The following is a 57,229-nucleotide window of genomic DNA, read 5'->3' as shown; positions in this document are numbered from 1 at the left end:
CTGCGCACGCGCTTTGCATCGTAGCTCGCCTTGAAGGTTGCGGGCTTCGGCTTGACCTCACCGCTGTCGACGGGACGTCCTTCAGCGCGCCACTTCTTCAGGCCGCCATTGAGGATGCGCACATTGTTGTGGCCGAACGCCAGGAACATCCACCATGCGCGCGGCGCCGCGACCCAGCCGCCGGCATCGTAGAGCACGACGGTGTCGGCATTGGAGATGCCGAGATTGCCGACGTCGCGGCCGAACTGCTCGGCGCTCGGATACATGTGCGGCAGCGGGTTGGAATGATCCGACACCGCATCGACGTCGAAGAAGGCCGCGCCCGGCAGATGCGCGGCGAGATAGTCGTCCTTCGGCAGCGGCAGCACACCCGGCAGCTTGAAGCTGGCGTCGAGCACCTTGACGTCGGCGTCGTTGATATGGGCGGCGAGCCATTCGGTGGAGACGAGGGGGTCGGTGGTCATGCGAGGACTTTCCTTGTGGTCATTCCGGAATGCGAGCGAGGCTGAAGCAGTGCGCATCCAACTCCGCTGTCATCGCCCGGCTTGACCGGGCGATCCAGTATTCCAGAGGCGATTGTGATTGGGCCGAGAGGCCGCGGCGTACTGGATTCCCCGCCTTCGCGGGGAATGACGCCGGAGATTGGAGCGACAGCACTGCACCCCTCACCCCTTCTTCTTCGGCTCCCACTGCTCCGTCGGCCCACCGGCATCGCGCCAGGCGGCGTAGCCGCCGGCGATGTGGGCGACGGGCTTGAGGCCCATGTCCTGCGCGGTCTTGGCGGCGAGCGCGGAGCGCAGGCCGCCGGCGCAATGGAAGACGAATTTCTTGTCCTCCTGGAACACCGGCTTTGCATAGGGGCTCTGCGGATCGATCCAGAATTCGAGCATGCCGCGGGTGCAGGCGAACGCGCCCGGGATGCGGCCATCGCGCTCGATCTCGCGGGGATCGCGGATGTCGACGATGACGACGTCGCCGTTCTTCGAGATCTCGATCGCATCCGTAGCATTGAGCGTCTCGATTTCGGCATTGGCCTCGTCGATCAGCGCCTTGATGCCGCGGGTGATGGTCTGGGGTATTGTTCGTATCTCCCTCTTCTCGTCATTCCGGGGCGCGCGTAGCGCGAACCCGGAATCCATTTCTCCACTGGAACCGCCGCCTGATGGATTCCGGGTTTTCGCTGCGCGAGTCCCGGAATGACGGCGCGTGTGGCTAGTGCGTCAATTCCTTCATCGCACCTTCCAGCCCCTCGATCGTGATCGGGTACATCCGATTGGCGAAGATGCGTTTGATGATGGTGGTGGATTCCGAATAGTCCCAGTGCTTCTGCTGCACGGGGTTGAGCCACACCGCATGCGGGTAGGTGCGGATGATGCGGTCGAGCCAGACCGAGCCCGGCTCCTCGTTGACGTGCTCGACCGAGCCGCCCGGCACCATGATCTCGTAAGGCGACATCGAGGCGTCGCCGACGAACACGATCTTGTAGTCGTGCGGATATTTGTGCAGCACGTCCCAGGTCGGCGTGCGGTCGGTGAAGCGGCGCTTGTTCTGCTTCCACACGCCCTCATAGAGGCAATTGTGGAAGTAGAAATACTCCATGTGCTTGAACTCGCTCTTCGCCGCCGAGAACAGCTCCTCGACCTGCTCGATATGCGCATCCATCGAGCCGCCGATGTCGAAGAACACCAGCAGCTTCACCGCGTTGCGCCGCTCGGGGCGCATGTGCACGTCGAGATAGCCGTGATTGGCCGTCTCGCGGATGGTGGTGTCGAGATCGAGCTCGTCGGGCGCGCCGGTGCGCGCGAATTTGCGCAGGCGGCGCAGCGCCACCTTGATGTTGCGGATGCCGAGCTCGACATTGCCGTCCAAGTCCTTGAACTCGCGCTTGTCCCACACCTTCACGGCGCGGTTGTTGCGGTTCTTCTCCTGGCCGATGCGGACGCCTTCGGGATTGTAGCCGTGGGCGCCGAACGGCGAGGTGCCGGCGGTGCCGATCCATTTCGAACCGCCCTGGTGCCGGCCCTTCTGCTCCTCGAGCCGTTTCTTCAGGGTCTCCATGAGCTTGTCCCAGCCCATGGCCTCGATCTGCTTCTTCTCTTCGTCGGTCAGGTATTTCTCGGCGAGCTTTTTCAGCCACTCCTCGGGGATCTCGGCGCCTTCCATCGCATCGAGCAAGCTTTCCAGCCCCTTGAATACGGTGCCGAAGACGCGGTCGAACTTGTCGAGGTTGCGTTCGTCCTTCACCAGCGCGGTGCGCGACAAATAGTAGAAATTTTCGACCGAATAGTCCGCCAGATCGGCGTCGAGCGCCTCCACCAGCGTGAGGTATTCGCGCAGCGTCACGGGGACCTGCGCGTCGCGCAGAGAGGTGAAGAATTGCAGGAACATGGGAGACAGATTGCCCTTTGGATTCTCGGCGTCAAGGGGCGCCCCGAAGACCCGGCCCTACGAGTTCTGGGCCGGATTGTCCGCCGGGCGGGATTGGCGGAGAGATTGTGCTCATCATCCTTTCGCTGATAAAACGGGTCTGAAAGCCTGACCGAACCAGGAACGGCCGCCTTGCGCGGCCGTTCCCATGTCGCGACCGGAGCCATGTCTCGGCCAGCGACCCAACAAGGACGCGCAATGAAATTTACCGGCACCAAGGACTATGTTGCGACCGACGATCTCAAGGTCGCCGTCAATGCCTCGATCGTGCTGGAGCGCCCGCTGCTCATCAAGGGCGAGCCCGGCACCGGCAAGACGGTGCTGGCCGAGGAAGTGGCGAAGGCGCTGAATGCGCCGCTGTTGACCTGGCACATCAAGTCCACCACCAAGGCGCAGCAGGGCCTCTACGAATACGACGCGGTGTCGCGCCTGCGCGACAGCCAGCTCGGCGATGCCCGCGTTTCCGACATCAAGAACTACATCAAGCGCGGCAAGCTGTGGGAAGCCTTCACCGCCGAGCAGCGCCCGGTGCTGCTGATCGACGAGATCGACAAGGCCGACATCGAATTCCCGAACGATCTGCTGCTCGAGCTCGACCGCATGGAATTCCATGTCTACGAGACCGGCGAGACGATCAAGGCCAAGCAGCGCCCGATCATGATGATCACCTCCAACAACGAGAAGGAGCTGCCCGACGCCTTCCTGCGCCGCTGCTTCTTCCACTACATCAAATTCCCCGACGCCGACACGATGGGCCGCATCGTCGACGTCCACTTCCCCGGCATCAAGAAGCGCCTGGTCGAAGAGGCGCTACGCATCTTCTTCGAGGTGCGCGAGGTGCCCGGGCTGAAGAAGAAGCCGTCGACCTCCGAGCTGCTCGACTGGCTCAAGCTGCTGCTCAACGAAGACATGAGCGTCGAGCAATTGCGCGAGCGCGACCCGCGCAAACTGATCCCGCCGCTGCACGGCGCACTGCTCAAGAACGAGCAGGACGTGCATCTGTTCGAGCGGCTGGCGTTCCTGAGCCGACGGGAAGTGTAGGCGCGAGCGCACTCCGCTGTCACTCCACCTTCCGGTGTCATTCCCCGCGAAGGCGGGGAATCCAGTACGCCGCGGCTTCTCGACTCAATCATAACCGCCTCTGGAATACTGGATCGCCCGGTCAAGCCGGGCGATGACACCGAGCAAGGTGCCGCATCGCCATCTTCCAAATCGCATCTGGATCGCAGACACACGCTCGCATCCTCGCGGCGCATTTCGCCCGAGCCGTGCTTCGTTCATCGCCCCTCAAAGAAAGAGGGCGCAGGGAAGGCCGGGTGCCGGCTTGGCACCCGCGGTCCGCTGTGCGCAGATAGCGCAAAAGGACTGCACAGCGGCATACAGGTGCGGCCGAACGCCCGGCCTTCCCTGCGCAGTGGTCGGACGGCTTATGCCGTGCTCTCCCGGGAGCCGAGTTCCTTCTGGCCTCCCTCGCCCCGCGAATTGGATGATGCCGTCTGCCCGGTTGGGCTCGCGCACATCTCCGCGAAGGCTTGACCGTAGCAACGACGGCCAGGACCACACGGTTTTGCCGTACGCGCTCAGCGCCGTTCGTCCGCACGTGGCCGCGGACTCACAGGGACTACCCGCCCTGCCCGCTACCGGTCGTGCCGACGCTGCCGCGTCCACCGCAACCCGGCCCGCGTTTCGAACGACTCGCGAACCGCCCCTCTTCGTGGGCCGGGCTGTTTCGATGTATGCCGTAATTCCGAATTTCGGTAAAGTGGTATATTTTTGCAAGGTGGGGTTGACGAGGTGCCAGGTGTTTTGCCCGACGGGACGATCCGCCCCAATTACGACGCACTCACGTGACGCGCTGCAGCGTGCAACGCTGCTGCGCAGAGCCGGGACCCAGCAGGCGCACGAAGGTCGTGGTGAGATGGGCCCCGGCTCTGCAGCGCACCGCTGCATCGGACGATGCTTCGCATCGCCGGGGAAGCGCTGCGCTGCGTCCGGGGCACGAGATCTTTGCTACGCCACCGCCGCATCCGGCACGCGTGCCGCTTCCATCGGCTGCTTGCCGCGGATCAGATCCGAGGCGCGGTCGGCGATCATCATGGTGGAGGCATTCAGGTTCGCCGAGATCATGCGCGGCATGACCGAGGCGTCGATGACGCGGAGGCCTTGGAGGCCGTGGACGCGGAGCTGGTCGTCGACCACCGCCCAGGTCGAGTCCGCCGGGCCCATGCGGCAGGTGCAGCCAGGGTGGAAGGTGGTGGTGCCGCGCTCGGTGGCGGCGGCCAGGAATTCGTCGTCGGTGTTGATGTTGGGGCCGGGGAAATCCTCGTAGGCATAGTATGGCGACAGCGGCGCGGACTTCAGCAAACGCCGCGCGAGCTTCATGCCGGCGACGATGACACGGCGGTCGAGCTCGGCGTCGAGATAGTTGGTCTGGATGATCGGCGGCGCGAACGGATCGGCCGAGCGGATGCGGACATAGCCGCGGCTCTCGGGGCGCTGCTGCCAGGAGGCCACCGTCATGCCCGGCTCGTCCTCGAGCTGGCCCTGCACGCCTTCCTTGTAGGACGCCGGCGTGAAGGTGAGCTGCAGGTCCGAGCTCTCCGCGCTCTCGCCGGAATGCCAGAAGCAATAGACCATGGTCGGCGACAGCGACAGCAGGCCGCGGCGCGCGGTCGCCCACTTCATCGCCTCGACCCAGAGCCGCCAGCCGCGGCGAAGCTCGTTGATGGTCCTGATGTCCTTGACCCGCGCCACCGTGCGCGGCGCGTAGTGATCCTGAAGGCCTTCGCCGACCGGCAGCGCGTGGCGCACGGCAATGCCGTGGGCCTGCAACAGATCAGGCGAGCCGATGCCGGAGAGCTGCAACAGCTGCGGCGAATTATAGGTGCCGCCGGAGAGGATCACTTCCTTGTTGGCGCGCACTTCGACCGGCGTGCCGCCAGAGCCGCCCTTCATGTAGCGCACACCGACCGCGCGCTTGCCCTCGAAGATGATCTCGGTCGCGTGCGCATGCGTGTGCACATGCACGTTCGGCCGCTTCATCGCGGGCTTGAGGAACGCGGTCGCGCCGGACACGCGCAGGCCGTTGTTGATGGTGCGCTGGCAGTAGGAGACGCCTTCCTGGGTCTTGCCGTTGTAATCGGGATTGCGGGGAATGCCGAGCGAGACCGCGCCTTCCATGAAGGCTTCGCACAGCGGATCGCGCCAGTTCATGGTGGTGACGATGAGATTGCCGTCCCGGCCGCGATAAATGTCCTCGCCCTCGCCGACCCGCTTCTCCAGCCGCCGGAAATACGGCAGCACGTCGGCATAGCCCCAGCCGCGATTGCCCATCTGGGCCCAGGTGTCGAAATCCATGCGCTGGCCGCGATTGTAGATATGGCCGTTGATCGAGGACGAGCCGCCCAGCGTCTTGCCGCGCGGCGCGTAGATGCTGCGGCCACCGGTCCAGGGCCCGACCTCCTGCTGGTAGGCCCAGTTGATGCTCTTCATGTGGAAGGTCTTGATGAACCCTGCCGGCAGATGGATGTAGGGATGCCAATCGCTGGGCCCGGCCTCGAGCACGCAAACGCTGGTGTTGGGATCTTCGCTCAGCCGGCTGGTAAGCACGCAACCGGCGGAGCCCGCGCCGACGATCACATAATCGAATCTGTCCATGTTGCCTCGGCCGTCGCTCAGCGCGGCTTGTCGTTGAGTTGATAATTCAAATGCGTACGCACGGTCGGCCATTCGGCCGCGGTGATGCTGTAGACGACGGTGTCGCGCAGCGTGCCGTCCGGCGCGACCTGGTGGCTGCGCAAAACGCCGTCCTGCTTGGCCCCTAAGCGCTCGATGGCGCGGCGGCTCTGGTGGTTGAAGAAATGCGTACGGAATTCCACCGCGATGCAGTTCAGCGTCTCGAAAGCGTGGGTGAGCAGCAGCAGCTTGCACTGCGTGTTGAGCGGGCCGCGCTGCGCGCTCTTGCCATACCAGGTCGAGCCGATCTCGACGCGGCGGTTGGCAGCATCGATGTTCATGTAGGTGGTCATGCCGACGATCCTGCCGCCGGCGTCGAACACGGTGAAGGGCAGCATCGATCCCGTGGCCTGAAGACCGAGCCGGCGGTCGATCTCCTTGGCCACGTTCTCCGGCGTCGGGATCGCGGTGTACCAGATGGTGTAGAGATCGCCGTCCTTGACGGCCTCGACCAGCCCCTCGCGATGCTGATGCGACAGCGGCTCGAGACAGGCGTGCTGTCCGCGCAGGGCGATGGGATCAGGCCAGGGCATTCATCGGTCCTCATGGTTGTCATTCCGGGGCGGCTCGAAGAGCCGAACCCGGAATCTCGAGATCCCGGGTTCTATGCTCCGCATAGCCCCGGGATGACAATCGCGTTTTACGCGATTGTCACCTGTTCAAGAAATTCAACGGCAAACCGCCGCGCGGCCAGTCCATGGCGACCAGCTCGCCCTTGCCTGACAGCGTGATGTAGGCGGTCTTCAGCTCGGGGCCGCCGAAGGCGATATTGGTGGTGACGCGGTCGCCGGTCGGGACCTGCTCGACCAGGGTGCCGTCGGGCGCGATCACCGAGATGCAGCCGGACACGAGCGTGGCGACGCAGACATTGCCGCCTGCTTCCACCGCGAGCGAATCGAACATCTGGTAGCCGCCGAGGCCGCAGATCGGCTTGCCCCGCTCGCCGCGATAGATCACGTCGCGCGGCTTGAGCGTGCCCGGCGCGGACAGCTCATAGGCCCAGAGCCGCCCCGTCGGCGTCTCCGCGATGTAGACGGTGTTCTCGTCCGGCGACAGCCCGATGCCGTTCGCCGGCAACACGCCGTGCACGACCTCCACGATCTCGGTCATGCCGGGCTTGAGATAGTACATGCCGCCGACGTCCATCTCGCGCGCGCGGCGCTTGCCGAGATCGGAGAACCAGAGGCCGCCGTGCCTGTCGAAGACGAGATCGTTCGGCCCGCGCAGCTCGTGCGCGCCGCATTTGGTCACCACAGTCTCGATCTTGCCGGATTGCAGGTCGACACGCTGGATCGAGCCGCCGAGATAATCGTCGGGCTGCGGACCCGGCATGATCATGTTGCGGGTCGGAATCCAGGAAAAGCCGCCATTGTTGCAGATGTAGATCTTGCCGTCGGGGCCAAGCGCGGCGCCATTCGGGCCGCCCGGCACCTTGGCGACGATCTCCTTGCGGCCGTCGGGATGAACACGGGTCAGGCGCTGGCCGCGGATTTCCACCAGAACGACCGAGCCGTCCGGCATCACGACCGGCCCTTCGGGAAACTCGAGGTCGGTGGCGAGAACGCGAACGTTGGACATGTGAGACCCTCCCGGCTGCTTGTTATGGCTTGCACGGGATGTCCGGCACGGGCCCCACACGCAAGATTTGCCTGCGGTTATGACAAAGTCGCTCGCGCTTGCCAAGCAAGCCGGATGGTATGCCAGCCTTGCGCGTCAGTGCTTCACGGGTATCCAAATCTCGAAGCCGCCGTTGCCGGTCGCCGGATCGAATTTCTCGTCATAGCGCTCGAAATTCGGCGCGTCTGCGGCCTCCAGGCCGGAGGCCGGCAGCCACTGATTCCAGATCGTGTTGACGGTGCGGCGGACCGAGGCGACGTGGTCTGTGTGGGTGAACACCGCATAGCGCTGCTCGGAGATGCGGATGCGGCCGAAGCGGCGCGGCAGGTCGGAGAAATCAGCGACCTCGACACCGGCGATGTAGTCGAAATTGCCGGCATCGTCGCCATTGCAGCAGATGCCATAGGCGACTTGATTTTTTCCTTGGCCGACACGCACCGCAATGTCGCCGACCTCCTGGTGGAAGCGCTGCCACATCCCCGGGATGATCGCGCCGTTGTCGCAGGAGATGCGCTCGGCAATGCCGGCGACGAGGAAGGCCTTTGCGGTTTCGAAACGCGGCGGGGCGAGAGTATCGAGCATGGTGGAATCCATGAGGATCGGCTCCTGAAGCTTGAGATGGCCGGTGCATTTCGCGGCCCGCACCGCTTCGGGTGTGGTGCCAAACTGGTCGCGGAACGCGCGGGTGAATGCTTCGTGCGAGCCGTAATCCGCCTCCAGCGCCAGCGACAGGATGTCCGGCGCGCCGTTCGCAAGACTGCGCGCCGCTTCGGTCAGCCGCCGCGCGCGCACGTACCGCATCACCGGCAGGCCGGTGGCTGCGGCAAACGCCCGCACGATGTGGAACCGCGACACGCCTGATATCGCAGCGATCTCGTCGAGCGTCATCGGCTCGGCCAGATGGCTCTCGACATACCAGAGCGCGCGCTGGGCTGGGTTCATGGCGGTCCAGGCTCCATTCGAAGCAAGGCCGGTTTAGGCGAGCGTGAGGGGCTTCGCTTGATCGGCGTTGCTCTGTCTCGTGCCCCGGATGCAGCGCAGCGCGCCGCCCTTTGCGGCGTGGTGCGCTGCTAAGCCGGGGCCCATCTCACAGCAATCACGTGGCGCTGGGTCCCGGCTCTGCGGCGCAGCGTTTCACGCTGCGCCGCGTCCGGGACACGGCCGTCATTTCGCATCCTTCGGCGGCGGCGCGTCCTGCTTCTTCTTCAGATCCTCCACGATCTTCGCCTGCGCGGTCTGGAGATCGCCGAGCGTCTTCTGCAAGCCGGCCACCGTCGTTTTCAACGCGTCGATCTGGCGAGCCGCGGCATCGAGCTTCTGCTGGTGATCAAGGCTGAGCTTGGTGATGGTCTTCTGGAGGAAGTCGACATTGCTCTGCAGGCAGCTCGTGCGCCGCTCCATCGTCTTCTCGACGGTGCAGATCTCGATGCCGGGCACGTCCTGCGCGCGGACCGGCCCAACCGCCAGCGTGGCGAGCAGCAACATCGCGAAACAAGTGCCGGCACTTCGAAGCAGCATGCAGGTTCCTCCGTCAACGATCACGGCAATGTGCGCTGTTTGCGCGCAGCCCGTCGAGGCTACCACACTCGTACCGCATTCTCGCGTTGAGCTTGGCTTGTTCCCCCGGGACGGGGAAGTGAACCGTGCGCGGGAGAAATGGGCGCTCTTTCCGCGACTTTGATTAGGGGAGATTTTTGGAATGGCAACGCGCGATAGACGTCTGGCGGAATTCGACGGCGCGGGAGAACCACCGGCTGGCCTGCCGGTCGAAGTGCTGTGCGAGGATCACAGCGGAACGTATCAACTGCCGTTCGCCTGTCGCTATGTCGAGGGACGCTGGCAGAACGATGCAGCCGGCGTTGCGGTGGAGGCGACCGTGATCGGCTGGCGCCTGCCGCGCGTGAAGCATTCGGGCGCGGCCTGACGGGAAGCCGCTGTCCCGGAATGCGACGGGACCGCGCTCCGGCTTAACGAACGGAACGCGGCCCGAACGAATCACGTCCGAATCGGCCGCAAGGCCCTGTCCACGGCTGTTCACGGCTAGATGTCGCAACGGCGGCGCGTAAGTATACAATATCTGCGCAGTGCATGAGCCCGGCCCACGTATCGGCCGGCGTCAAAGGTTAACGGCTTCAATGACATGGCGGCCGGTGCGGCAGCTTTGAGCTTCGCTCCAAAAACAGGCAGGGCGGCGCGTGGCTGCCTAATATTCGACCTCGAGCTCCTCGATCTCGGCCGGCTCGTCCTTCGCCGCCGCGATCCAATCCTTCATCTCGGGCATGGCCATGATGGTCTCGGCATAGGCCTTCAGGAGCGGATCGAGCTTGACGTCATAGGTCACGAAGCGCGTCACCACGGGGGCGTACATTGCATCCGCCATGGTGCGCCTTTCGCCGAACAGGAACGGCCCGCCCGATTTCTCCAGGCAGTCGTGCCAGATCGCCCAGACGCGGTCGATGTCGGCCTGCGCGCGCGACCAGATCTTGAAGCCTGGAAAGTGCCCCTTCAGATTGACCGGCAGCGAGGCGCGCAGCGTAGTGAAGCCGGAATGGATCTCGCCGCAGATCGAGCGGCAATGGGCGCGCTGGACGCGGTCTGCGGGCAATAGCCCGGCATCCGGCATGACCTCGTTGAGGTATTCGGCGATCGCCAGCGTGTCCCAGACCGTGGCGCCATTGTGCCGTAGGCACGGCACCAGGATCGAGGACGACAGCAGCAAAATCTCGGCGCGCGCCGAGGCGTCGTCCGGCGCGGTCACGATCTCCTCGAAATCGAGTCCGGAAAATTTCGTCAGCAGCCAGCCACGCAGCGACCAGGACGAGTAGTTCTTGCTGCTGATGGTCAGTGTCGCCTTCGCCATATGGCCCTTCCCTCACGCCTGATACCGGCATTCCGCCCGGCGCGCGGCGTGCCCATGACCTGTGCTTCCCACCCGTTCAGCAGCAAGCGACGTGCCAGTTTTCCGGGCGATTTGACTCGGGTCTGGCTTCGATATTGCATGGCAGCATGGGACAGGTGGGCACTCCAGTATGATGTCGATGTATTATCAGGCGTTTCAGAACCATATGGACCTGACGGCGCCGTGGCGGGCGGGAGCCTCGTCCGCGCTCAGATTCCTGCATCTGGTGCCGCAGGGCATGTCGGATCAGGTGGTCGGCCGGCTCTCGGCCGCACTGGAGCTGATCTCGCGCTCCACCCTCACCTATCACCGCCCGGCCTACGGCATCGACAGCGTGATGGTCGGAAATCGCGAGGTCGCCGTCAGCGAGGAGATCGCCTACGCGACGCCGTTCGGCTCGCTGCTGCATTTCAAGAAGGAAGGCGTCGGCGAGCAGCCGCGCATGCTGCTGGTGGCGCCGATGTCCGGCCATTTCGCGACGCTGTTGCGCGGCACCGTGAAGACGCTGCTGCAGGACCACGACGTCTACATCACCGACTGGCACAATCCGCGCGACATCCCGCGCAGCGAGGGCCGCTTCGGGCTCGACGACTACACCGATCACCTCATCGATTTCCTGGGCCAGCTCGGCCCGCGCCCGCACATGGTCGCGATCTGCCAGCCGTCGGTCTCGGCACTCGCGGCCGCCGCGGTCATGTGCGAGGGCAATCACCCCTCTCGGCCGGCGACGCTGACGCTGATGGCAGGGCCGATCGACACGCGCATCCAGCCGACCAGGGTCAACGAGTTCGCCAAGAGCAGGCCGATCGACTGGTTCGAGAAGAACCTGATCAACTACGTGCCGGTGCAATGCCGCGGCGCGCTGCGGAAAGTCTATCCCGGCTTCGTGCAGCTGACCGCCTTCGTCTCGATGAATCTCGAGCGCCACATCAAGCAGCACATGGATCTCGCTAATCACATCGCCAAGGGCGAGAAGGAGAAGGCGGCCAGCATCAAGACCTTCTACGACGAATACTTCGCCGTGATGGACCTGCCGGCCGAGTTCTACATCGAGACCGTGCGCGACGTGTTTCAGGAGCATCTCCTGCCCCAGGGCAAGCTGATGCATCGGGGACGGCCGGTGAACACCAAGGCCGTCAGCCGCATGGGGCTGATGACGGTCGAGGGCGAGAAGGACGACATCTGCTCGATCGGCCAGACGCTGGCGGCGCAGGACCTCTGCACCGGCGTGCGCGCCTATCGCCGCGTCCACCACATGCAGGCCGGCGTCGGCCATTACGGCGTGTTCTCGGGCAAGCGCTGGAATAACGAGATCTATCCGCTGCTGCGGGATTTCGTCCACGTCAATTCGTGAGACGCTTTCGTCACGGCACGGCGCCGTGACGGACAGCCGCAGACGATCTGATGCGGCAGAACTGCCCTTCAGCGAGAGCCGCGGCACATACAACCTTGTGAGCCGCCCCAACTTCTGAAAATATGCGTCGCATGCACGACAGATTGCCTGCACGACGACACAAGACTTCGGAAGCGCCCGGCAACGAGGGTGCGATTTCCCGCAAAACGCCGACGAAATCGCGGCAGCCGCGCGCCGGCCGCACGGGCGACGATGCCATCATCATCGAACTCGGCAGCCGGGTGAAGCGGCTGCGGACGCAGGCGGGCCTGACGCTGGAGGAATTTGCATCGCAATCGGGCGTCAGCCGCGCCATGCTGTCGAAGGTCGAACGCGGCGAGAAGAGCCCGACGCTTGCCATCATCGTGCGCATCGCCAAGGGGCTCAATGTCTCGATGTCCACGCTGATGGGCGCCGAGCCCGATCCCGCGCAGGTCGCGGTGATCCGCAAAGCCAACCGATTGGCCTTTAGGGATCCCGAGACGGGCTTCGAACGCCACAATTTGTCGCCGTCCCACCTGGACAACGACCTCGAATTCCTGCTGCACCGAATTCCGCCGGGCGAATCCTCCGGTGAGTTGCCGCCCTACAAGGTGCCGACCGAAAAATATCTGGTCGTGCACGAAGGCCAGCTGACGGTGCAGACGGGCGAAGCGAATTACGTCCTGGATACCGGCGACTCCTTCTACTTCGATGTGCGCGAATCCTACCGCTTCATCAATGCGGGCAGGACTCCATGCGCCTATTACCTCGTCATCCGGCGCCGCCGCGTCTGACTGCTCCCCTCCTACTGCAACGTAAACGGATTGGAGATCGACGGCGTCGGATTGATGAAGACGCTCTTCGGCTCCAGATATTCGTAGATCGCATCGAGCCCGTTCTCCCGGCCGATTCCGGATTCCTTGAAGCCGCCGAAGGGTGAAAGATAGCTGACGACGCGATAGGCATTGACCCAGACAGTCCCCGCCCGCAGCCGCTTCGGCAGCGCGATCGCGCGGCCAAGGTCGGTGGTCCAGAGGCCTGCCGCAAGGCCGAACGGCGTGTCATTGGCGAGCGCGACCGCTTCGTCATCGGAATCAAATCTGATCACGCTGAGGACCGGCCCGAACACCTCCTCGCGCGCGATCCGCATGCCGTTGGTGACATCGGCGAAGATGGTCGGCTCCACGAACCAGCCGTCGCCGCATTCCGGCCGAAACGCGCGCCGGCCGCCAAGAACGCAGCGGGCGCCTTCGTGCTTGGCGAGCTCGATGTAGTGAAGCACCTTCTGCAACTGCTGCTCGGTTGCAACCGGTCCGACGTCGGTCTCGGGGCTGTTGGGATCGCCGAGACGCGCCGCCTTCATCACCTCGACAAGACGCGAGAGGAACGCGTCGTGGATCGAGGAATGCAACAGCAACCGCGAGCCGGCCATGCAGGTCTGCCCGCTCGCGGCGAAGATGCCGGAGATGACGCCCTTGACCGCATCCTCGATGCTTGCATCTGCAAATACGATGTTCGGCGACTTGCCGCCGAGCTCGAGCGAGACGCGCTTGAACTGCCGTGCCGCCGCTTCATAGATCTTGCGCCCGGCAAGGTTGCCCCCGGTGAAGGCAATCCGGTCGACGAATGGATGCTCGACGAGCGGCTCCCCGGTCTCGGCGCCCAGGCCCGTGACGACGTTGACCACGCCTTTCGGGAAGCCGGCCTGCTCGAACAGTTCGACCAAGGCGAGCAGGGACGTCGACGCGAATTCGGACGGCTTGATGACCACGGTGTTGCCGGCGGCAAGCGCGGGTGCGAGTTTCCAGACCGTGAGCAGCAGCGGCGAATTCCACGGCGTGATCGCCCCGACGACGCCGATCGGCTCGTAGGAGACGTAGTGAAGCATGCCTTTCTTGTCGGTCGGTGGCATGCGGCCTTCGATCTTGTCGGCAAGGCCGCCGTAGTACTGAAACCAGCGCGGCAGATATCTCATCTGGCCGAGCATCTCCACCCTGAGCTTGCCGTTGTCGCGAACTTCAAGCTCGGCCAGCCGCTCCGCATTCGCAGCGATGAGGTCGGCAACGCGATTCAACAGCGCGCCGCGATCGCTCGGATGCATGCTCGCCCACGGGCCGGCCACGAAGGCGCGATTGGCCGCCTGCACGGCCCTGTCGATGTCCTCCGCATTTCCCCTGGGAATGACGGCCCATGGCTTTGCCGTGAACGGGTTACTGGTCTCCAGCCAGCGCCCGGAGATGGATTCGCACCATTCGCCATCAATGTACATTTTGAAGACTTCGAGCTGGTGCGGGACGTCGCCCCGCACCTCGCCCGGCGACGATGTCGTGCGCGTCGAGCCTTCAGCATTCATAACAACACTCCAATTCCAACTTCGTTGTTCTCATCGCACGGCGAGATAGGAACATCCGCTCTTCTCGGCCGAGACGAACAGGCCATCGCCCGGCAGCGTCGCGACCAACCGGTAGAGATCCGCCGGGCTCTTGGAGTCCTGTGGGCTCTTGACCTCGAAAATGTGCATGTCGGAAACCACCCGGCCGTTGGGCTGGATATGGGCGTGCTGGATCAAATTGCCTTCGATCGGCTGCTGCAGCATCTTGGCCTGCACCTGCGCGGCATCGTCGGAGCCGATCGCGGCGACCGCCTTCAGGTAGTGGGTGGTGGCGAGATAGGCCAGCACATGGCCCATGGTCGGAACGGCGTTGCCGTTGCGCGCCATGAAGCGCTTCGACCAGCTGCGGGTCTCGTCATTCAGATCCCAGTAGAATGAGGCCGCGAGCCGCAGCCCCTGCGCGGTGGAGAGCCCGAGCGCGGTCACGTTGTTCTCGAACACCAGCATGGTCGCGAGCTTGGCGCTGACGCCGAACTCCCTGGCCTGCTTGATCGCGAGCACGAGATCGGGCCCGGCATTGGCCAGACCGATCACGTCGGCGCCGGAGCCCTGCGCCGCCAGGAGTTGCGAGGCGAGATCGGTGACGTTGAGAGGATGCATCACCTGGCCGACGACCTGACCGCCGGAGGCCTTGACGGTCTCGCCGGCATCGGCGGCGAGGTTCTTGCCGAAGACATAATCGGCGACGATGAAGAACCACTTCTTGCCGCCGCCATCGACGATGCCCTTGGCGATGGTCCTGGAGAGTTCGCTGGTCGATGGCGCCCATTGCGTGCCATAGGGCGAGCAGCCGTCGCCGCTGAAATTCGACGCATAGCCGCCGCTGACCAGCGTGGTCTTCTTCAGCGTGCGCGCGATGGCCTGCACCGCGAGCCCGACCGAACTCGCCCCGCCCGGGATGATCGCGCTCACCCCCTGCTGTTCGATGTACTGGCGCGCAAGGGCCGCGCCGATGTCGGGCTTGCTTTGATGATCGGCCGAGATCACCTCGATCGGACGGCCCAGCACCTTGCCGCCGAAATCTTCGACGGCCATTTTGGCGGCCAGTACCGTGCCGGGTCCGCCATTGCCGGAATACACACCGGACATGTCGTCGATGACGCCGATCCGGAACGGTGCGTTTTCGGCGAGCGCCGCCGCAGGAGCGGTGCCCAGCAGCATTGCAAGCGCGGCCACGCGAAGCAGTGACAAGGTCATGTTTCCCTCCCTGAAGTATCGCTGATTTTTCATTTTCGTCGTCACTAGAAAGCTACCTTGACTGCGCCTTGCAGCGCGAACTGCGGATTGCTGGTACCGAACGTTCCCGCCGCGGTGAGCATGGCGTTGACGCTGCCCGATAGCGCCGTGCTCAGGCCGCCCACCACCTTGCCATAGGTGCGATCAGGATTGCCCTGCACGACCGTATAGATCGGCAGAGCAAGCGCCACCGTTTCCGCCGCAAGCAGCGTCCGCGCGCCGCCGAGGAAATCGTGCTCGGCGGTCAGATTGAGGAAGGAATTGACGGGGCGCGCACCAACGATGAAGGGCGCACGGAACTGCACGCCGGCGCTGCCGGTCAGACCTTCGAGCTTCTGCCGCGCCACCGCCTGGGTGATGATGGGATCACCGGTCTCGGTGTACGGATTGACGTTGGTATAGTCGTAGACGAGCCCAGCCAACGGACCGACCCGGACCGCTCCGACGTCGAACAGATAGGCCGACTTGGCGCCGATAGTGAAGGTATCGCCGGTGGTGCTGCCGCGGATCGTATCGACCACGCCGGGGCGATCGATACGGTATTTATTATAACCGTACGTCGCGACGATGTCGGTCAACAGATGCGGATAGGTAAAGGACGCAAAGCCGCCGATCTGGTAGCTGTCGAGATTGAGATGACCGGTGCCACCATGCAGATTGGCGATGGGATTGGTGTAGTTGAGCGCGCCGCCGACGCGGATGTTGGGATCGACCTTGACGTCGGCACCGAAGGTGCCGCCTGCAAGTGTGTAGTCGAAACCGACGGCGTTTCCATCGGCGCTAAAGCGGTCGCCGCGGCTGCCGCTGCCATAGGCCGCGGCGAGATAGACCGAGAGCGGCAGTTCGGGCGCCAGACGCGGCGGCGCCTTCGTGCTCATGCCGGGCCGGTCCATGGAGGCAAAGGCCTGAGATGGTGGCGCCGCCCCCGTTACGCGCGGATCGTTGGCGCGAAAAGCGTCGAGCCGCGAGAAGATCGAGTTCGAGAAATTCTGCGCGGTGAGCTGCGCGATGTCGCCCTGCGCGGCGATGCCGTCCTGGGCCGCGAGCAGATTGGCCTCGTACCGCGCAATCACCGCATAGCCCGCATCGGTCGGATGCAGATCGAACATGAAGTGCTGGTTCTGAACGTCCTTCGATGCCGTGAGGCAAGCCCCATCAAAGACGCAAGCCGTACCGGTCTTGAATCCAAGGCTGGCCGGATCGGTGTAGGCCTTGGTGTAGATCGCGGCGAGATCGACGACGTGAATGCGCACGCCCGGAGCGGCAAGCGGCGCGAGCGTGCTCGCGAGATTGGCGTTCGCGAGGCCGAAGAACGTCGTGGCTCCCGGAATGTTTGGAAACGCATAGGGGGCACCAAACGGATAGAAACCGCCGATCACATAGAAATTGTAGGCTGACGACGAGAACATGTTCTCGACGATGAAATTGTGCCCGCCGGCTTTGATCAATTGCGCGATATTGCCGTACTGCTGGGACAGGGTTGCCGCGGACAGCGTTTGCGGCGTGTAGGGAGCTCCGTTCGAATCGAGGATTCCCAGCAATGGAGCTGCCGAGTTGTTGGGCATGCCGCCGACAACGATCAGGTCGTTCGGCTGGAAGCTTCGGCCGGCGCTCGTGAACTCGACAATTTGTTGCGCCACCGTCGGGCCGCCATTGAATGCCGGAAAGACGCCATTGCCCACGCCGTTATAGGCGTAGTCATTGGACTTGATGAAGCCATAGCTCGTAAGCTGCGACAGCCATTGCAGCGTGCCGCGTCCGTTGCCGCAGGCGCCGTACGGCGCCGATTGCGGAAACGCGATCGGGCAATTGCGCGACACGTCGAGCAGACTGTCACCGAATCCGTAGATCGTTCCGGGCTGCTGCGCCTGCGCGCAGGGAACAGACATTCCCGCGGCCAGCAGCCATGCTGCGACCGGTACCGCTGATTTCAATCTCACGGTGGTCCCCCGTTTACGCGTTGTCGTCCCTGCGTGGCGTCTTGACTGCGCCTTCCCAAACCGAAGCCTAGCAGAAATTTTCTATTATAAAAGAGAAATCTTCTATAGGAGATTTGCACGATCGTTTTGGAGGAGGCGACATGGAAGGTCCACTCAGCGGCATTCGCGTGCTCGAGCTTGGCACGCTGATCGCGGCACCGTTTGCGGCGCGGCTGTTCGCCGAATTCGGCGCAGAGGTGATCAAGATCGAGCAGCCGGGCTTGGGCGATCCCTTGCGCAAATGGCGCAAGCTGCATCAGGGCACATCGCTGTGGTGGTACCTGCAATCGCGCAACAAGAAATCGATCGCACTCGACCTCAAGTCCGATGAAGGCCTCGCGATCGCAAAAGCCCTCGCGGCCAAGGCGGATGTAGTGATCGAGAATTTCCGGCCCGGCATCCTCGAGAAGATGGGCCTGGGGTGGAACGTCCTCTCCGCGCTCAATTCCCGCCTGACGCTGGTCCGCATCTCCGGCTATGGGCAGACCGGTCCGTACCGCGACCGCCCGGGTTTCGGCGCCATCGGCGAGGCGATGGGCGGAATGCGTTACACGACCGGCGATGCCCAATCTCCGCCCGCGCGCACCGGCATCAGCATCGGCGACAGCCTCGCATCGCTGCATGCGGTGATCGGCGCGCTAATGTCGCTGCTGCACGTCGAGACCGGCGGCGGCAAGGGCCAGATCGTCGACGTCTCGCTGTTCGAGAGCGTCTTCAATCTGATGGAGAGCCTCGTTCCGGAATACGACCTGATGGGTCATGTCCGCACCCGCAGTGGCGGCTCGCTTCCGGGGATCAGTCCGTCCAACACCTATCCGGCGCGCGATGGCAGTTACGTCGTCATTGCCGGAAACAGTGATGCGATCTTCAAGCGGCTGATGGTCGCGGTCGGCAGACCCGATCTTGCCGAGGACGAAGAGCTCGCAACCAACGACAGGCGCGTCGCCCGCAACGTCGAGCTCGATGCAGCCATCGCGGATTGGACGCGAAGGCACACCATTGCGGAGGCGCTCGACGCGCTCGAAGCGGCCGGCATACCCGCCGGGCGCATTTATTCGGTCGCCGACATTGTCGATGACCCGCACTATCTCGCCCGCGAGATGATCATCCAGGCCGCGCTGCCCGGCGACATCTCCGTCAAGATGCCGGGCATCGTGCCAAAGCTCTCCGATACCCCCGGCGCGGTCCGCTGGAGCGGCCCTGAACTCGGCGCGCATACCGAAGACATCCTCGCCGAACTCGGCAAGACCGAACAGGACATCCGCGAGCTGCGGCAGCGCGGCGTCATCCAATGAGTGCCGATATCGTCATTCAGGAGGTCTGCCCGCGCGACGGCCTTCAGATCGAGCCGATCGTGGTGCCGACCGACGTCAAGGTCGCACTGATCGACCGCTTGTCCGTGTTGGGCTTTCGCCGAATCGAGGCGGGGTCTTTCGTCTCGCAGAAAGCGGTGCCCGCTCTCGCCGACGGCGATGCGGTGTTCCGCTCCATCGTTCGACGTGAAGGCGTGGTTTTCGTTGCGCTCATCCCCAATCTCAGAGGCGCCGAACGCGCGCTGCAGGCCGACGCCGACGAGGTGAACTTCGTAATGTCGGCGAGCGAGACGCACAATCGCGTCAATATGGGCATGGACCATCAGGGCTCACTGTCTGCACTCGCAGAGGTGACAGCAGCGATCGGCAGGCGCGCTGTCCTCAATGCGACGCTCGCAACGGCATTCGGTTGTCCATTCGAAGGCGAGCAGCACGAAGGCAAGGTGCTACGGCTGATCGAGACATATCTGCGCCTCGGTGCCCAAAGCATCACGCTCGCGGATACCACCGGCATGGCCAATCCGAAGCTCGTGAGACAGCGCGTCAAATCCGTCCTCGGTCTCGTCCCGCGCGCCCAGCTGACGCTGCATTTCCACAACACGAGGGGACTCGGGCTCATCAATGTGATGGCGGGCTTCGAAGCAGGCGCACTTCGCTTCGACGCGTCGCTCGGCGGGCTCGGCGGCTGCCCATTTGCGCCGGGGGCGTCGGGCAATGTCTGCACCGAAGATCTCGTCAATCTCTGCCGGGAGATCGGGCTGAACACCGGCCTCGATCTCGAAGGCCTGATTGCGCTGTCCCGCACGCTGCCGTCCATGATCGGTCATCCCGTGCCGGGGCAAGTGGCCAGGGCGGGCCGCGCCTGCGATCTCCACTCCGTGCCGCTGGGGATCACGCTGACGGACTGATGGGAGGAGTCACGCGGTTGCGCGATGGCCGAACGAGGACAATCCGGCGGACGATATTTTCGCGGCGTGCCGCGCCGCCCACACAATTTCGCTGGCGAACGGCGCTGAGTCTCGCCTCAGGTCTCGCCCGGCCCGCCATACGCTTCGCGGCGCCATGCGCCCGGGCTGACGCCGACGATCTGCGAGAACACCCGCGTGAAATGGCTCTGATTGGCAAACCCGGCCGAACTGGCAATCTCAGACAACGGCAGGTCGCGGACCGTCATCAATTGCTTGGCCGCTTTCACCCGCTGGCGGAGCAGCCATTGATGCGGCGGCAGACCGGTGGAAATCCGGAACGCGCGTGAGAAGTGGCTGACCGAAAGGCCGAGCTCAGTCGCGAGCTGCTGCAAGGCGATCTTGCCTGAGAGATCGGAGTCGAGCCGGTCGCACGCGCGCTTCACCTGCCATGGCGCAAGACCGCCGCGGTTCTGCTCTGCGGCCGGCTTCAGCCCGCCATAGGTCTGGGCGACGTGGGCGGTAAGCGCGAGCAACATGTGATCGACGAACAGCTGGTTGGTCTCGTCAGGCCGACGCAAGCCTTGCTGCAAGGTGGCGCCGATATGACGGATGATCCCGTCGTCATGACCGACACCGGGCTCGTAGCTGAGCTCGCCAACGCACGGCGCACCCGGCTGCCTGGCAACGTCGCCAAGGGCCGAGCGCGGCAAATAGAAGAACAGCGAGTGAAACGGCTTGTCGATCACATAGCGCGGGTCGCGCTTGAGGTCGTACAGATAGGTCGCACCCGCACGAATATCCTCCCTGGTGACGTAGCGGCCCTCCTCCCAACATTCGCAAGCAGGGTAGTCGCGGAGTTTCAGGCTGACGAGGTAAGCATCTTCAGCCGGCAAAGAGCCGGAAAATTCGAGCGTCGGATTGTCATTGCGGACTTCGGTGACCGCAAGCGCGGCACTGCGCAGCCAGCGCGTGACCAGAACCGGCGCTTCCTTCACGTGAAGGCCCCGCCCGAGCCGCTGCCCGTAGACGCCTGCTTGTGTCATTTCAATATTCCATCCTGACAGGCGCGTCTTCGCCAGCCTTTCCGAGCCCATGCATTATTGGAGACCGACGACCAACGGTCCAGCCTCACCGCACCGACACATAGATGTTGCGGCGGGCTGTCGCACTCAATCGGCTTTGAGGTGAATTCATTGTGATTTCAGCACGATCCACAAGCCTGGCAGAGCGAAGGACACCGTGCGGCAGATCATTGCGCGATTTCATCGTGCATTCTCGAAAGCATCCGCGCTAGGCCGACCACTCCTCGCCCCAGACCTGGACGACATGGCCGGGCGAAACCTCGCGATATTGCCGCACTGGCGGCTGGTAATCCGGCGCGCGCACCGGACTTCTGATCTCGTCGTTCGAGGTCTCGCGCTTGGCGCCGCGACGCGATGGATCGGGCACGGGCACGGCGGCCATCAGCTTCTTCGTGTAGGGATGCTGCGGATTGGCGAACACGGAAGCGCGCGGACCGATCTCGACGATCTCGCCGAGATACATCACCGCGACGCGATGGCTCATGCGCTCCACCACTGCGATGTCGTGGGAGATGAAGAGATAGGCGAGGCCCATGCTGGCTTGGAGGTCGAGCATCAGGTTGACGACCTGCGCCTTGACCGAAACGTCGAGCGCCGAGACAGCTTCGTCCGCAACGATCAGCTTCGGCCCGAGCGCGAGCGAGCGCGCGATGCAGATGCGCTGACGCTGGCCGCCGGAGAATTCGTGCGGAAACCGCGCGGCCATGTCGGCGCTTAGGCCGACGCGCACGAGCAGGTCTGCGACCTTGTCCCGCGCCTGCGATGCCGTGGCGAGCCCGTTGGCGAGCAGCGGCGCGGCGATCGCCGTTCCCACCGACATGCGCGGATTGAGGCTCGCGAACGGATCCTGGAACACGATCTGCATCTGCTTGCGAAAGTCGCGCAAGGTGCGGGCGTTCATGGCGAGCACGTCCTGGCCGTCGATCAGGACCGTGCCGCTGTCCGGCTCGATCAGCTTGAGGATCGAGCGGCCCGTCGTCGACTTGCCGCAGCCGGATTCGCCGACCAGCGCCAACGTCTCGCCGGCGCGCAAGGTGAAGGAAATGTTCTCGACTGCGTGGACGCGGCCGGAGACCTTGCCGAGCACTCCCGAGCGGATCGGAAAGCGCGTGGTGAGGCCCGCGACTTCGAGTAGCGGGCGCTGCGCGGTTGAGACCGTCTCAGGCGTCTCCGTCGGCTCATCCGAGGTGCCCGTCATCTTGTCGACGATTGGAAAGCGCATCGGCCGGGTGCGCCCGTCCATCGAGCCGAGGCGCGGCACGGCCGCGAGCAACGCGCGGGTGTAGGGATGCGCGGGCGCGGCGAAGATGCGCGTGGTCGCGTCGGTCTCCACCGCCTGCCCGCCATACATCACCACGGTTCGGTCCGCGATCTCGGCGACCACGCCCATGTCGTGGGTGATGAAGAGGATCGACATCTCCTCCTCCTGCTGAAGCTGCTTCAGCAGCTCCAGGATCTGGGCCTGGATCGTGACATCGAGCGCGGTGGTCGGCTCGTCGGCGATCAGAAGCTTCGGCCTGCAGGCGAGCGCCATCGCGATCATCACGCGCTGGCGCATGCCCCCGGAGAAGCGATGCGGATGCTCGTGGAAGCGGGATTTCGCGGCAGGAATGCGGACGCGGTCGAGCAGGCGGATCGTCTCGGCTTCCGCCGCAGCGCGTGACAGGCCGCGATGCTGGATCAGCGCTTCCGCGATCTGGAAGCCGATGGTGAGCACCGGATTGAGGCTCGTCATCGGCTCCTGGAAGATCATGGCGACATCGTTGCCGCGGATATCCTTCATGTTGCTCTCGGGCAGCGTCAGCAACTCACGGCCCGCCAGCGTGACGCGCCCCTCGATGCGGCCGCTCTCCTTCGGAATGAGCCGCATGATCGAGAGCGCGGTGACGCTCTTGCCCGAACCGGACTCGCCGACGATCGCCACGGTCTCGCGTGGGCCGATGTCGAAGGACACGTCACGGACGACTGGGATCCACTCTCGCTCGCGCATGAAGGATGTGGTGAGGCCTGCGACTGACAGCACCGGCACCTGGGCTTCGGCAATCACTTGGTCAGGAGCGTTTGCGCCAATACTCATGCGAGTGTCCTAATAGCCGCGGCTGCGATCGACGCGCCCCGGCAACTCTTCGCCGCGGCGGTGGCGTGCGATGACATCGAGCACGAAATCGACGGCCGTATCCGGGCTCGTCATGCTGGCATTGTGCGGCGTCAGCAGGATGCGCGGATGGGTCCAGAACGGATGGCCCGCCGGCAGCGGCTCGGGATCGGCGACGTCGAGGACGGCGCCGGACAGCGCGCCGCTGTCGAGCGCCGCGAGAAAATCGGCTTCGACGAGATGAGGGCCACGGCCGACATTGACGAGCGAAGCGCCGCGCGGCAGGCGCGCGAACAGATCGGCATTGAGGATGCCACGCGTCTCGTCGGTCAATGGCAGCAGGCAGACGAGAATGTCGGTCTGCGCGAGAAATTTTGGCAGGGCCTCCGCGCCGGCATAACAAGTGATGCCCTCGATCTGGCGCGGCGAGCGGTTCCAGCCGAGCAGCGGAAAGCCGAACGCCGTGAGACGTTCGAGCACGGCCTGACCGAGCTGGCCGAGCCCCATCACGCCGACGCGCCGACGCTTGGCCGGCGTAATCCGGATCTCGCGCCAGACCTGCTCCCTCTGCTGGTTGATGAAGTGCAGGAGGTCGCGGTGCAGGGCGAGCACGGCCATGGTGACGTATTCGACCATGGTCTCGGCAATACCGGGCTCCAGCATGCGGACCAGCGGAATGTGCAGCGGGACTTTTGTCGCGTCGAACTGATCGACGCCGGCGCCGACCGAAAACACCAACTCGAGATTGGGAAAGGTCGCCCCGATGTCGTCCGGCGGCACCCACGCCACCAGATAGCGCACCTCGGCGGGATCGCCGATGTCGGGCCACAGCCGGAACGGCATATCGGATGCGCGCTCCGCGAAGAAGCGCGCCCACTCGGCGCCGCGAACCATGTTGGCCTTGTAAAGAACCGTCATGCCGCCCTCAGAACGGGCTGACGGGCGCGAGCCGCCGGCCGTCGATCATGCGCTTGTGGCTGTAGGCGGCGGGATCGACCAGCGGCGTTGAGCCCGTGACGATGTCGGCGGCAAGCTTGCCGGCAGCAGGGCCGATGCCAAAACCGTGGCCGGAGAAGCCGGTGGCGAGGAAGAAGCCGGGCAAGGCGTCGACTTGCGAGATCACGGGGATCGTATCCGGCGTGCAGTCGATGGTGCCGCCCCAGGCTTCGGCGATCTCGACGTCCTTCAATTCCGGGTTTGCCTTGATCAGCGAGGCCAGCGCCGCGGTGACCAGCGACATGTCGGGTGCGGGATCGCGCACGCGCTCGGTCTCGAACGGCGACGGCTTGTCGAAGCTCCAGCTGGTGCCGCGCATGAGCTGGTCGAAGAACGACTTGCCGAACGACATCTTCAGGCCATTGCGGCGATGCAGATAGGTCGGCCAGAAGGTGCGCGCGTAACGGAACAGATCGGGCGACAGCTCGACCGTGCCGCGGTTGCGCAGCGCCAGCGTAAAACCGCCGTCGAGCCGGCGGCGGATGCAGTAGAAATCGGTGCCGAGCGCGCCGGAGGTGATCTCGGGTGCGGGCGTGGTCCGGCACGCAGTGGCATTGACGAGGCCGATCGGCAGCTCGATGCCATGGCGGCGGCAGAACAGCGAAGACCATGCCCCGCCCGACAGCAGCACGGACTGGGTGCGGATGGTCCCCTTCTCGGTGACGACGGCGCTGACACGCCCGCCGGTCGTCTCCAGCCCGCGCGCGGCGCAGCCCTGATGGATGGTGACGCCATGTTTTCGCGCCGCCGTGGCGAGCGCCGGCACGGCCATCGACGGCTCGGCGCGCCCGTCACTCGGCGTATGCAGGCCGCCGACCCATTTGTCGGTATTCCCCGGCACGCGCTCGGCGACCTCGGCCGGGGTCAGCACCGTCGAGTGGACCTGCATCTCGCGCGCGACCGCCGTCCATCGTTCCCAGCTCGCGAGCTCGTCCTTGTTCTTGGTCAGGAACAGCACGCCGGTGCGGCGGAAGCCGGCATCGACACCAGCGTCGTTCTGCATGTCCTCCCACAGACGCAGCGCCTCGCGCGCCAGCGGAATCTCCTCCCGCGCGCGGCCCTGCTGGCGGCACCAGCCCCAATTGCGGCTCGACTGCTCGCCGCCGACATGGCCCTTCTCGACCAGCGCGACGGAAAGGCCCTTCTTCGCCAGATGATAGGCCGCGGAGACGCCGATGACGCCGCCGCCGATGACGACGACGTCCACCTGCGCCGGCAGGCGTTCGTCGCTGTTTATACGGGTGAGCGGCGGGGACATGGGGCACTCCTGGACATCGGTTCGAGCAAGATCCTGCTCATCAGGGGATGTTCATCCGCGGGTCGAGCGCGTCGCGCAGGCCGTCGCCGAGGAAGTTGAAGCTCGTGACCGCCAGCGTGATGACGACGCCCGGCGCGATCGCGAGCCACGGCGCGCTGGTGAGATAGATCTGCGCGTTGTTGAGCATGTTGCCCAAGCTCGCGGCCGGCGGCTGGATGCCGTAGCCGAGATAGCTGAGATAGGATTCGAGCAGGATCGCCTTGGCGACGTTCAGCGTCGCCGCCACCACGATCGGTGCGATCGCATTGGGCACGAGCTCGCGGAACATGATCCGCAGGTTCGACGAACCGAAGGCGAGCGCGGCGACCGCAAACTCGCGTTCCCGCAGCGAGCGCACCTGGCCCTCGACGACGCGGGCCACCCACATCCAGGCGGTCGCCGCGATCAGCACAGTGGTCATGACAAGACCGGGCTCGGTGAGCGCCGCTAGCGCGATCAGCAGAAAGATCGTCGGAAAGCACAGCACGGCATCGACGAAGCGCATCAACACCGCGCCGACCACGCCGCCATAGAAGCCGGCGAAGGCGCCGACAGCGATGCCAGCCGCCATCGCGATCACCATCGCGACGATGCCGATCGAAAGCGAGACGCGCGCGCCCATCATCAGCCGCGCCAGCACGTCGCGGCCGAGCTCGTCGGTGCCGAGGATATGCGCGCCCGAGAGCGGCGGCGCGAACCGCTTCATGATGTCGATATAGGTGTCGTCGAACGGCAGCAGATGCGGGCCGAGGACCGAGCCGAGGACGAGCACCACAATGACCACCGCGCCCGCGAGCGCGAGCCGGTGGCGGCGGAAGCGCTGCCAGGCGGCCTGGCCGGGCGCGGGCCGGTCGGTGGAGAGGGTCGCAGCCGTCATCCCTAGCCCACCCGGATGCGCGGATCGACGACGGCATAGAGGATGTCGGCGAGCAGCGAGCCGATCAGCACCATGGTCGCCGAGAACATCAGGATGCCCATCACCATGGGATAATCGCGATAGCCGATCGAATCGAGAAACAGCCGGCCCATGCCGGGCCAGGTGAACACGGTCTCGGCCACCAGCGCGCCGCCGAGCAGCGTCGGAAACTGCAAGCCCGCCACCGTGATCATCGGCAGCAGCGCATTGCGGAGCGCGTGCACGGTGAGGATGCGCCATTCCGGCATGCCCTTGGCGCGCGCGGTGCGGATGTAGTCCTGGTTGATCACCTCGAGCACGGACGAGCGCATGAAGCGGCCCCACATCGCGGTCTCGACCAGCGCCAGCACCAGGGCGGGCGCGATCAGATGATGCAGCAGGTCGAGGAAGGAGCCGTCGCCGATGGTCTGCCGGTTGCCGGCCGGCAGCCAGCCGAGCTTCACCGAGAAGACGTAGATGGTGACGAGGCCGAACCAGAAGGTCGGGATCGACAGCGCGATCATGGCACCGACGGTTGCGAGCGAATCGAACAGCGAATAGCGGCGCAGCGCGCCGAGCACGCCGATCCAGCCGCCGAGCAGGACCGCGATGATGGTCGCCGTCGCCATCAGCTCCAGCGTGGCGCCGAGATGCGAGGAGATCACCGAGAGCACCGCCTCGCCATCGCGATAGGACTTGCCCCAATCGCCCTTGAGCATGCGGCCGAACCAGTCGAGATACTGGATCGGCAGCGGACGATCGAGACCGAGCTGCCTGGTGACGCGGTCGAGATCCTCCTGCGTCATTTGCCCGGAGACAGCGAACTGCGAGAGCGGACCGCCGGGAGCCAGATGCAGGATGGCGAAGCCGATCGCGGAGACGATCACCAGCAGCATGACCGCCTGCGCCAGGCGGTTGACGACGTAACGAGCCATCTCAGGCGATCCAGCGAGCCTGAGACATCAGGCCCAGTACCATTCGCGGATGTTCCAGGAGTTGATGGAGGTGTTGATGTTGGGGCGGAAGCCCTGCAGCCCCTCCTTCACGCCTTCGGCGATGAAGCCCTGGAACAGCGGCAGAATGGCGAGGTCGTTGCGGATCAGCTTTTGCAGCTCGCCATAGGTCGTCTTGCGCTGAGCGAGATCGAACTGTTTTGCGCCTTCGGCGAGAAGACGATCGGCCTCCGGACTCTGGTACTGATAGGTGTTGTAGCCGCGGCCACCCTTGGCTGGAATGGCGCCGGAGCCGAAGCGGGGCGTCACATCGGGGTCGCTGCCGAGCATGAAATTCACACCCACGATCACCGAATTGAACTTTGATTGTTGCCAGAAGTCGCCCCAGATCACGGCGGCCGGCATGTTGTTGACGCGCATCGCGGCACCGATCGCGCGCCAGTCCTGGATCAGGAGCTGCTGGGTCTGCTCGCGCACCGCATTGCCCGAGGTCGTCGAATTGGTGAATTCGAGCTTGACGCCGCCCTTCTCGCGCACGCCGCCGGAGCGGCGGACCCATCCCGCCGCATCGAGCAGCGCGTTGGCCTTGGCAGGATCGTATTTGTGCTGCGGCAGCCCCTGCTGGAACGACCAGGCCTGCTGCGGCACGAAGCTCTCGGTCAGCTTGGGAAGACCGTAATTGAGCGCATCGATGATCGCCTGCTTGTTGATGGCGGAATAGAGCGCCTCCCGCACCGCGCGGTCGGCGAACGGACCGAAGTCGAGGTTGGGCGCGATGTGCTCGACCGAGGACGTCGAGGACACGAAGATCTTGCGGCCCTTCAGCGTCTTCGCCTCCTGCACGAAGTTCGGCAAGATGCCTTGCAGGCCGGTGTAGTCGACCTGGCCGGTGCGGAACTGGGTGTAGAGCACGGTGAGGTCGGGAATGTACTTGAAGACCACGCGTTCGAGGTACGGCCCCTTGCCGTGATAGCCGGTGTGGGCGTTCAGCAGGATATGGTCGCCGGGCACGCGCTCGCTCCAGCGGAACGGTCCGGTACCGACCGGCGCGTTGTGGAACGGTGAGGCGTTCGGATCGGACACCTTCTCCAGGATGTGCTTTGGCACGATGAAGGTCAGCGAGCCCAGGATCGACATGTAGGGCGAATAGGGCGCCTCCATGCGCCAGTGGATCTCGTCCGCCGCGACGACCTTGATGTCCTTGACCAGGCTATGGCCGACGCGGCTGCGCGCACGGAAATTGGAATCGTTGATCAGATCGAGCGAGAATTTCACGTCCTCGGCCGTAAACGGCGTGCCGTCATGCCACTTCACATCGCTGCGCAGCTTGATCTTCCAGGTCAGGCCGTCGGCCGACAGGCCGCCATTCGCAATGGTCGGGACTTCGCGCGCCAGATCAGGAACGAAATTGCCCTCGGGATCGATGTACCAGAGCAGCGAGAACAGCTGCCACCAGATGCCCTGGTCGACCTCGATGCCCGGCATCAGCGGATGGAAGACTGTGGGCTCCTGCGACAGCGCCGCAACCACCTGCCCGCGCGGCTTGTCCGGCGGATTGGAGGGACGCTCGGTCTGCGCAAAGGCATGGCCTGCAAGGCTCCAGCCCGCGGCGGCGCCGGCGCCGAGCTGAAAGAACTGACGGCGATTCGGAATGCCGAGATGCACTGACCCAACGCCGAACTTGCCGGTGTCGCCTGCCATGACCACTCTCCGTTTTCCGCACGCGGCACCGTCTCCCGCGCCCCGAAACCCCGTCAAAGGGACAGGAGTGGGCTTTAGTGCTTCTAAATTTTTCTATCAAAAGTTCATCATGACTAAATACAGCTGTCAATCACATTGCTAGGATGCGCGACCTTTTCACTCTGAGTGGGCCTCGGACCAGTGCGGTGCGAGGCTGAGATGATGCATGGGAGAGCGACATGGATAGTCGCGGCGATAGCAACGGCACCAAGGACGCCCCGACGGTCGAAGCCGACGATGCGGTCGACCAGCGACTCGGTGAGACCGTGCGGCTGCTGCGCCAGCGCGCCGGTCTCTCGATCCAGGACGTTGCCAACAAGACCGGCCTCTCCAACGGCATGATCAGCCAGCTCGAACGCGCGCGCGCGATGCCGTCGATCCGCACGCTGCGCCTGCTCAGCATCGCGCTCGAGGTCCCCATCTCCTATTTCTTCGAGACCACCGATCCCGCCGACGTGCAGCGCTACATCGTGCGCAAGAACAGCCGGCGCCTGCTGCGGCTCACCGCCAGCGGCGTCGTCAAGGAAGCGCTGACGCCGGCGGACAAAGGCCAACTCGAACTCTATGAGCTCACGCTCAATCCCGGCGCCTCCTCAGGCACCGACTTCCTCCAGCACACCGGCGAGAAGGCCGGCTATATCCTGTCCGGCAGCCTGCGGCTGTGGCTCGACAACCAGGCTCACGTGCTCGAAGCCGGCGACAGCTTCCGTTTCCCGAGCATCGTGCCGCACATGTTCGACAACCCGACCCAGCAGGCGGCACGTGTGATCTGGGTCACGACGCTGCGGCAGACCGATTCGCCGGCAGGTTGATGCCCCGATACAGCCGTAAATTGCCTCTCGACGCCCGCGCACGGAGTCTGTAGCTCACATAGGGCCGGACTCATTGACAGCGCGGACTCGGGGGTCCGCGACTGACGTCGTTGGTGTGAGACCATGAAACTCGGGCGGCTTCTGACACGCGCGATGGCTGCGCAGGTCGTCGTGACCGCTGCCGCCCTCCTCGCCTCCTATGCCGTGACGGGACCCGGGTTCGGCCTTGCCCAGATCGTCGCGCTGCTCGCAAGCGCCGCCGTTGCGGTCCTGGTCGCGCGGCTCTGCACGCGTATGATCGAGGCGTCGCAGGACCAGCGTGTGGCTGCGCAACTGGCCGGGCAGGCGCAGGCCAGCGCGCAGATGATCCAGGCAATCATCAAGACCGCGCTCGATGCCTTCATCCAGACCGACGCAAACGGCATCATCCTGGAGTGGAGCCTTCAGGCCGAGGCCCTGACCGGATGGACGCGCAAGGAGGCGCTCGGCACCGATGTCGTCAATCTCTTGATCGCCGAGCCGCTCCGCGACGGTTTTCGGCAACGCATGATGCGGCTCTTGCCGGAACTGTCGAATACGCCAATCGGTATCCGGTTCGAGGCGACCCTGCTGCACCGGAACGGCGAAGCGATCCTGATCGAGGCGTCGAGCACCGCGCTTCAGCTCGGCCGACGCACCATCGTCAACAATTTCGTCAAGGACGTCACCAAGAGGCGCGCCGCCGAGGAGCAACTGGTCCAGGCTCAGAAGATGGAGGCGGTCGGGCAACTCACCGGCGGCATCGCGCACGAGTTCAACAACATGCTCACGGTGATCACGGGCACGATCGAGATCCTCGCCGACGCGGTGAAGGACAACCCGCCGCTCGCCACCATCACCAAGCTGATCAGCGAAGCGGCCGATCGCGGCGCCGCGCTGACGTCCAGCCTGCTGTCCTTTGCCCGCAAGCAGGCGCTCCAGCCGGCCGAGATCGACGTCAACGAGCTGCTCGAAGAGCTGGCAAAGTTGCTGCTGGCGACCTTCGGCAAGAACATCGAGATCGCGACCAGGCTCGACCGCAACGTGTGGCTGGCTTTCGCCGACCGCGGCCAGCTGAGTTCGGCGCTGCTCAACCTCGCGATCAACGCCCGCGACGCGATGCAGGACGGCGGCAGGCTGACGCTGAGGACGCGCAACGTCGTGTTCGGCGTGCGCGAGGCCGTCGCGGTCGGCGCCGGCTATGCCGGCGACTATGTCGAGATCGAGATCGCCGACAATGGTACCGGCATTCCGCAGGCCATTCTCGAACGCATCTTCGATCCGTTCTTTTCGACCAAGGACGTCGGCAAGGGCACGGGGCTCGGGCTCAGCATGGTATTCGGTTTCGTCAAGCAGTCCGGCGGCGGCATCAAGGTCGCATCCGAACAAGGCCGCGGCACGACATTCACGATCTACCTGCCGAAGGCCGAAACCAGCACGCTTCGTCCCACCGGCTATGACGAACGCAAGATCGTGGGCGGGACTGAGACCATCCTTTGCGTCGAGGACGATCGCGACGTCCGCCAATACGTCACGGTCCAGCTCGAAAGCCTGGGTTACAAGGTTATCCCAGCCGCCAATGCGACCGAAGCCCTCGCCATCGCGGCCGAGGGCACGCCATTCGACCTGCTGTTCACCGATATCGTGATGGCCGGCAGCTTGAACGGACGGGAGCTCGCCGACGAGATGGTGGCTGCGCGCCCCTCGTTAAGGGTGCTGTTCACCTCGGGCTATGCCTACGATGCTCCGCATGGGCCGGGACACGCCACCATGGGCGCACCGCTCCTGACGAAACCTTACCGCAAGGCCGAGCTCGCGCGCATGCTGCGCCGTTCGCTCGACACCGCCGTCGACGTCGCGGGCGATCCGATCCCGACGCCCTACTCGGTGCAGGCCGATGTCGAAGCTTTTCTGCGCAGCCAGGCGGCCGTGCGAAACCGTCGCTAGCGCAGAGCCGGACGGTTTGACGGATGGACAGAGCCCGGCACCTGCGCAACACTCCGGCCGTAATTCATCGGAGGCGAGCCATGACTGCACTCGAAAAAGGCATCACCGCGAACGGCACGGGCTATGGCGGCAAGTCCTGGAACATTTTGGGCCAGGTCTATTTCCCCAAGGCGGTCACCGACTCCACCTTCGCGTTCGAGACCAACAGCGATCCCGGCCAGTTCGTGCCGGTGCACGTCCATCCGACCCAGGACGAATTCATCCTGGTGCAGGAGGGCACGCTCGACCTCAAGCTCGACGGCAAGTGGGTGAAGGCCCATGCCGGCGACCTCGTGCGGCTGCCGCGCGGCATTCCGCACGGCTATTTCAACAAATCCGACAAGCCGGCCCGCGCGCTGTTCTGGGTCTCGCCGATGCAGAAGCTGGAGGCGCTGTTCGACCAGCTCCACAATCTGACCGACCCCGCCGAGGTCGTGCGCATCTCGGCGCTGCACGAGGTCGACTTCCTGCCGCCCGAGGCCAACGACTAGGCTACCATCTCCCGGCTGACGAATCGCTGGGAGAGCCGGCCATGCCTGCACGACGTCACATCATTGCGGCCATAGCCGCGCTTGGGTTGTTGCTCGTGACGCCCGCGGTGAGCCGGGCGCAAACGCATAACGCGAAGCAATCGGAGGCGCTTGCGGCCTATGAGCGCGCGCTCGGCGACTTCAAGGCTGTTCTCGCCGAACGGCGCAAGCAGATCGAGGCAAAGCAGCCGCTGCCGAACCTGCCGGGCCAGGCGCTTTATCTTGCCCGCGTCGCCGTCATCAGTGCTTACAAGGATCTCACCGACGCGATGCCATCGCGGATCGGGCGGCCCAACAAGTTCGAGATACCACCTGCCTATTTCGATGCCGATATCGAGCCGCTGATCGATGAATATTCGAAACTGTTCGACATCATGGAGGCGCCGCCGGCGGGCGCGCAGGACTCGCGGACGCCGTTCAAGGACGTCGTCGATCTCGCGGCCGCGATTGCGCGCGCCAAGGGGCTTGCGCCTGACCACGCCGAGGCTGCGGGGCGGATCAGCCTCGGGCTGTTCTTCGCCGAGACCAACGGCAAGCAGAATGTCCGCAACGGGCGCTCGAACACCTATATGGGCAGCTTCCAGACCGGCCCCTCCGAAGACCGCAACGGCCGCAGGAAATGGGAGGACATCAAGGGCCAGATCGCGGCTCTCGATCCCGAGCTGAGCGCGCGCGACGAGAAGGAAGAGGCGCGCGCCCGCGGCACCGATCACCGCTTCAACCACTGGACCAACGTGCGCAACGGCCTGATGAACGCGCACGCAGATATCTTCCGGGAGATCCCGGGAATCGTGAAGACGCTGCCCGATCCGATCAACCAGATGAAGCTGTTCGAGCTGATCCAGATCGTTCCCACACCGACGCGGTCCGCGCTCAAATCGGGCGATCTCCTGAACTACAGGGTGTCCAGCCCCACCATCATGAAGCACCTGCGCAACAACAGCATCTTCGCGTTCGGACAGGCCGACCGGGCGCGCACCTCGGCGAGCTACCGCGAGATCCTCGCCGCGATGTGGCTGTTCAACCGTAAGTTCGAACGCGCGATGGCGAAGTATGCGGAGATCAAGGCACGCTGAGGATCGGTTGCAACCGCTACCGGACAGAGTAGTCTCCGGGATCTCATCGGGGACGTGGTCCGTTTCATGCGCATTCTCGTTCTCGGCGGCAGTCAGTTTCTGGGGCGGGCGGTCGCAGCCCATGCCTGCGCTGCCGGGCATGACGTGACCTGCGCCGCCCGCGGCCTTGCGGGGCCGATCGCGGCGGGCGCGCGCCTAATCCGGATCGATCGCGACGTCGAGGGCGGACTTGCGCCGCTGTCCGGCGAGACATTCGATGCAATCGTCGACGTCTCGCGTCATCCCGCCCAAGTCCGCCGCGCCGTCGCCGCGCTGAAGCGGCCAAATGTGCATTGGACCTTCGTCTCGACCATCAGCGTGTATGCGGACAATCGCATCCCGGGGCAACGCGCCGACACCGCACTGTTGCGCGAGCCTGTCGCGGCAGAGATCGAGCACAGCACCGACGCCATTTATGGCGCGGCCAAGGTCGCCTGCGAACAGGCGGTCGGCGACGAGTCCTTCATCTGCCGCGCCGGCCTCATCGCCGGGCCGCAGGACCCGACCGGGCGCTTCGCCTATTGGCCGGCACGGCTTGCGCGCGGCGGCGAGGTGCTGGCGCCGGGATCGCCTGATGATGCCGTCCAGCTCATCGACGTGCGCGACCTCGCGCAATGGATTGTGCATGCCGCAGAGCTTCGCCTCACCGGCATCTATGACGGGATTGGACCGATACGCACGCGCGGTGAGTTGCTGGCCGAATGCGCAGCAGCGCTGAACGCGTCCTGCACGTTCACCTGGATCGGTCGCGCCTTCCTCGAGGCACACGACGTGCGGCGCTGGGCTGGTCCGCGGTCACTGCCGCTGTGGCTGCCCCTGCCCGACTTCGCCGGCTTTATGACGCGCGACACCTCACCGGCACGCGAGGCCGGACTGATCTCGCGACCACCAGCTGACACCGCGCGCGACACGCTGCACTGGCTTAACGCCAGCAACGGTCCGGTCGTCGGGCTTACGGCCGATGAAGAGCGGAACGTGCTTGCGGCCTGGCATGCGCAACGGGCAATTGCGACCGGCGTCTAGACCCATCGCTCCGACGGACTACTCCGTCCGGATCGGCGCGTCCTTCAGGCCGTTGTTGTCATAGGCCTTGCGCAGCGTGCCGTTGGTCGTCGCATCCGTCATGAATTTTGTGACGAACGCCAGCGCCTGGCTGTGGCCGGGCGGCACGGCCACCGCCGTCACCGTCTTCTTGAACGTCTCGTCCAGCACCCTCGCGCCCGGAATCTTCTGCGCCATCTTGTTGAGCTGATCGCGCGACAGCGCGAAGGCGTCGATCTGGCCGCTCCTCAGAAGACCAAAGATCTCGTCATAGGTCTGATAGCCCGTGACCTCGGCGTTCTTCAGATGCGCGATGGCGCCGCGCATGGTGGTGGTAGCGTTGACGGCCGCGACCTTGATGCCGGCCTGATCGAGCGTGGCGAAATTGGTTACGTTTGATCCGGGCTTGACGATGTAGGTGGCATCCGCGACCTCGTAGATCGGGCCGAACATCATCCTCGTCTCGCGCTCGGGATCCCTAGGCAGCCAGGTGACGTCCCAAGCACCTTTTTCAAGCGTGCCTTTCGACGCGGCGTCGGTGATCTGCCCGGAATTCTGGTGCACGACATATTCGACGGGCATGCCGAGTTGCGCCGCCATCTCCCTGCCGAGATCGACGGGAACGCCGGCATAGCCGTCTTGCGTTTTGGTCGACCAGAACGCGCCGCCCGCCGGGCTGATCGCGATCGCGACCCGCAGCTTGCCGGTCGGCGCGATCTCGTCCTTCAGGCCATCGGCTAGCGTTGGCATCGCGACCGCCGCTGCGAGAACGAGGCCGGCAAGGGCCGATTGGAGGGACGTTGACATGTCATGTTCTCCTCACCTTTTCTTCTTCTCTCGTTCTCTGCCACGTCACCTCTGTCGCGCGGCCTTTAACACAATTCTGGTCGATCGTGCGGGCGGTGAAAAGCGCTTTGTCATGACAAACCCTTTACAGGCACAGCGCGGTTTGCAGTGCAAGGCCGGTGACTGCCATGGCTATGGTGTTCCACGGCCGAACATTTGTTGCTAGCCTGCCGCACCGACAGACAATCACCGGGGGCCACCGAATGACCTCAGCGAATTCCACCCGACCTACGCAACATCGTGGCGCTGGGAGGCATATCGGACGGACGCTGGTCGCAGCGATCACCGTGGTTGCACTGGCCGGTTGCGAGGACAAGAACACGTTCGTGGCGCCGCCGCCGCCCAAGGTAGACGTGGCAACGCCAGTGCAGCGTCCGGTCACCCGCTATGTCGAGGCCACCGGCAATACCGCGCCGATCAAGAGCGTCGACCTGGTCGCGCGCGTGCAGGGCTTTCTGCAATCGATCGATTACCAGGACGGCAGCTTCGTCAAGCAGGGCACCCAGCTGTTCACGATCGAGCCCGAAACCTACAAGCTCAAGCTCGAGCAGGCGCAGGCGGCCGAAGTCGGCGCGCAGGCCTCGCTCCGGCAGGCGGAAGCCGACTTCAAGCGGCAGGCCGAGCTGGTGCAGCGCCAGGCCGTGTCGCAGGCCACGCTCGACACCTCCACTTCGAACCGCGACAATGCCCAGGCCAATCTCCAGCAGGCTCAGGCCAACACCCGCCTCGCCGAGGTGAACTACGGCTACACCAAGGTGACTGCGCCGTTCGACGGCATCATCAGCGCGCACATGGTCTCGATCGGCGAGCTCGTCGGCGTCTCGTCGCCAACCCAGCTCGCGACCATCGTGGCGATGGACCCGATCTACGTGAACTTCACCGTCAACGAGCAGGATGTCTTGCGCATCCGCGCCGAGGCGGCCCGGCGCGGCCTCACACCCAGCAACCTCAAGCAATTCCCGATTCAAGTCGGCCTCCAGACCGAGACCGGCTATCCACATGAAGGTCATCTCGACTATGTCGCGCCGACCCTCAACCAGTCGACCGGCACGCTCGCCGTGCGCGGCCTCGTACCGAACGACAAGCGCGTGCTGCTGCCCGGCTATTTCGTCCGCGTCCGCGTGCCTTTCGACCAGGAGAAATCCGCCCTTCTCGTTCCCGACGCCGCGCTCGGCAGCGACCAGGGCGGCCGTTACCTGCTGGTCGTCGGCAAGGACAGCACGGTCGAGCAGCGCAAGGTGCAGATCGGGCCTGTGGACAATGGCCTGCGCGTGATCGAAAGCGGCCTCAAGCCGGACGACCGCGTCGTGATCGCGGGGCTGCTGCGGGTGATCCCGGGCCAGAAGATCGACCCGCAGGTGACGAAGATCGAGCAGCCGCAGGCGTCTGCCAAATAGGAGCGCCGGCCATGATCTCAAAGTTCTTCATCGAGCGGCCGGTCCTCTCGAACGTCATTGCGCTCCTGATGATTCTGATCGGCGGCGTCGCGCTGTTCAACCTCGCGATCGCGCAATATCCCGACGTGGTGCCGCCGACGGTGCAGGTCACAACGCGCTACCCCGGCGCCAGCGCCAAGACCGTGATCGACACCGTGGCGCTGCCGATCGAGCAGCAGGTCAACGGCGTCGAGGACATGCTCTACATGCAGTCCTACAGCGGCTCCGACGGCACCTATACGCTGACCGTGACCTTCAAGATCGGCACCGACCTCAACTTCGCGCAGGTGCTGGTGCAGAACCGCGTCTCCAGCGCACTGTCGCAATTGCCGCAGGCCGTGCAGAACCAGGGCGTCACCGTGCAGAAGCGGTCGACCTCGATCCTGCTGTTCGTGACGCTGACCTCGCCCGACTCGACGTATGACAGCCTCTATTTGAGCAACTACGCCACCATCAACATCCGCGACGAGCTCTCCCGCCTGCCCGGCGTCGGCAACGTCACGGTGTTCGGCGCGGGCCAGTACTCGATGCGGGTGTGGCTCGATCCGAACAAGCTGCAAGTCCGTGGCCTCGTGCCCCAGGACGTGATCCAGGCGATCCAGCAGCAGAGCCAGCAGGTCTCCGCCGGCCAGGTCGGCGCGCCGCCGACGCCGCCGGGCCAGGCGTTCCAGTACACGCTCAACGTCAACGGCCGGCTCGACGACACCACCCAGTTCGAGAACATCATCGTCAAATCAGGCACCAGCGGCGATGTCACGCGGGTGCGCGACGTCGGCTGGGTCGAACTCGGCGCGCAGACCTACAGCCAGATCTTCTCGCTGAACAAGCAGCCCGCCGTCGGCATCGGCGTGTTCCAGTCGCCCGGCGCCAACGCGCTCCAGGTCGAGCAGGCCGTCGAGAAGAAGATGGCCGAGCTCGCCAAGGCCTTCCCGCAGGGGATGAGGTACGACACGCCGTTCGACACCACCAAGTTCGTACAGGCCTCGGTGCACGAGGTCTACATGACCCTGATCGAGGCCGGCCTGCTCGTGCTGGTCGTGATTCTGGTGTTCTTGCAGGACTGGCGCGCGATGCTGGTGCCGGCGACGACCGTGCCTGTCACCATCATCGGCGCGTTCGCGGCGATGGCGGCGCTCGGCTTCACCATCAACATGTCGACGCTGTTTGCCATCGTGCTCGCGATCGGCATCGTGGTCGACGACGCCATCGTCGTGGTCGAGGGCGCAGCCCACAACATCGAGCAGGGCATGAACGGCCACGACGCCGCGATCAAGGCGATGGACCAGCTGTTTGCCCCGATCGTCGGCATCACGCTGGTGCTGATCTCGGTGTTCCTGCCGGCTTCGTTCCTCGCGGGCCTCACCGGGCGCATCTATTCGCAATTCGCGCTGGTGATCGCGGCGACCGCGCTGCTGTCCGCAATCAACGCTGCAACGTTGAAGCCGACGCAATGCGCGCTCTGGCTGCGGCCGACGGTGCCGCCCGAGCAGCGCAATTTCTTCTACCGCGGCTTCAACGCCGTCTATGACCGCGTCGAGCGGGGCTACACGCGGCTGATTGGCGTGCTGTGCAGGAACAGCACGATCTCGGTCGCGTTCGCACTGGTGCTGATCGGGGTCGGCGGCTATGGCCTGTCGCGGGTGCCGACGGGCTTCCTGCCGATCGAGGACCAGGGCTACCTGATCGCCGCCGTGCAGCTTCCCGACGGTGCTTCGCTGGAACGTACCCAGAAGGTGCTCGACCAAGCGAGCGAGCTCATCAAGGACACGCCTGGCGTCCAGCAGGTCATCACCATCGCCGGCATCTCCGCGCTCGACAACAGCGCGAGCCTTGCCAATGCCGGCGTCGCCTACATCATCCTGAAGGACTGGGAGGCGCGCAAAGGACCTGGCGAAGATTTGCGCTCGCTGGTGTACGGCCTGAACGACAAGCTCGCGACCATCATGGAAGCGCGCACCCTGGTGCTGCCGCCGCCGCCCATTCAAGGCATCGGCAACGCAGCCGGCTTCTCGATGCAGGTCGAGCTGCGCGACGGCAACAGCGATTTCGCAAAGCTCCAGGCGATCACCGGCGCGATGGTTTTCAACGGGCAGAGCCAGAGCGCGCTGCAGCGCGTGCAGTCCTCGTTCCGCTCGTCGGTGCCGCAATTCAACGTCGAGATCGACCGCGTCAAGACCCAGACCCTGCACGTCACCACCGATCAGGTGTTCTCGGCGCTGTCGACCTATCTCGGCTCGTCCTACGTCAATCAGTTCAACAAGTTCGGCCGCGTGTTCCAGGTCTACACCCAGGCCGATCCGGCGTTCCGCATCACCGAACGTGACATCGCCAACATGATGGTGCGCAATTCGAACGGCGACATGATCCCGATCGGCACCGTCGCCACCATCACGCCGGCCACCGGCCCGTCGCTGATCAGCCTCTACAATCTCTATCCCTCCTCGACCGTGATCGGCCTGCCGGCGCAGGGCTACTCCTCCGGCCAATCGCTGAAGCTGATGGAGGAGATTGCGGACAAGACGCTGCCGCCGGGCACCGGCTACGAATGGACCGCGATGTCGTATCAGGAGAAGGCGGTCTCCAACCAGATCTACTGGGTGTTCGGCCTTGCCATGCTGCTGGTCTATCTCGTGCTCGCCGGCCAGTACGAGAGCTGGTACGCGCCGATCTCGGTGATCCTCGCGGTGCCGCTGTCGCTGATCGGGCCCATGCTGATCCTCAATGCCTTGAAGATCGATAACAACCTCTATTGCCAGATCGGCCTGATCCTGCTGATCGCGCTGTCGGCCAAGAACGCGATCCTGATCGTCGAGGTCGGGCTCGAGCTGCACGGCCGCGACGGCAAGCCGGTGCTGGAAAGTGCGATCGAGGCGGCGCGCGCCCGCTTCCGCCCGATCCTGATGACCTCGTTCGCCTTCATCCTCGGCGTGGTGCCGCTGGTGATCGCGACCGGCGCCGGCGCCAGCGCGCGCAAGTCGATCGGCATCACCGTGTTCTCGGGCATGCTGGCCTCGACCTGCCTTGCGGTGCTGTTCGTGCCCGCCTTCTTCGTGGTGGTGCAGCGCTTCGAGAACTGGCGTGCGTCGAAGAAGGTGCCGAAGGCGCAACCAGTGCCGGAGCTGAAGTCTTAGGCCTTCTCCGCCGGCGCCCGGCGCGCCTCGCCGCTCGATACCAGCAGCACCGAGACCTTCGATTGCCTGAGCACCGCGTCGGCGACGCCGCCGAAGGAGAGATGGTCGGCCTGGATGCGATCGACGCCCATGACGACGAGATCGGCATCGGTGGTGTCGATCTCCCGCAGGATCGCTGCCTCCGGCGCCCGGTTCACGCGCAGCGTCGTGGTGATGTCGACCTCGTAGCGGGCGGCGAGGTCGCTGGCGTCCTTCAGGATGCCTGCCTCCTGGCTCAGACCGTGGGACACCCCGCGCTGCGCGCCCTTGTCGCGCGTCGTCGCGACATAGATCACCCGCAGCGAGCCTGATCCGGCTTGCGCGAGCGCGACCGCGACCTCGGCACCGCGCTTGGACACCCCGCTGCCGGAGACAGGCACGAGGATATTGAGCGCGTCCGGCATCGGCTGCTTCAGATGCTTGCCTTTGGCGGCGACGATGGCCAGTGGGCCTTCGAATTTTGCGGCGATGTGCTCGATCTTCCGATCAAAGCGATCCTTGGCGGCGGCGACCTTGTCGATGCCGACGACGAGGAGGTCAAAGCCCTTGCGCGCCTCCTCGGCGATGGTCTCGCCGAGCTCCGCGCGCCTGGCACGGGTGAGGACATCGACGTTGCCGGTATCGCCATCGCCATCGGCGGAGACGGTTTCGGCGGCCTTCTTCACAACGGCTTCGTGGCTCTCCTCCTCGTCGCGGACCTTCTCCTGCTCCGCGGCGCGCTTGCCGATATGCAGCACGGTGATCGGCAGGCCGCGCGTGCCGGCGATCAAGCCGGCGATATGGGCTGCGAAGGTGGCGTTGACGCTTTCGTCGACGGCCAGCAGGGGACGCTCGAGGTTGGCGACGAAGCCGCGCTTCTCGAATTCTTCCCGCTCCAGCCGCTCCCTCTCCTCGTTGTTCATCGGTAGCTTCGCCAGGGCCGCGCGCAGCATCGGGGGCATCGCCATCGTGGTCACGATCGCCATGGTCACGATCATCGTGAACAGGTTCTGGCTGAGCACGCCGATCGAGAGGCCGATGGTGGCGATGATGACCTCGGTCGAGCCGCGCGCGTTCATCCCGCTCGCGAGCGCCAGCGACTCTCGATAATTCAGCCGGCCCAGCGTGCCGCCGACAAAGGCGCCGCCGAACTTGCCGACGCTGGCGATCACGACCAGCAAGCCGGTGAGCATCAGCAGATCGGGGTCACGGAGCACCGACAGGTCGGCGCTGAGACCCGCGAGGCCGAAGAACACCGGCATGAAAAAGCTCGAGATCAATCCGCGCAGGCGCTCGTCGATCTGCCTCGTCAGGATCGGGGACTCGCCGACGAGGATGCCGGCGACGAAGGCGCCGAGCACGGTGTGGACACCGATCAGATGCGTGATCAGCGCCATGACGGACATCAGCAGCAGAATGACCGTGATGACCGCCGCCGCGCTGACCAGATTGTCGTTGGCCCAGCGGATGAGCTGGAACACCAGGAGATCGGTCTCCATGCCGGTGAGCAACAACAGCAGCAGGATGCCGAACTGGGCGATGCCGTCGATCATCGCCTTCTGCTCGGGCGTCTTGGGGAAGATCGCGTGCTGCGCTTCCGGCCAGATCCAGCCGAGCAGCGACGGCCCGAGGATGATGCCGGCGAGCAATTCGCCGATCACCGACGGCTGGCCGATCCGCTGCATGATCTCGCCGAGGCCGCGCCCGACGGCCATCAACAGCACGATCTGCACCACCAGCAGGAATTCGGACGGGCCGGACGACTTGCCGGCCTCGGCGCCGGCCGCAACGGTGGTGAGGACAAGCGCCGCGGGGACAAGGCTGACCGGACGGAGCAGGCGCCACTGCATGCAGGTGTCTTTCCCCCTTCAAACGTCCTGGCAAGATGCCGAGGCCACAGTGAATAGAACTTGCGGGAGGTGGAACGGGTTCCTGCGCTCGCGGCGGCGTTGAGGGGGCGAAACAAAAAGCGCGAAAACAACCCCATGCACAGTAAAGATGGGATTGAAAAAGCTTGAGAAATTTCGGCGTTGCCGAAACGACTTGCTCCGTCGGGCAAAACACCGGCATAATGGCATTGTGGGGCATGCGTGACATGCCGCGCTCATTGCGAGCTTCGCCGTCAGTCTCGTGTCCCGGACGCGCTGCAACGCCTTGGCGTTGCTGCGCAGAGCCGGGACCCAGGAGCCGCCGAACCTGCTGCTGCATGGGCCCCGGCTCTGCAGCGCATCGCTGAAGTAGCGCTGCGCTGCGTCCGGGGCACGAGATCGGAGCGATTGTACTCCCCTCACACCGCCTGCGGCGTCCGGATCTCGCGCGGCAGGATGATCGCGGCGGCGATCGCGAGCAGGCAGAGACCTGCGAAGGCGTGCAGCATCGTGACGAAGCCGCCCTGCTCGTAGAGCCAGGCCACCAAGCCGACCGAGGCGCCCGCGGCGGTGAAGCCGATGAAATAGCGCACGGCATAGGCGCGCGAGCGCCATTCCTCGCTGGTGTACTTGCCGACCATGGCGTCATTCACCGTGACCTGCCCGAACGCACCCATGACGATGCCGATCGAGACCAGGATCAGCGGCAGATTGTTCAGGCTGGCCGCCAAATAGAGGAACGGCGCCAGCATGAAGGACAGCGGCAGCGCCACCGCCTTGAGCGAATAGCGGTCGAGCAGGCGGCCGATCGTGTACTGCGTCATCGCGCCGAACACGTAGACGCAGGCCGCGATGACGCCGAGCAGCGCCGGGCTCTTGGTGAGGTCCGCGAGCCGTTCGGCGAACAGCTTTGGCAGCGCGACGGTGACGGCGTTGAAGGTGGTCGAGATCGCGATTACGACGATGAGCAGCGACAGGATCACGCGCCACATGTCCTGCTTGGCGACGCGCGCCTGCGCCGCCGCCTGCTTGCTGCCCTTGCGGTCCTCGTGCACGACCATCATCGCGAAGGCGATGCCGATCAGGATGGTGACGACACCGGGGACGATGAAGGCAAAGCGCCAGCCGAGATATTGTCCGATCACGCCGGTGACCAGCGCGGAGGAGGCGACGCCGAGATTGCCCCAGACGCCGTTGATGCCCATCTCGCGGCCGAGCCGGTCGGCATAGGACACGATCATGGCGGTGCCGACCGGGTGGTAGATCGAGGCGAAGACGCCGATTGCGAACAACGCCGCGCCAAGCTGAACCTGCGTCTGCACGAAGCCGACCGAGATCATGGACAGGCCGATGCCGACGAAGAAGATCAGCATCATGTGGCGGCGGCTCCAGCGATCCCCCAGCCAGCCGGTGATCAGCGAGCCCGCGCCGAAGGCCACGAAGCCCGGCGTCGCGTACGGCAAGAGTTCCGAATAGGCCATGCCGAGCGCCGGCCCCATGATGATCACGGCGGCGGCGAAGATCAGCATCGCATAATGGTCGATGAAATGGCCTGCGTTGACGAAACCGATCACCCGGCTGGGGCTGTTCATTCCGAATCCTCTCCTGCTCCGAAATGGGTTATAGGTCGGAGGCATGATGGGATGCTGCCAATGACTGTCTTGGAAACGCCAATCCTGCGGGAGGTCCGGAGCAACCATCGCTCGCCCACCGGCGTGCATCTGGTCGCACGCGACTATCCCACGGGGATGCGGATCGATCCGCACCTGCACCGCGAGTCGCAGCTGATCTATGCGGCCAAAGGCACGATGCAGGTGACGACGCCCGAGGGGCGCTGGCTGGTGCCGCCCGACCGCGCGGTCTGGGTGCCGGCCGGGCTCCAGCATGCCATCGATCTGCTCGCCGACATCGAGATGCGCACGCTGTATTTCGATCTGTCCTGGCTGAAGCGCGAACAGCGCTATGAGGGCCTGACCAGGGAATTCGTGGTGCGGGTGTCGCCGCTGCTGAACCAGGCGATCCTCGCGCTGTTCGACGCGCGCAATACCGATGAGCGCACCGAGCTGCTGGTCCGCCTGGTGATGCTGGAATTGCACCAGGCCGAGGATTCCGCGACCTTCGTGCCGCTGCCGCACGAGCCGCGCTGCCGGCGCGCGGCGATGATCGTGCTCGACGACCCCACCGGCCTGCACGACATCGACACGCTGGCGCGCGAGGTCGGAACCTCCGCACGCACGCTGTCGCGGCTGTTCTCGGCCGAGACGCAGCTGAGCTTCAAGAGCTGGTGCCAGCGGGCCCGCATCGCCGCGGCGATCCAGCGGCTGTCCACGGATGCCAATGTCTCGGTGAAGCAGCTCGCCACCCAGCTCGGTTATGCCAGCGTGCCCGCGTTCTCGGCCGCATTCCGCCAGGTCACGGGGCGGACGCCGACGGAGTTTGCCACACACTCGCTGTCATCGCCCGACTTGACCGGGCGATCCAGTACTCCGAGACGGAGCGGCTAGGGCCGAGAAGCCGCTACGTACTGGATGCCCCGGGGCATGACAGCGTTCTTTGGAGCGCATAGCACCGCTAAAGATACAAAATTCCCCTGCTTGATTGTGATCGGCTTCCGCCTAAATCCCGTGTAAGATTCCCGCACCGCACAAACCGGATTCGAAAGCCCAGATGGCCAACGCCTTCTTCTCCGACCTGCTCGCCACCATCTCCGAGCGCGGCCGTACGCTGCTGCGCCGGGGGGACGGTGTTGACACCAAACGAGACGCCGAGGGGCTGATCGAGCTCTGCGGTGCGCTGCTGTCGGGCCGGGGCGAAGCTTCCGGCACAGCCATGGCGCGCGAGGTGCTCGATCTCTACCAGGATCTGGATATGGCAGGACGCCGCGCCTTCTTCGAGGCGCTGGTGCGCGATTTCGGCCCCGACCGGGAACGGCTGTCCAGGGCGATCGAAAAATGGCGCGCTCAGCCCAGCGACGAGGATGCCAGCTCGCTGCACTTCGCCTCCGAGCCGCGGCGGCAGGAGCTGATCCGCCGGCTCAACCGCGCGCCGGGCGGCACCGGCGATCTCGTCAACATGCGCGCCGATCTGCTCGGCATGATGAACGGGCACACCGATCTCGCCGCGCTCGATCGCGACGTCTCGCATCTTCTCTCTTCGTGGTTCAACAGGGGGTTTCTCGTGCTGCGCAGGATCGACTGGTCGACCCCGGCCAACATCCTCGAAAAGATCATCCGTTACGAAGCCGTGCACGAGATCAGCGACTGGGACGATCTGCGCCGCCGCATCGATCCGGTCGACCGGCGCTGCTACGCGTTCTTCCATCCCGCGATGGTGGACGAGCCGCTGATCTTCGTCGAGGTGGCGCTGACCGAGACGATCCCCGGCGCGATTGCGCCGCTGCTTGCGGTCGACCGTCAGCATCTGCCGATCGAGCGCGCACGCACCGCCGTGTTCTATTCGATCTCCAACACCCAGCGGGGCCTTGGCGGCATCTCGTTCGGCAGCTTCCTGATCAAGCAGGTGGTCGAGGAGCTCCGCCGCGAGACGCCGAAACTCGACACCTTCGTAACGCTGTCGCCGGTGCCGGGCTTCATGTCATGGATCAAGCAGGACAAGGACCTGCCGCTGTCGGACGAGGACCGCGAGATCCTCAAGCGCCTCGACGATCCCAAATGGTATGAGAACCCCGAGACCACCACGCTGCTCCGCGGCGTGATCGAACCGCTGGCGGCGCATTACTTCCTGAAGGCGCGCACGCCGAAGGGCAAGCTGATCGACTCGGTCGCCCGATTCCATCTCGGCAACGGCGCCCGGCTCGAGCGCATCAACTGGTTAGGAGACCTCTCGCCGAAGGGCGTGCGCGAATCCGCAGGCGTGATGGTCAACTACCTCTACCGCCTCGACGACATCGAGAAGAACCACGAGGCCTACGCCAATGACGGCGAGGTCGTGGCGTCGAGCGCGGTGAAGAAGCTCTTGAAGGGCGAAGGGCGGCGGCTGCTGGACATGCGGCTGTCGTAGCTACAACCTGGCTGTCATCGTCCGCGAAGGCGGACGATCCAGTATTCCAGAGGCGGCAGTGCTTAAGCCGAGAGGCTGCGGCGTACTGGATGCCCCGCCTGCGCGGGGCATGACGACGGAATTTGAGGATGCGTTGCGCGAGAAGTGAACGGCCGAGGTGCAGCCGGACCGTCGCCCTTCGAGGCTCGCCGAAAAGGCGAGCACCTCAGGATGACGGTGATACATTTGGGCGCGCGGCGCCTCCACGTCGTCATTGTCGTGACGGCTGCGCCGTTACTTCTTGTCCCGGAAATACGGCTCGACCGGGCCGTGCACCTTGATGGTCAGCGGGTTGCCGTGGCGGTCCTTGGCGTTGCCGGCGGTGACGCGGACCCAGCCTTCGCTGATGCAGTACTCCTCGACATTGGTCTTCTCGATGCCCTTGAAGCGGATGCCGACGTCGCGCGCCAGGATGTCCGCGTTGTAATAGGGACTGTTCGGATCGACCGACAGGCGGTCGGGAAATTCGTCGCTCATGATTGTCTCGCTCATAACAGGGTCTCGATTTGCTGCCGCAATCCTTCGGGCCGCGCCGTCGGCGCGTAGCGCGCGATCACCTTGCCGGCACGGTCCACCAGGAATTTGGTGAAATTCCATTTGATGGATGCACCGAGCAGTCCGGATTGCTGCCGTTTCAGGTACTCATACAGAGGGTGCGCATGGGCGCCGTTGACGTCGATCTTCTCGAACAGGGGAAAGGTGACGTCGTAATTGGTCGAGCAGAACGCCTGGATCTCGTCGGCTTGCCCCGGCTCCTGCGCGCCGAACTGGTTGCAGGGAAAGCCGAGCACCGAGAAGCCGCGCGGGGAGAGATCGCGATAGAGATCCTCCAGCCCGCGATATTGCGGCGTGAAGCCGCATTTGCTCGCGGTGTTGACGATCAACAGCACCTGTCCTTCGAAGCGCTTCATCGGCACTTCGTCGCCGGCGAGCGAGTTGGCCTTGAAGTCGTAGATCGCAGACATCGCTAACCTACGGGGTCGATCGGCGACGGCGGCACGCCGCCCGCCTCGATCGCTTCGCCTGCAAGGAGACACAGATCCTCGCGATAGCGGCCGGACACGATATGCACGCCGACCGGCGCCTTGCCGACGAGACCGGTGGAGACCACGAGACCCGGCAATCCCATGAAGGGAGTTGCGATCTGCGGCAGCTGCGCTTCCCAGACCCGCTTGAAGGACTCCTCGTCCTTGCGGTCGAGATGATCCGGGAACGGCAGTTCGCCGGAGACCGGCGTCAGCAGCACCGCATATTTTTCGAAGAACAGCATCCAGTCGCGGGTCAGCGTGGCTCTTCGGGTCAGCGCCTTGGCGTAATTCGCCTGGTCCATCGGCGTAACCCTGCCGCGGTTGCCGCGCAGACAGGCCAGCGCACCGGGATCGCCTTCGCGCTCGGCCATCTCGAGCTGCGCCTCGTACCCGTCGCCGAGCCAGAGCTTGACCTGCCACTCGACCGCTTCGCGCATCGGCGGGGTATTCTCGATCGTCTCCACAGTCCAGCCGGCGCGCTCGAGCCGCTTGCCGGCGTCGGTCACCGCGGCCTTCACCTCCGGCGTGGTGGCGAGGCCGTCCGGATTGAGGCAGAGCGCGGCGCGCTTGGGCCGCGACGGGCCTTGCAGCGGCGCCGGCACGAACCAGGGATCGCGGATGTCGCGGGCCGACATGGCTTCGAGCGAAATCCGCAAGTCGTTGATCGTGCGGGCCAGCGGCCCCGACACCGCCATGATCTGCGGCCCGATCGGGCGTTCCGGCAGCGCCGGGTTGAAGGCCGGGATGCGGCCCAAAGTCGGACGCAGGCCATGCACGCCGCAGGCATAGGCGGGATAGCGGATCGACCCCGCGATATCGGTGCCGTGGGCGATGTGGCCGATGCCGGCCGCGACCGCCGAGCCGGCGCCGCCGGACGAGCCACCCGGCGTCAGCGAGGCGTCGCGGGGGTTCTTGGTGTCGCCGTGGACCAGATTGGTGGTGAACCAGCGATAGGAGAAGGCCGGGCAATTGGTGCGGCCGAGCAAAATGGCGCCCGATTTCCGGAAATTGGCGACCACCGGATTGTCCTCGCGCGCGATCAAATCGCGCTGGAGTTTCAGGCCGTTGGTGGTGGCAAAGCCCTCCTGGTCGACATTGGCCTTGATGGTCACGGGCACACCGGCGAGCAGGCCGGGATCCTCTCCCCGGGCGATGGCGGCATCGACGGCGTCAGCCTGCTTCAGCACGTCGTCCGGACGGTGGTCGATCACCGCGTTGAGCTGGGGATTGACGGCGTCGAGGCGGGCGAGGCCGGCCTTTGCCGCCTCCCTGGCGGACACTTTTTTGGTTTTGACGAGGGTGGCGAGGTCGGCGGCCGACAGGCGCCAGAGATCTTGCATGGCTTGCTCCGTATGACCGGCGTCTTTTAGCGCCGGGAACGCGGCAAAGCCATGCGGATTTCGCAGGGGCGAAGGGGGTGTCTTGCCGGGTGGTGCCTCATTCTCCGTCATTGCGACGGGGAGAGAGCGGGGACCCTAATGCCTTGTCGCGGACTGGTCCGGGACGTCCAGCAGGGCCTCGGTGAAGGGGAATTCCAGCACGATTTCGCCGTCGTCGTCGGTCACCTCGATGACCGCCTCCATCAGCGCCGGCTGGGTCCCCTCGGATTTCAGCACCTCCAGGATCATCTGGCGGGCGACCTCCCAGGCGCGATCGGGGTTGCGCAGATCCTCTCCGTCAGGATCCACGATCAGTTCGTCGCCGATACGGGTGTTGAAGAAGTATTTTGGCATCGCCGAATTCCGCTTGGGTCGCCTGTACCGGATTGAAAGCTGCACTGCACTCTCAACTGCTTTATCAGGACAGGGTTCGCGACCGAATGCGCTATGCGCAAGGCAGCGTCCCCGGAAGTGATGTTCCACCAGCATTTTCGCGCCGCAACATGGCTTTTCTCGGGAAGATTTCACTAGCGAACTTTTCCGCCGGCATTAGTTTAAGCCATGGGCGGATACGTCCGAATTCGCGAAATGGAGAGCCGAAATGGCCTGGAAAGCCCCGAAGATCGTCGAAGTGCCTTGCGGCATGGAAATCAACATGTATGTGAGCGCCACCCGCAAGTAAGCGGTTGGTGAGTTTGCGTTCTGCGCAGGTGGATCTTTCGGTCACGATGCATGTCCGGAAGACAGGATTTGTGTCGGCGTGAGGTCCACCTCGCGACATTGCCTCCAGGAGACGTAACATGCTTCGCGTCGTCGTCCTGGGCGCCGGGGCTGGCGGCGGAGTTCCGCAATGGAATTGCGGGTGTGAGGGCTGCCGGGCGGCACGTAGCCGCGGCCAGGAGTTCCACCGGACACAGGCCTCAGTCGCATTCAGCGGCGACGGCGAGCACTGGTTCCTGATCAACGCCTCCCCCGATCTTCGCCAGCAATTGAACGCCACGCCGCAGCTGCATCCCAGGGCCGGCGCGTTGCGCCATACGCCTGTTGCAGGCGTGATCCTGACCAACAGCGAAGTGGATGCGGTGGCGGGCCTGCTGTCGATGCGCGAGGGCTCGCCGTTTACGGTCTATGCGCATGAGAAGGTGCTGGCGATCCTTGCCAGCAACAGCATCTTCAACGTGCTCAACGAGAAGAATGTACAGCGCCAGCCGATGTCCATCCGCGAGCCGTTCGAGCCGCGGCTGCCCGATGGTGCGCGCTCTGGATTAGAGGTGCTGCCCTTTGCGGTGCCGGGCAAATCGGCCTGGTATCTCGAAGGCAAGGCGCATCCGGGCGGCGAGACTGGCGACGGCGATACGCTGGGGCTGAAGATCACCGACAAGTCCACGGGCAAGTGCTTCTACTTCATTGCCGCCTGCGCCGAAATCACCGATGCGCTCAAGGCCGAGATCGATGGCGCTTCGCTGGTGTTCTTCGACGGCACGGTCTGGCAGGACGACGAGATGGTCAAAGCCGGGCTCGGCCACAAGACCGGCAAGAGCATGGGCCATGTCGCGATGTCGGGCGAGGATGGCGCGATCGCGCGGCTGGCCGATCTCACACTCGACAGGAAGATCTTTCTGCATATCAATAACTCGAATCCGGCGCTGCTGCCTGATACGCCCGAGCGCAAAGTCGTTGAGGCGGCGGGCTGGCAGATCCCCGCCGACGGAACGGAGATCGTGCTGTGAATGCCGCGTCACTGACTGGAATGACCGCGCTCTCGATCGGCAAGGACATCAGGCTCACCAGCGCCGATGAACTCGAGGCGACGCTGCGCCATATCGGGGCGACGCGCTATCACAGCCTGCACCCGTTCCATAAGCTGCTGCACGGCGGCAAGCTGAACAAGGGCCAGGTGCAGGCCTGGGCGCTGAACCGCTACTATTACCAGAGCACGATCCCGATCAAGGACGCGGTGGTGATCTCCCGCTTCCGCGACCGCGCCACGCGGCTGGAATGGCGCCACCGCATCGAGGACCATGACGGCGATGTCGGCAGCGAGGGCGGCATCGAGCGCTGGCTGAAACTGACCGAAGGCCTTGGGCTCGACACGGCTTACGTGGAATCCACCGAAGGCATCTTGCCGGCGACGCGTTTTGCGGTCGAAGCCTATGTGCACTATTGCCGCGAGAAGTCGCCGCTGGAGGCGATCGCCTCCTCGCTCACCGAATTGTTCGCGCCGAACCTGCACGAGGAGCGCATCTCCGGCATGCTGGAGCACTATGACTTCGTCAATCCCGACATCATGAGCTACTTCAAGCGCCGCCTGGCGCAGGCGCCGCGCGATGCCGGCTTTGCGCTCGACTACGTCAAGGCGCACGCCACGACGCCGGAGCAGCGCGCGCAGGTGTGCAATGCGCTGATCTTCAAGACCAACGTGCTGTGGGTGCAGCTCGATGCGCTCCAGCACGCCTATGTCGAGGGCCACATTCCGCCGGGCGCATTCGTGCCCAAAGCGAGCTGAGGAACAATCGATGGCCGGGCCGCGGAACATCAACGTCAGCGAGGCGAGCCGCCCGGTGCTGCCGCGGCACGCCAAGTTGAAATATGACGAAACGCGACAAGTCTGGGTGATCCTGGCGCCGGAACGGGTGCTGGCGCCGGACGAGATCGCGGTCGAGGTCTTGCAGCTCTGCAACGGCGAGCGCAATGTCGGCCACGTCGCGGATCAGCTGGCGGCGAAATACGCCGCGCCGCGCGAGGCGATTCTGGCCGACGTCATCGTCATGCTGCAGGATCTCGCCGACAAGGGCTTCCTCACCGAAGCCCGGGAGAAGACGTCATGAGCGATGTGCTCGGCAATCCCCCGCCCGACACCAGCGACAGCCTCGCGGTGCTGGAGAAGAGCCGCTCGACCGCGGAGACGTTCGGCATTCCGCTTGCCGTGCTGCTCGAGATCACCCATCGCTGCCCGCTGCAATGTCCCTATTGCTCCAACCCGGTCGAGCTCGACCGCTCGGGCAAGGAGCTGACGACCGACGAATGGAAGAAGGTGCTGAGCGAGCTCGCCGAGATCGGCGTGCTCCAGGTGCATTTCTCCGGCGGCGAGCCGACGGCGCGGAAGGACCTGGTCGAGCTGGTCAAGCATGCCAGCGACGTCGGCCTCTACACCAACCTCATCACCTCGGCCGTGCTGCTGACGCGCGAGCGGCTGAGCGACCTTGCGGACGCCGGTCTCTGCCATGTGCAGATCTCTTTCCAAGCCGTCGAGGAAGGCCTCGCCGATCGCGTCGCCGGCTACAAAAACGGACACCGCAAGAAGCTCGAGGTCGCCAAGTGGACGCGCGAGCTGGACCTGCCGCTCACCGTGAACGCGGTGATGCACCGGCAGAACCTGCATCAGCTCCCCGACATCATCCAGATGTCGGTCGATCTCGATGCCGACCGGCTCGAGGTCGCCAATGTGCAATATTACGGCTGGGCGCTGAAGAACCGCGCCGCCTTGATGCCGTCGGTGGCGCAGCTGGAGGAGTGTACGCGCATCGTCGAGGAGGCGCGCGAACGGCACAAGGGCCGGCTGACAATCGACTACGTCGTCCCCGACTATTACGCGCTGCGGCCGAAGAAATGCATGGGCGGCTGGGGCCGGCAGTTCTTCAACATCTCGCCCGCCGGCAAGGTGCTGCCCTGCCACGCCGCCGAGAGCATCACCGGGCTCGACTTCGAATCCGTGCGCTCCAACCATTCGATCGCCTGGATCTGGCAGAACTCGGACGCCTTCAACTGCTATCGCGGCACCGGCTGGATGAAGGAGCCGTGCAAGAGTTGCGAATTCCGCGAGATCGATTTCGGCGGCTGCCGCTGCCAGGCCTTTGCGCTGACGGGCGATGCCGCCAACACCGATCCGGCCTGCGCGCTGTCGCCGCTGCACGAGACCATCTTCAAGCAGGCCGAGCGCGAGGCCGAGGGCGAGACCAACCGCTTCCTCTATCGCAATTTTGCCGGCGGCACTTTGGAATCCGAGAATGGTGCCTGACGCCGATGCGGCCGCAGCGGTCAGACGCGCCGATCCCTTTGCGCCGCTGACCTCCGACATGCTCGACGTCGGCGACGGCCACGAGCTCTATGTCGAGAGCGTCGGCCGCGCCGACGGCATTCCCGCCATCTATCTGCATGGCGGCCCCGGCAGCGGCTGCCAGCCCGACCATCGCCGGCTGTTCGATCCCGACCGCTTCCATGCCGTGCTGTTCGACCAGCGCGGCTGCGGCCGCAGCCGTCCGAAGGGATCGCGCGCGCACAATACGACCGCGCACCTGATCGCGGACATGGAGAGGATCCGCGAGAAATTCGCTATCTCGCGCTGGATGGTGGTCGGCGGCTCCTGGGGCGCGACGCTGGCGCTGGCTTATGCGCAAGCGCATCCCGAGCGCGTTTCCGACATCGCGCTCCGCGCGACGTTTCTGGGCACGCGGGCGGAAGTCGAGACGGCCTTCACCTCGCGCCTGTCGCAATTCTATCCCGCGCTCCATGACGATTTTCTGAGCGTGCTGCCGCCTGAGGAGCGCGTGCATCCTGTGGATGCCTATTGGCGCCGCATCCTCGATGCCGATCCGGCGGTGCATGGTCCGGCGTCGCGGGCCTGGCACGACACCGAGCGCGCCTTGTCGGAGCATAAGGCCGCAAAGACGCGGCTGGACCTGGCATCACTGAACGTCTGGCGCACGTTGCCGGCGACGCCGTTCATGGAGGCGCATTACTTCGTCAACAACTCCTTCATGAGCGAAGACCAGCTGTTGCGAAACGCCGGCCGGCTCGAAGGCATTCCCGGCATTATCGTGCAGGGCCGCTACGACCTGTTGTGCCCTCCTGAGACATCCCGAGCGCTCGCGAAAGTTTGGCCGGGTTCCGAGATTCGGATCGTGGAAGAAGCCGGACATTCGCTCTATGATGCCGGCGTGAGAGACGCGGTCATGAAGTCGATCGCCGATCTCGCGACGAATGCCGCGCGATGAGAGGACAAGAAAAATGCCGCTCGCCGGGAAAGGCATGCTGCTGACGTCGATGAATGTCGACGTTTCAGACGAACCCGATTTCAACCGTTGGTACGATCGCGAGCATCTGGAAGAGCGCATCGCGATCGAGGGATTTCTGGAGGCGCGGCGCTATGTCGCGCACGCCGCCAATCCCAAATATCTCTCGCTGTATTCGACCGCGACGCTCGACGTACTCGACAGTCCCGCCTACCGGGCGCGGCTCGCGACCCCGACCGACTGGTCGCGGCGGACCATGGCGAATTTCAAGAACATGCTGCGCGTGGTCGCGCGCATCACCATCAGCAAGGGTGCCGGCCGTGGCGCTGCGCTCGGCCTCGTGCGGCTGCGGCCGACGCCGGAGAATGCAATCGTCTGGCGTGATGCACTGCAAGAAAAGCTGGCGCCGGACACGCGCGAGGGCATCATCTCGATGCACCTGCTCGAAAGCGAGCCGGAATTGTCCGGCACAACGGCGGACATTCCAGCGGTTCGCAACGAAGGCGCACGCGACTGGTTCGTGCTGATCGACGGCACCCATGTCGGCGCGGTCTCGGCCGTCATTGCCGAACGCTTCACTGGCCCTGCTGCATCGCCCTTCCCGCTTCCAGTCTCGGTCGGCACCTACAGCCTAATGTGGGATCTCGCGAAGAGCGACATCGCGCGCAACTAAAGCAGCCATCCGCAACGCAGCATATTGCACCGCCGCATTGCGCGCGGCCGTTAATGCTGTGCGCGCGCAGCTCCTATGAAAGCCGGTGATCGACCAAATTTGCCGTTGTACTTCGGAACGGTTCTAATAAGCTAACCTAATGACGTCATTCAGAAACCAGATCGACGCGCTTTAGCGTTCGCCAAGCTCAAGAAAAGGCCGCGGGGTCTTTGAGCCTGCGCGGACAGGGTAGGAATGAAACCGACCGATATCGCGGCCCCCGACTACTTTCACAAAGTGGTCGATTGCCAATGGGCCTGTCCTGCGCACACCCCGGTTCCCGAATACATCCGACTGATCGCCCAAGGCCGCTACGGCGACGCCTACATGATCAACTGGAAATCGAACGTGTTTCCGGGAATTCTCGGACGCACCTGCGATCGTCCCTGCGAGCCGGCGTGCCGGCGCGGACGCGTCGAGGAAACACCCGTCGCGATCTGCCGGCTCAAGCGCGTCGCCGCGGACTTTAAGGACGACATCAGGCAGCGCCTGCCGCGGCCCGGCCCCAAGAACGGCAAGCGCATCGCGCTGGTCGGCGGCGGTCCCGCCTCGCTGACCGTGGCGCGCGATTTGGCACCGCTCGGCTATCACTGCACCGTGTTCGACGGCGATCCGGAAGCCGGCGGCATGATGCGCACGCAGATCCCGAAATTCCGCCTGCCCAATTCGGTGATCGACGAGGAGACCGGCTACATCCTCGATCTCGGCGTCGAGTTCAAAGGCGGCCACCGTATCGAGAGCATAAAGGCGCTGCTCGCGGAGAAGTATGACGCGGTCTTCGTCGGCTCCGGCGCGCCGCGCGGCCGTGAACTCGACATTCCCGGTCGGAAAGAGGCCGCCGCCAACATCCATATCGGCATCGAATGGCTGGCCTCGGTTTCGTTCGGCCACATCGACAAGATCGGCAAGCGCGTGATCGTGCTCGGCGGCGGCAACACGGCAATGGATTGCTGCCGCACCGCACGCCGGCTCGGCGGCGAAGACGTGAAGGTCGTCGTCCGCTCCGGCTTCGAGGAGATGAAGGCCTCGCCCTGGGAAAAGGAAGACGCGCTCCACGAGGACATTCCGATCCTCAACTTCCTCGTCCCCGTCGCATTCGTCCACACCGGCGGCAAGCTCACCGGCATCACCTTCCAGAAGGTGAAGGCCGAATACGATTCCAAGGGCCGCCGCAACCTCGTTCCCTCCGGCGAGCCGGACCAGACCATCGCATGCGACGACGTGCTGGTCGCGGTCGGCCAGGAGAACGCCTTCCCCTGGATCGAGCAGGATTGCGGCATCGAGTTCGACAAATGGCACATGCCCAAGGTCGATCCGAAGACCTTCGTCTCGACCAATCCAAAGGTGTTCTTCGGCGGCGACGCCGCGTTCGGGCCGAAGAACATCATCTGGGCGGTCGCGCACGGCCATGACGCCGCGCTGTCGATCCACAAGATGCTCTCGGGCGAAGACATCACCGAACGCCCGCTGCCGGAGGTGCAAATCTCCTCGCAGAAGATGGGCATCCACGAATGGAGCTATGACAACGACATCTCCAACGACAAGCGCTTCAAGGTGCCGCATCGCGACAAGGTGATCGCGCTGAAGGACATCCGCGCCGAGGTCGAGCTCGGCTACGACGTCAAGCTCGCGCTGGGCGAAGCCGAGCGCTGCCTGAACTGCGACGTCCAGACCGTGTTCTCGACCTCGCTCTGCATCGAATGCGATGCCTGCGTCGACATCTGCCCGATGGACTGCATCACCTTCACCGCCAACGGCGAGGAAGACGATCTGCGCCAGCGCCTCAAGGCGCCCTCGCCGCATCCGGACCAGGACCTCTACGTGTCCAGCGATCTCAAGACCGGGCGTGTGATGGTGAAGGACGAAGACGTCTGCCTGCATTGCGGGCTGTGCGCCGAGCGTTGTCCCACCGGCGCCTGGGACATGCAGAAATATTTCATCGAGATGACTAACGCAGGTTCGACATGTCCGACAAGAAGCCGCTCAGCAGCGTAAACGACTTCGTCGTCCGCTTCGCCAACGTCAACGGCTCGGGCTCGGCCAGCGCCAACGAGATGTTCGCGCGCGCGATCCTGCGCCACGGCGTGCCGGTCTCACCGCGCAACATCTTCCCCTCCAACATCCAGGGCCTGCCGACCTGGTACGAGGTACGGGTGACCGAAGACGGCCATCTCGGCGCCCGCGGCGGCGTCGACATGATGGTGGCGATGAACCCGCAGACCTGGGACAAGGATGTCGCGGGCATCGAGCCCGGCGGCTACCTGTTCTACGACTCCACCAAGCCGATGCCGTCGACCAAATTCCGCGACGACATCACCGTGATCGGCGTGCCGCTCACCGCGATCACCAACTCGACCTACACCGATCCGCGCCAGCGCCAGCTGTTCAAGAACATCATCTATCTGGGCAGCCTGTCGGCGCTGCTCGACATGGATCCCAAGCTGATCGAGCAATTGATCGGCGAGCAGTACAAGGGCAAGGAGAAGCTGCTCTCCTCCAATGTCCATGCGCTGCATCTCGGCCGCGACTGGGCGCTGCAGAATTTGAAATGCCCGATCGGGCTGCGGGTGAAGAAATCCGACAAGGTCGGCGACCGCATCTTCATCGAGGGCAACAGCGCGGCCGCGCTCGGTGCCGTCTATGGCGGCGCCACGGTGTGCGCCTGGTATCCGATCACGCCGTCCTCGTCGGTGGCCGAGGCCTTCACCGCCCACTGCAAGAAGTACCGTCACGATCCGGAAACCGGCAAGGCGAAATACGCGATCGTGCAGGGCGAGGACGAGCTGGCCTCGATCGGCATCGTGATCGGCGCCTCCTGGAACGGCGCCCGTGCCTTCACCGCGACCTCCGGCCCCGGCATCTCCCTGATGACCGAGTTCATCGGCCTCTCATACTTCGCCGAGATTCCGGCCGTGATCATGAACATCCAGCGCGCCGGTCCCTCCACGGGCATGCCGACCCGCACCCAGCAATGCGACATCATCGCCTGCGCCTATGCCTCGCATGGCGATACCAAGCATGTGCTGTTGTTCCCCGAGGATCCGGCCGAGGCCTTCGAGTTCGCTGCCGCCGCTTTCGATCTTGCCGAGCGGCTCCAGACCACGATCTTCCTGATGCTCGACCTCGACATCGGCATGAACCACCGGCTCTGCCGTCCGCTGAAGTGGGACGACGCCAGGCAATATGACCGCGGCAAGGTCATGACCGCGGAGATGCTGGAGGAAGGCCGCGACTTCGGCCGTTATCTCGACGTCGACGGCGATGGCATCCCCTACCGTACCTATCCCGGCGCGCATCCG

Annotated in this window: 50 protein-coding genes (2 of these 50 running past the window's edge); 24 read left to right on the top strand and 26 right to left on the bottom strand. The window is 64.6% G+C overall.

Annotated elements, in window-relative coordinates; translation table 11 throughout:
- The 3 genes from sseA to QSV46_RS05030 all read right to left on the bottom strand — a co-directional run.
- Positions 1–464 carry the 5' portion of a 3-mercaptopyruvate sulfurtransferase gene (sseA, locus tag QSV46_RS05040; RefSeq protein WP_314947353.1) on the bottom strand. The gene continues 388 nt to the left of window position 1, outside the view, so the window shows 464 of its 852 coding nt (coding positions 1–464); the start codon lies at positions 462–464; its stop codon lies beyond the left edge, outside the window.
- Between the two features lie 201 nt (positions 465–665).
- Entirely contained in the window at positions 666–1,079 is a 414-nt protein-coding gene (locus QSV46_RS05035; protein ID WP_314947962.1) for a rhodanese-like domain-containing protein, read from the bottom strand.
- 133 nt (positions 1,080–1,212) lie between these two features.
- Positions 1,213–2,388 (bottom strand): VWA domain-containing protein, encoded by a 1,176-nt coding sequence (locus QSV46_RS05030; RefSeq protein WP_314947351.1) that lies wholly within the window; start codon positions 2,386–2,388, stop codon positions 1,213–1,215.
- Positions 2,389–2,625: 237 nt separating this feature from the next.
- Here QSV46_RS05030 and QSV46_RS05025 point away from each other — a divergent pair, with 237 nt between their 5' ends.
- On the top strand, positions 2,626–3,468 hold the full coding sequence (locus QSV46_RS05025) for an AAA family ATPase (protein WP_008140272.1): 843 nt from the start codon (positions 2,626–2,628) through the stop codon (positions 3,466–3,468).
- Positions 3,469–4,437: 969 nt separating this feature from the next.
- Here the strand turns inward: QSV46_RS05025 and QSV46_RS05020 are convergent.
- From QSV46_RS05020 to QSV46_RS05000, 5 genes are all read right to left on the bottom strand, one after another.
- Entirely contained in the window at positions 4,438–6,084 is a 1,647-nt protein-coding gene (locus QSV46_RS05020) for a GMC family oxidoreductase (protein WP_314947335.1), read from the bottom strand.
- A 17-nt stretch (positions 6,085–6,101) separates the two neighbouring features.
- Positions 6,102–6,695: a GNAT family protein gene (locus QSV46_RS05015; RefSeq protein WP_314947332.1), complete on the bottom strand. Its 594-nt coding sequence runs from the start codon at positions 6,693–6,695 to the stop codon at positions 6,102–6,104.
- Between the two features lie 118 nt (positions 6,696–6,813).
- Positions 6,814–7,740 carry an SMP-30/gluconolactonase/LRE family protein gene (locus QSV46_RS05010; protein WP_314947330.1) on the bottom strand — a complete coding sequence of 309 codons (927 nt, stop codon included), beginning with the start codon at positions 7,738–7,740 and terminating at the stop codon, positions 6,814–6,816.
- 135 nt (positions 7,741–7,875) lie between these two features.
- Positions 7,876–8,721, bottom strand: a complete 846-nt coding sequence (locus QSV46_RS05005) for an AraC family transcriptional regulator (protein WP_314947328.1) — start codon at positions 8,719–8,721, stop codon at positions 7,876–7,878.
- A gap of 222 nt (positions 8,722–8,943) precedes the next feature.
- Positions 8,944–9,297, bottom strand: a complete 354-nt coding sequence (locus QSV46_RS05000) for a hypothetical protein (protein WP_314947325.1) — start codon at positions 9,295–9,297, stop codon at positions 8,944–8,946.
- Positions 9,298–9,478: 181 nt separating this feature from the next.
- Here QSV46_RS05000 and QSV46_RS04995 point away from each other — a divergent pair, with 181 nt between their 5' ends.
- Positions 9,479–9,703 (top strand): hypothetical protein, encoded by a 225-nt coding sequence (locus QSV46_RS04995; RefSeq protein ID WP_314947323.1) that lies wholly within the window; start codon positions 9,479–9,481, stop codon positions 9,701–9,703.
- Between the two features lie 279 nt (positions 9,704–9,982).
- Here QSV46_RS04995 and QSV46_RS04990 read toward each other — a convergent pair whose 3' ends face one another.
- The gene (locus QSV46_RS04990; RefSeq protein WP_314947321.1) at positions 9,983–10,639 is read right to left on the bottom strand and encodes a glutathione S-transferase family protein; all 657 of its coding nucleotides are present in this window, start codon (positions 10,637–10,639) and stop codon (positions 9,983–9,985) included.
- Between the two features lie 169 nt (positions 10,640–10,808).
- On the opposite strand from QSV46_RS04990, the gene QSV46_RS04985 reads away from it, so the two are divergent.
- Positions 10,809–12,032, top strand: coding sequence for a polyhydroxyalkanoate depolymerase (locus QSV46_RS04985; RefSeq protein WP_314947319.1), 1,224 nt, complete (start codon positions 10,809–10,811; stop codon positions 12,030–12,032).
- A 131-nt stretch (positions 12,033–12,163) separates the two neighbouring features.
- On the top strand, positions 12,164–12,847 hold the full coding sequence (locus QSV46_RS04980; protein WP_314947317.1) for an XRE family transcriptional regulator: 684 nt from the start codon (positions 12,164–12,166) through the stop codon (positions 12,845–12,847).
- An 11-nt stretch (positions 12,848–12,858) separates the two neighbouring features.
- Here QSV46_RS04980 and QSV46_RS04975 read toward each other — a convergent pair whose 3' ends face one another.
- The 3 genes from QSV46_RS04975 to QSV46_RS04965 form a co-directional block, all read right to left on the bottom strand.
- Positions 12,859–14,322: an aldehyde dehydrogenase gene (locus tag QSV46_RS04975; RefSeq protein WP_314947960.1), complete on the bottom strand. Its 1,464-nt coding sequence runs from the start codon at positions 14,320–14,322 to the stop codon at positions 12,859–12,861.
- 114 nt (positions 14,323–14,436) lie between these two features.
- Positions 14,437–15,642 carry an ABC transporter substrate-binding protein gene (locus tag QSV46_RS04970; RefSeq protein ID WP_314947315.1) on the bottom strand — a complete coding sequence of 402 codons (1,206 nt, stop codon included), beginning with the start codon at positions 15,640–15,642 and terminating at the stop codon, positions 14,437–14,439.
- A gap of 44 nt (positions 15,643–15,686) precedes the next feature.
- Complete coding sequence (locus QSV46_RS04965) at positions 15,687–17,621, bottom strand: autotransporter domain-containing protein (protein WP_314947313.1); 1,935 nt, start codon at positions 17,619–17,621, stop codon at positions 15,687–15,689.
- Between the two features lie 140 nt (positions 17,622–17,761).
- On the opposite strand from QSV46_RS04965, the gene QSV46_RS04960 reads away from it, so the two are divergent.
- Together QSV46_RS04960 and QSV46_RS04955 are read left to right on the top strand one after the other, a co-directional pair.
- Positions 17,762–18,955 (top strand): CaiB/BaiF CoA-transferase family protein, encoded by a 1,194-nt coding sequence (locus QSV46_RS04960; protein ID WP_314947311.1) that lies wholly within the window; start codon positions 17,762–17,764, stop codon positions 18,953–18,955.
- Positions 18,952–19,881, top strand: a complete 930-nt coding sequence (locus QSV46_RS04955) for a hydroxymethylglutaryl-CoA lyase (protein ID WP_314947308.1) — start codon at positions 18,952–18,954, stop codon at positions 19,879–19,881. Before QSV46_RS04960 ends, QSV46_RS04955 begins: the two co-directional genes overlap by 4 nt.
- Before the next feature lie 116 nt (positions 19,882–19,997).
- On the opposite strand, the gene QSV46_RS04950 is transcribed toward QSV46_RS04955, so the two are convergent.
- From QSV46_RS04950 to QSV46_RS04920, 7 genes are all read right to left on the bottom strand, one after another.
- Positions 19,998–20,924, bottom strand: a complete 927-nt coding sequence (locus QSV46_RS04950) for an AraC family transcriptional regulator (RefSeq protein WP_314947305.1) — start codon at positions 20,922–20,924, stop codon at positions 19,998–20,000.
- Positions 20,925–21,171: 247 nt separating this feature from the next.
- Positions 21,172–23,040: an ABC transporter ATP-binding protein gene (locus QSV46_RS04945; RefSeq protein ID WP_314947302.1), complete on the bottom strand. Its 1,869-nt coding sequence runs from the start codon at positions 23,038–23,040 to the stop codon at positions 21,172–21,174.
- Between the two features lie 9 nt (positions 23,041–23,049).
- Positions 23,050–23,976 (bottom strand): glyoxylate/hydroxypyruvate reductase A, encoded by a 927-nt coding sequence (locus QSV46_RS04940; RefSeq protein WP_314947300.1) that lies wholly within the window; start codon positions 23,974–23,976, stop codon positions 23,050–23,052.
- Positions 23,977–23,983: 7 nt separating this feature from the next.
- Positions 23,984–25,312, bottom strand: a complete 1,329-nt coding sequence (locus QSV46_RS04935) for an FAD-binding oxidoreductase (protein ID WP_314947297.1) — start codon at positions 25,310–25,312, stop codon at positions 23,984–23,986.
- Positions 25,313–25,352: 40 nt separating this feature from the next.
- Positions 25,353–26,228, bottom strand: a complete 876-nt coding sequence (locus QSV46_RS04930) for an ABC transporter permease (RefSeq protein ID WP_314947296.1) — start codon at positions 26,226–26,228, stop codon at positions 25,353–25,355.
- Between the two features lie 2 nt (positions 26,229–26,230).
- Entirely contained in the window at positions 26,231–27,181 is a 951-nt protein-coding gene (locus QSV46_RS04925; protein ID WP_314947293.1) for an ABC transporter permease, read from the bottom strand.
- 27 nt (positions 27,182–27,208) lie between these two features.
- Positions 27,209–28,900, bottom strand: coding sequence for a peptide ABC transporter substrate-binding protein (locus QSV46_RS04920; protein WP_314947291.1), 1,692 nt, complete (start codon positions 28,898–28,900; stop codon positions 27,209–27,211).
- Positions 28,901–29,118: 218 nt separating this feature from the next.
- On the opposite strand from QSV46_RS04920, the gene QSV46_RS04915 reads away from it, so the two are divergent.
- From QSV46_RS04915 to QSV46_RS04895, 5 genes are all read left to right on the top strand, one after another.
- Positions 29,119–29,751 (top strand): cupin domain-containing protein, encoded by a 633-nt coding sequence (locus tag QSV46_RS04915; RefSeq protein ID WP_314947289.1) that lies wholly within the window; start codon positions 29,119–29,121, stop codon positions 29,749–29,751.
- A gap of 123 nt (positions 29,752–29,874) precedes the next feature.
- Entirely contained in the window at positions 29,875–31,716 is a 1,842-nt protein-coding gene (locus QSV46_RS04910) for an ATP-binding protein (RefSeq protein WP_314947286.1), read from the top strand.
- A gap of 80 nt (positions 31,717–31,796) precedes the next feature.
- Entirely contained in the window at positions 31,797–32,246 is a 450-nt protein-coding gene (locus tag QSV46_RS04905) for a cupin domain-containing protein (protein ID WP_314947284.1), read from the top strand.
- A gap of 41 nt (positions 32,247–32,287) precedes the next feature.
- The gene (locus QSV46_RS04900; RefSeq protein ID WP_314947282.1) at positions 32,288–33,361 is read left to right on the top strand and encodes a hypothetical protein; all 1,074 of its coding nucleotides are present in this window, start codon (positions 32,288–32,290) and stop codon (positions 33,359–33,361) included.
- Positions 33,362–33,427: 66 nt separating this feature from the next.
- Positions 33,428–34,423: an NAD-dependent epimerase/dehydratase family protein gene (locus tag QSV46_RS04895; RefSeq protein ID WP_314947280.1), complete on the top strand. Its 996-nt coding sequence runs from the start codon at positions 33,428–33,430 to the stop codon at positions 34,421–34,423.
- Positions 34,424–34,441: 18 nt separating this feature from the next.
- On the opposite strand, the gene QSV46_RS04890 is transcribed toward QSV46_RS04895, so the two are convergent.
- The gene (locus QSV46_RS04890) at positions 34,442–35,248 is read right to left on the bottom strand and encodes a transporter substrate-binding domain-containing protein (protein WP_314947278.1); all 807 of its coding nucleotides are present in this window, start codon (positions 35,246–35,248) and stop codon (positions 34,442–34,444) included.
- Between the two features lie 242 nt (positions 35,249–35,490).
- Here QSV46_RS04890 and QSV46_RS04885 point away from each other — a divergent pair, with 242 nt between their 5' ends.
- Entirely contained in the window at positions 35,491–36,684 is a 1,194-nt protein-coding gene (locus QSV46_RS04885) for an efflux RND transporter periplasmic adaptor subunit (protein ID WP_314947276.1), read from the top strand.
- Positions 36,685–36,695: 11 nt separating this feature from the next.
- Positions 36,696–39,854 carry a multidrug efflux RND transporter permease subunit gene (locus QSV46_RS04880; protein WP_314947273.1) on the top strand — a complete coding sequence of 1,053 codons (3,159 nt, stop codon included), beginning with the start codon at positions 36,696–36,698 and terminating at the stop codon, positions 39,852–39,854.
- Here the strand turns inward: QSV46_RS04880 and QSV46_RS04875 are convergent.
- Both QSV46_RS04875 and QSV46_RS04870 read right to left on the bottom strand, forming a co-directional pair.
- On the bottom strand, positions 39,851–41,722 hold the full coding sequence (locus QSV46_RS04875) for a cation:proton antiporter (RefSeq protein ID WP_314947270.1): 1,872 nt from the start codon (positions 41,720–41,722) through the stop codon (positions 39,851–39,853). The genes QSV46_RS04880 and QSV46_RS04875 overlap by 4 nt on opposite strands.
- 437 nt (positions 41,723–42,159) lie before the next feature.
- Entirely contained in the window at positions 42,160–43,332 is a 1,173-nt protein-coding gene (locus QSV46_RS04870) for an MFS transporter (RefSeq protein WP_314947266.1), read from the bottom strand.
- Between the two features lie 60 nt (positions 43,333–43,392).
- On the opposite strand from QSV46_RS04870, the gene QSV46_RS04865 reads away from it, so the two are divergent.
- Together QSV46_RS04865 and QSV46_RS04860 are read left to right on the top strand one after the other, a co-directional pair.
- Positions 43,393–44,244, top strand: a complete 852-nt coding sequence (locus QSV46_RS04865; protein ID WP_314947263.1) for a helix-turn-helix transcriptional regulator — start codon at positions 43,393–43,395, stop codon at positions 44,242–44,244.
- Positions 44,245–44,407: 163 nt separating this feature from the next.
- Positions 44,408–45,760, top strand: coding sequence for a malonyl-CoA decarboxylase (locus tag QSV46_RS04860; RefSeq protein ID WP_314947260.1), 1,353 nt, complete (start codon positions 44,408–44,410; stop codon positions 45,758–45,760).
- Between the two features lie 273 nt (positions 45,761–46,033).
- Here the strand turns inward: QSV46_RS04860 and QSV46_RS04855 are convergent, their stop codons facing one another.
- The 4 genes from QSV46_RS04855 to QSV46_RS04840 all read right to left on the bottom strand — a co-directional run bounded on the left by QSV46_RS04855 (position 46,034) and on the right by QSV46_RS04840 (position 48,560).
- The gene (locus QSV46_RS04855) at positions 46,034–46,291 is read right to left on the bottom strand and encodes a DUF3297 family protein (RefSeq protein WP_011089470.1); all 258 of its coding nucleotides are present in this window, start codon (positions 46,289–46,291) and stop codon (positions 46,034–46,036) included.
- A complete protein-coding gene (locus QSV46_RS04850; RefSeq protein ID WP_314947238.1) occupies positions 46,288–46,764 on the bottom strand; it encodes a glutathione peroxidase in 477 nt (158 codons plus the stop codon). Before QSV46_RS04850 ends, QSV46_RS04855 begins: the two co-directional genes overlap by 4 nt.
- 2 nt (positions 46,765–46,766) lie before the next feature.
- Positions 46,767–48,167, bottom strand: a complete 1,401-nt coding sequence (locus tag QSV46_RS04845) for an amidase family protein (protein WP_314947235.1) — start codon at positions 48,165–48,167, stop codon at positions 46,767–46,769.
- Between the two features lie 135 nt (positions 48,168–48,302).
- Positions 48,303–48,560, bottom strand: a complete 258-nt coding sequence (locus QSV46_RS04840; protein WP_129268170.1) for a DUF6894 family protein — start codon at positions 48,558–48,560, stop codon at positions 48,303–48,305.
- A 247-nt stretch (positions 48,561–48,807) separates the two neighbouring features.
- On the opposite strand from QSV46_RS04840, the gene pqqA reads away from it, so the two are divergent.
- From pqqA to QSV46_RS04795, 9 genes are all read left to right on the top strand, one after another.
- Entirely contained in the window at positions 48,808–48,888 is an 81-nt protein-coding gene (gene pqqA, locus QSV46_RS04835) for a pyrroloquinoline quinone precursor peptide PqqA (RefSeq protein ID WP_007595659.1), read from the top strand.
- 118 nt (positions 48,889–49,006) lie between these two features.
- Positions 49,007–49,936 carry a pyrroloquinoline quinone biosynthesis protein PqqB gene (gene pqqB / locus QSV46_RS04830; protein WP_314947227.1) on the top strand — a complete coding sequence of 310 codons (930 nt, stop codon included), beginning with the start codon at positions 49,007–49,009 and terminating at the stop codon, positions 49,934–49,936.
- Positions 49,933–50,712 (top strand): pyrroloquinoline-quinone synthase PqqC, encoded by a 780-nt coding sequence (gene pqqC / locus QSV46_RS04825; RefSeq protein WP_314947225.1) that lies wholly within the window; start codon positions 49,933–49,935, stop codon positions 50,710–50,712. The genes pqqB and pqqC overlap by 4 nt, the downstream gene beginning before the upstream one ends.
- Positions 50,713–50,722: 10 nt before the next feature.
- The gene (pqqD, locus tag QSV46_RS04820) at positions 50,723–51,034 is read left to right on the top strand and encodes a pyrroloquinoline quinone biosynthesis peptide chaperone PqqD (RefSeq protein WP_314947223.1); all 312 of its coding nucleotides are present in this window, start codon (positions 50,723–50,725) and stop codon (positions 51,032–51,034) included.
- On the top strand, positions 51,031–52,224 hold the full coding sequence (pqqE, locus tag QSV46_RS04815; RefSeq protein ID WP_314947220.1) for a pyrroloquinoline quinone biosynthesis protein PqqE: 1,194 nt from the start codon (positions 51,031–51,033) through the stop codon (positions 52,222–52,224). The genes pqqD and pqqE overlap by 4 nt, the downstream gene beginning before the upstream one ends.
- Positions 52,214–53,200: a prolyl aminopeptidase gene (gene pip, locus QSV46_RS04810; protein ID WP_314947218.1), complete on the top strand. Its 987-nt coding sequence runs from the start codon at positions 52,214–52,216 to the stop codon at positions 53,198–53,200. The genes pqqE and pip overlap by 11 nt, the downstream gene beginning before the upstream one ends.
- A 13-nt stretch (positions 53,201–53,213) precedes the next feature.
- Complete coding sequence (locus QSV46_RS04805; protein WP_314947215.1) at positions 53,214–53,891, top strand: DUF4286 family protein; 678 nt, start codon at positions 53,214–53,216, stop codon at positions 53,889–53,891.
- A 234-nt stretch (positions 53,892–54,125) separates the two neighbouring features.
- On the top strand, positions 54,126–55,925 hold the full coding sequence (locus QSV46_RS04800; protein ID WP_314947212.1) for an FAD-dependent oxidoreductase: 1,800 nt from the start codon (positions 54,126–54,128) through the stop codon (positions 55,923–55,925).
- On the top strand, positions 55,895–57,229 hold the 5' portion of the coding sequence (locus QSV46_RS04795) for a 2-oxoacid:acceptor oxidoreductase subunit alpha (protein ID WP_314947209.1). The gene runs 513 nt beyond the window's last position; 1,335 of the gene's 1,848 nt are visible here — the first part of the coding sequence; the start codon lies at positions 55,895–55,897; its stop codon lies off the right edge, out of view. The genes QSV46_RS04800 and QSV46_RS04795 overlap by 31 nt, the downstream gene beginning before the upstream one ends.

The organism is Bradyrhizobium cosmicum (genome assembly GCF_032290525.1).
Classification (GTDB): Bacteria; Pseudomonadota; Alphaproteobacteria; order Rhizobiales; family Xanthobacteraceae; genus Bradyrhizobium; species Bradyrhizobium cosmicum_A.
The sequence above is the reverse complement of the archived record's forward strand: the minus strand, read 5'-3'. Positions and strand labels throughout refer to the sequence as shown.

Bases quoted from the DNA above. Each gene is read 5' to 3' on its own strand.
- QSV46_RS05020 (WP_314947335.1), bottom strand. From the start codon at position 6,084: ATGGACAGATTCGATTATGTGATCGTCGGCGCGGGCTCCGCCGGTTGC.
- QSV46_RS04985 (WP_314947319.1), top strand. From the start codon at position 10,809: ATGATGTCGATGTATTATCAGGCGTTTCAGAACCATATGGACCTGACG.
- QSV46_RS04805 (WP_314947215.1), top strand. From the start codon at position 53,214: ATGCCGCTCGCCGGGAAAGGCATGCTGCTGACGTCGATGAATGTCGAC.
- QSV46_RS04855 (WP_011089470.1), bottom strand. From the start codon at position 46,291: ATGAGCGAGACAATCATGAGCGACGAATTTCCCGACCGCCTGTCGGTC.
- QSV46_RS04865 (WP_314947263.1), top strand. From the start codon at position 43,393: ATGACTGTCTTGGAAACGCCAATCCTGCGGGAGGTCCGGAGCAACCAT.
- QSV46_RS04860 (WP_314947260.1), top strand. From the start codon at position 44,408: ATGGCCAACGCCTTCTTCTCCGACCTGCTCGCCACCATCTCCGAGCGC.
- QSV46_RS04800 (WP_314947212.1), top strand. From the start codon at position 54,126: ATGAAACCGACCGATATCGCGGCCCCCGACTACTTTCACAAAGTGGTC.
- QSV46_RS04910 (WP_314947286.1), top strand. From the start codon at position 29,875: ATGAAACTCGGGCGGCTTCTGACACGCGCGATGGCTGCGCAGGTCGTC.
- QSV46_RS04950 (WP_314947305.1), bottom strand. From the start codon at position 20,924: ATGACACAAGCAGGCGTCTACGGGCAGCGGCTCGGGCGGGGCCTTCAC.
- pip (WP_314947218.1), top strand. From the start codon at position 52,214: ATGGTGCCTGACGCCGATGCGGCCGCAGCGGTCAGACGCGCCGATCCC.
- QSV46_RS04840 (WP_129268170.1), bottom strand. From the start codon at position 48,560: ATGCCAAAATACTTCTTCAACACCCGTATCGGCGACGAACTGATCGTG.
- QSV46_RS04960 (WP_314947311.1), top strand. From the start codon at position 17,762: ATGGAAGGTCCACTCAGCGGCATTCGCGTGCTCGAGCTTGGCACGCTG.
- QSV46_RS04995 (WP_314947323.1), top strand. From the start codon at position 9,479: ATGGCAACGCGCGATAGACGTCTGGCGGAATTCGACGGCGCGGGAGAA.
- pqqD (WP_314947223.1), top strand. From the start codon at position 50,723: ATGGCCGGGCCGCGGAACATCAACGTCAGCGAGGCGAGCCGCCCGGTG.
- QSV46_RS04980 (WP_314947317.1), top strand. From the start codon at position 12,164: ATGCACGACAGATTGCCTGCACGACGACACAAGACTTCGGAAGCGCCC.
- QSV46_RS04930 (WP_314947296.1), bottom strand. From the start codon at position 26,228: ATGACGGCTGCGACCCTCTCCACCGACCGGCCCGCGCCCGGCCAGGCC.
- QSV46_RS04945 (WP_314947302.1), bottom strand. From the start codon at position 23,040: ATGAGTATTGGCGCAAACGCTCCTGACCAAGTGATTGCCGAAGCCCAG.
- QSV46_RS04975 (WP_314947960.1), bottom strand. From the start codon at position 14,322: ATGTACATTGATGGCGAATGGTGCGAATCCATCTCCGGGCGCTGGCTG.
- QSV46_RS04880 (WP_314947273.1), top strand. From the start codon at position 36,696: ATGATCTCAAAGTTCTTCATCGAGCGGCCGGTCCTCTCGAACGTCATT.
- QSV46_RS04845 (WP_314947235.1), bottom strand. From the start codon at position 48,167: ATGCAAGATCTCTGGCGCCTGTCGGCCGCCGACCTCGCCACCCTCGTC.
- QSV46_RS04940 (WP_314947300.1), bottom strand. From the start codon at position 23,976: ATGACGGTTCTTTACAAGGCCAACATGGTTCGCGGCGCCGAGTGGGCG.
- pqqB (WP_314947227.1), top strand. From the start codon at position 49,007: ATGCTTCGCGTCGTCGTCCTGGGCGCCGGGGCTGGCGGCGGAGTTCCG.
- QSV46_RS04935 (WP_314947297.1), bottom strand. From the start codon at position 25,312: ATGTCCCCGCCGCTCACCCGTATAAACAGCGACGAACGCCTGCCGGCG.
- QSV46_RS04890 (WP_314947278.1), bottom strand. From the start codon at position 35,248: ATGTCAACGTCCCTCCAATCGGCCCTTGCCGGCCTCGTTCTCGCAGCG.
- QSV46_RS05000 (WP_314947325.1), bottom strand. From the start codon at position 9,297: ATGCTGCTTCGAAGTGCCGGCACTTGTTTCGCGATGTTGCTGCTCGCC.
- QSV46_RS04915 (WP_314947289.1), top strand. From the start codon at position 29,119: ATGGATAGTCGCGGCGATAGCAACGGCACCAAGGACGCCCCGACGGTC.
- QSV46_RS04955 (WP_314947308.1), top strand. From the start codon at position 18,952: ATGAGTGCCGATATCGTCATTCAGGAGGTCTGCCCGCGCGACGGCCTT.
- pqqA (WP_007595659.1), top strand. From the start codon at position 48,808: ATGGCCTGGAAAGCCCCGAAGATCGTCGAAGTGCCTTGCGGCATGGAA.
- QSV46_RS04925 (WP_314947293.1), bottom strand. From the start codon at position 27,181: ATGGCTCGTTACGTCGTCAACCGCCTGGCGCAGGCGGTCATGCTGCTG.
- QSV46_RS04850 (WP_314947238.1), bottom strand. From the start codon at position 46,764: ATGTCTGCGATCTACGACTTCAAGGCCAACTCGCTCGCCGGCGACGAA.
- QSV46_RS05025 (WP_008140272.1), top strand. From the start codon at position 2,626: ATGAAATTTACCGGCACCAAGGACTATGTTGCGACCGACGATCTCAAG.
- QSV46_RS05015 (WP_314947332.1), bottom strand. From the start codon at position 6,695: ATGCCCTGGCCTGATCCCATCGCCCTGCGCGGACAGCACGCCTGTCTC.
- QSV46_RS04970 (WP_314947315.1), bottom strand. From the start codon at position 15,642: ATGACCTTGTCACTGCTTCGCGTGGCCGCGCTTGCAATGCTGCTGGGC.
- QSV46_RS05030 (WP_314947351.1), bottom strand. From the start codon at position 2,388: ATGTTCCTGCAATTCTTCACCTCTCTGCGCGACGCGCAGGTCCCCGTG.
- QSV46_RS05010 (WP_314947330.1), bottom strand. From the start codon at position 7,740: ATGTCCAACGTTCGCGTTCTCGCCACCGACCTCGAGTTTCCCGAAGGG.
- QSV46_RS04905 (WP_314947284.1), top strand. From the start codon at position 31,797: ATGACTGCACTCGAAAAAGGCATCACCGCGAACGGCACGGGCTATGGC.
- QSV46_RS04895 (WP_314947280.1), top strand. From the start codon at position 33,428: ATGCGCATTCTCGTTCTCGGCGGCAGTCAGTTTCTGGGGCGGGCGGTC.
- QSV46_RS04870 (WP_314947266.1), bottom strand. From the start codon at position 43,332: ATGAACAGCCCCAGCCGGGTGATCGGTTTCGTCAACGCAGGCCATTTC.
- QSV46_RS04900 (WP_314947282.1), top strand. From the start codon at position 32,288: ATGCCTGCACGACGTCACATCATTGCGGCCATAGCCGCGCTTGGGTTG.
- QSV46_RS04920 (WP_314947291.1), bottom strand. From the start codon at position 28,900: ATGGCAGGCGACACCGGCAAGTTCGGCGTTGGGTCAGTGCATCTCGGC.
- QSV46_RS04875 (WP_314947270.1), bottom strand. From the start codon at position 41,722: ATGCAGTGGCGCCTGCTCCGTCCGGTCAGCCTTGTCCCCGCGGCGCTT.
- QSV46_RS05005 (WP_314947328.1), bottom strand. From the start codon at position 8,721: ATGAACCCAGCCCAGCGCGCGCTCTGGTATGTCGAGAGCCATCTGGCC.
- pqqE (WP_314947220.1), top strand. From the start codon at position 51,031: ATGAGCGATGTGCTCGGCAATCCCCCGCCCGACACCAGCGACAGCCTC.
- QSV46_RS04885 (WP_314947276.1), top strand. From the start codon at position 35,491: ATGACCTCAGCGAATTCCACCCGACCTACGCAACATCGTGGCGCTGGG.
- QSV46_RS04990 (WP_314947321.1), bottom strand. From the start codon at position 10,639: ATGGCGAAGGCGACACTGACCATCAGCAGCAAGAACTACTCGTCCTGG.